General features: G+C 69.8%; 37 protein-coding genes and 2 tRNA genes. 32 read left to right on the top strand and 7 right to left on the bottom strand.

The window, feature by feature from the left end; genetic code table 11:
* The first annotated feature begins 167 nt into the window (after positions 1 to 167).
* From CCN72_RS17185 to CCN72_RS17110, 15 genes are all read left to right on the top strand, one after another.
* A complete protein-coding gene (locus CCN72_RS17185) occupies positions 168 to 977 on the top strand; it encodes an Fpg/Nei family DNA glycosylase (protein ID WP_086808279.1) in 810 nt (269 codons plus the stop codon).
* A gap of 125 nt (positions 978 to 1102) precedes the next feature.
* The gene (locus CCN72_RS17180) at positions 1103 to 2275 is read left to right on the top strand and encodes a PP2C family protein-serine/threonine phosphatase (RefSeq protein WP_086808278.1); all 1173 of its coding nucleotides are present in this window, start codon (positions 1103 to 1105) and stop codon (positions 2273 to 2275) included.
* Positions 2276 to 2440: 165 nt separating this feature from the next.
* Entirely contained in the window at positions 2441 to 2773 is a 333-nt protein-coding gene (locus tag CCN72_RS17175; RefSeq protein WP_086808277.1) for a hypothetical protein, read from the top strand.
* A gap of 67 nt (positions 2774 to 2840) precedes the next feature.
* Complete coding sequence (locus tag CCN72_RS17170; protein WP_086808276.1) at positions 2841 to 3155, top strand: pore-forming ESAT-6 family protein; 315 nt, start codon at positions 2841 to 2843, stop codon at positions 3153 to 3155.
* 46 nt (positions 3156 to 3201) lie between these two features.
* A complete protein-coding gene (locus tag CCN72_RS17165; protein WP_086808275.1) occupies positions 3202 to 3618 on the top strand; it encodes a DUF6507 family protein in 417 nt (138 codons plus the stop codon).
* A complete protein-coding gene (locus tag CCN72_RS39985) occupies positions 3615 to 6482 on the top strand; it encodes a hypothetical protein (protein ID WP_208638028.1) in 2868 nt (955 codons plus the stop codon). The genes CCN72_RS17165 and CCN72_RS39985 overlap by 4 nt, the downstream gene beginning before the upstream one ends.
* A gap of 69 nt (positions 6483 to 6551) precedes the next feature.
* Positions 6552 to 7367: an immunity 49 family protein gene (locus CCN72_RS17155; protein ID WP_086808282.1), complete on the top strand. Its 816-nt coding sequence runs from the start codon at positions 6552 to 6554 to the stop codon at positions 7365 to 7367.
* Between the two features lie 486 nt (positions 7368 to 7853).
* On the top strand, positions 7854 to 9080 hold the full coding sequence (locus CCN72_RS40585; RefSeq protein ID WP_244174270.1) for an Imm49 family immunity protein: 1227 nt from the start codon (positions 7854 to 7856) through the stop codon (positions 9078 to 9080).
* 55 nt (positions 9081 to 9135) lie between these two features.
* Positions 9136 to 10002: an immunity 49 family protein gene (locus CCN72_RS17140; RefSeq protein WP_208638027.1), complete on the top strand. Its 867-nt coding sequence runs from the start codon at positions 9136 to 9138 to the stop codon at positions 10000 to 10002.
* 168 nt (positions 10003 to 10170) lie between these two features.
* Positions 10171 to 10680, top strand: a complete 510-nt coding sequence (locus CCN72_RS17135; protein WP_086808273.1) for an HD domain-containing protein — start codon at positions 10171 to 10173, stop codon at positions 10678 to 10680.
* 56 nt (positions 10681 to 10736) lie between these two features.
* Complete coding sequence (locus tag CCN72_RS17130; RefSeq protein WP_086808272.1) at positions 10737 to 11030, top strand: hypothetical protein; 294 nt, start codon at positions 10737 to 10739, stop codon at positions 11028 to 11030.
* Positions 11031 to 11043: 13 nt separating this feature from the next.
* Entirely contained in the window at positions 11044 to 12399 is a 1356-nt protein-coding gene (eccD, locus tag CCN72_RS17125; RefSeq protein WP_086808271.1) for a type VII secretion integral membrane protein EccD, read from the top strand.
* A 25-nt stretch (positions 12400 to 12424) separates the two neighbouring features.
* Complete coding sequence (locus tag CCN72_RS17120; protein WP_086808270.1) at positions 12425 to 13588, top strand: MinD/ParA family ATP-binding protein; 1164 nt, start codon at positions 12425 to 12427, stop codon at positions 13586 to 13588.
* A 48-nt stretch (positions 13589 to 13636) separates the two neighbouring features.
* Positions 13637 to 17614: a type VII secretion protein EccCa gene (eccCa, locus tag CCN72_RS17115; RefSeq protein WP_086808269.1), complete on the top strand. Its 3978-nt coding sequence runs from the start codon at positions 13637 to 13639 to the stop codon at positions 17612 to 17614.
* 23 nt (positions 17615 to 17637) lie between these two features.
* On the top strand, positions 17638 to 19068 hold the full coding sequence (locus tag CCN72_RS17110) for a DUF6177 family protein (protein ID WP_086808268.1): 1431 nt from the start codon (positions 17638 to 17640) through the stop codon (positions 19066 to 19068).
* A 59-nt stretch (positions 19069 to 19127) separates the two neighbouring features.
* On the opposite strand, the gene CCN72_RS17105 is transcribed toward CCN72_RS17110, so the two are convergent.
* Positions 19128 to 20243, bottom strand: coding sequence for an acyltransferase family protein (locus CCN72_RS17105; protein ID WP_402145234.1), 1116 nt, complete (start codon positions 20241 to 20243; stop codon positions 19128 to 19130).
* Between the two features lie 533 nt (positions 20244 to 20776).
* Here CCN72_RS17105 and CCN72_RS17100 point away from each other — a divergent pair.
* Positions 20777 to 20971, top strand: coding sequence for a hypothetical protein (locus CCN72_RS17100; protein ID WP_037651818.1), 195 nt, complete (start codon positions 20777 to 20779; stop codon positions 20969 to 20971).
* A 99-nt stretch (positions 20972 to 21070) separates the two neighbouring features.
* Here the strand turns inward: CCN72_RS17100 and CCN72_RS17095 are convergent, their stop codons facing one another.
* The 3 genes from CCN72_RS17095 to CCN72_RS17085 all read right to left on the bottom strand — a co-directional run bounded on the left by CCN72_RS17095 (position 21071) and on the right by CCN72_RS17085 (position 22291).
* A complete protein-coding gene (locus CCN72_RS17095; RefSeq protein ID WP_086808266.1) occupies positions 21071 to 21709 on the bottom strand; it encodes a TetR/AcrR family transcriptional regulator in 639 nt (212 codons plus the stop codon).
* A complete protein-coding gene (locus CCN72_RS17090; RefSeq protein ID WP_085564729.1) occupies positions 21706 to 22092 on the bottom strand; it encodes a VOC family protein in 387 nt (128 codons plus the stop codon). The genes CCN72_RS17095 and CCN72_RS17090 overlap by 4 nt, the downstream gene beginning before the upstream one ends.
* Before the next feature lie 128 nt (positions 22093 to 22220).
* A tRNA-Gly gene (locus CCN72_RS17085) sits at positions 22221 to 22291 on the bottom strand.
* A 160-nt stretch (positions 22292 to 22451) separates the two neighbouring features.
* On the opposite strand from CCN72_RS17085, the gene CCN72_RS17080 reads away from it, so the two are divergent.
* The 5 genes from CCN72_RS17080 to clpX all read left to right on the top strand — a co-directional run bounded on the left by CCN72_RS17080 (position 22452) and on the right by clpX (position 27282).
* Positions 22452 to 22528, top strand: a tRNA-Pro gene (locus tag CCN72_RS17080).
* Between the two features lie 243 nt (positions 22529 to 22771).
* Entirely contained in the window at positions 22772 to 24139 is a 1368-nt protein-coding gene (gene tig / locus CCN72_RS17075; protein WP_086808265.1) for a trigger factor, read from the top strand.
* A gap of 346 nt (positions 24140 to 24485) precedes the next feature.
* Positions 24486 to 25091 (top strand): ATP-dependent Clp protease proteolytic subunit, encoded by a 606-nt coding sequence (locus tag CCN72_RS17070; protein ID WP_085568519.1) that lies wholly within the window; start codon positions 24486 to 24488, stop codon positions 25089 to 25091.
* A 69-nt stretch (positions 25092 to 25160) separates the two neighbouring features.
* Positions 25161 to 25826 carry an ATP-dependent Clp protease proteolytic subunit gene (locus tag CCN72_RS17065; RefSeq protein ID WP_037651827.1) on the top strand — a complete coding sequence of 222 codons (666 nt, stop codon included), beginning with the start codon at positions 25161 to 25163 and terminating at the stop codon, positions 25824 to 25826.
* Positions 25827 to 25995: 169 nt separating this feature from the next.
* Complete coding sequence (clpX, locus tag CCN72_RS17060) at positions 25996 to 27282, top strand: ATP-dependent Clp protease ATP-binding subunit ClpX (RefSeq protein ID WP_037651828.1); 1287 nt, start codon at positions 25996 to 25998, stop codon at positions 27280 to 27282.
* Between the two features lie 108 nt (positions 27283 to 27390).
* Here the strand turns inward: clpX and CCN72_RS17055 are convergent, their stop codons facing one another.
* Positions 27391 to 28395 carry a hypothetical protein gene (locus CCN72_RS17055; protein WP_086808264.1) on the bottom strand — a complete coding sequence of 335 codons (1005 nt, stop codon included), beginning with the start codon at positions 28393 to 28395 and terminating at the stop codon, positions 27391 to 27393.
* Positions 28396 to 28532: 137 nt separating this feature from the next.
* Here CCN72_RS17055 and CCN72_RS17050 point away from each other — a divergent pair, with 137 nt between their 5' ends.
* The 11 genes from CCN72_RS17050 to CCN72_RS17000 all read left to right on the top strand — a co-directional run bounded on the left by CCN72_RS17050 (position 28533) and on the right by CCN72_RS17000 (position 44282).
* The gene (locus CCN72_RS17050; RefSeq protein WP_086808263.1) at positions 28533 to 31157 is read left to right on the top strand and encodes a valine--tRNA ligase; all 2625 of its coding nucleotides are present in this window, start codon (positions 28533 to 28535) and stop codon (positions 31155 to 31157) included.
* A gap of 435 nt (positions 31158 to 31592) precedes the next feature.
* Entirely contained in the window at positions 31593 to 33107 is a 1515-nt protein-coding gene (gene folC, locus CCN72_RS17045) for a bifunctional tetrahydrofolate synthase/dihydrofolate synthase (protein ID WP_086808262.1), read from the top strand.
* A 10-nt stretch (positions 33108 to 33117) separates the two neighbouring features.
* On the top strand, positions 33118 to 33471 hold the full coding sequence (locus tag CCN72_RS17040; RefSeq protein ID WP_086808261.1) for a DUF4233 domain-containing protein: 354 nt from the start codon (positions 33118 to 33120) through the stop codon (positions 33469 to 33471).
* Positions 33472 to 33537: 66 nt separating this feature from the next.
* Entirely contained in the window at positions 33538 to 33951 is a 414-nt protein-coding gene (ndk, locus tag CCN72_RS17035) for a nucleoside-diphosphate kinase (protein WP_085564722.1), read from the top strand.
* Positions 33952 to 34158: 207 nt separating this feature from the next.
* Positions 34159 to 35178, top strand: coding sequence for a rod shape-determining protein (locus CCN72_RS17030; protein ID WP_086808260.1), 1020 nt, complete (start codon positions 34159 to 34161; stop codon positions 35176 to 35178).
* 168 nt (positions 35179 to 35346) lie between these two features.
* Entirely contained in the window at positions 35347 to 36357 is a 1011-nt protein-coding gene (gene mreC, locus CCN72_RS17025) for a rod shape-determining protein MreC (RefSeq protein ID WP_086808259.1), read from the top strand.
* A 13-nt stretch (positions 36358 to 36370) separates the two neighbouring features.
* On the top strand, positions 36371 to 37051 hold the full coding sequence (mreD, locus tag CCN72_RS17020; RefSeq protein WP_037651842.1) for a rod shape-determining protein MreD: 681 nt from the start codon (positions 36371 to 36373) through the stop codon (positions 37049 to 37051).
* Positions 37052 to 37224: 173 nt separating this feature from the next.
* On the top strand, positions 37225 to 39483 hold the full coding sequence (mrdA, locus tag CCN72_RS17015) for a penicillin-binding protein 2 (protein ID WP_085564719.1): 2259 nt from the start codon (positions 37225 to 37227) through the stop codon (positions 39481 to 39483).
* A complete protein-coding gene (gene rodA / locus CCN72_RS17010) occupies positions 39480 to 40676 on the top strand; it encodes a rod shape-determining protein RodA (RefSeq protein WP_085564718.1) in 1197 nt (398 codons plus the stop codon). The genes mrdA and rodA overlap by 4 nt, the downstream gene beginning before the upstream one ends.
* A gap of 74 nt (positions 40677 to 40750) precedes the next feature.
* On the top strand, positions 40751 to 42250 hold the full coding sequence (locus CCN72_RS17005; RefSeq protein ID WP_086808258.1) for a CYTH and CHAD domain-containing protein: 1500 nt from the start codon (positions 40751 to 40753) through the stop codon (positions 42248 to 42250).
* 70 nt (positions 42251 to 42320) lie between these two features.
* On the top strand, positions 42321 to 44282 hold the full coding sequence (locus CCN72_RS17000; RefSeq protein ID WP_086808257.1) for a TIGR03960 family B12-binding radical SAM protein: 1962 nt from the start codon (positions 42321 to 42323) through the stop codon (positions 44280 to 44282).
* Positions 44283 to 44364: 82 nt separating this feature from the next.
* On the opposite strand, the gene efeB is transcribed toward CCN72_RS17000, so the two are convergent.
* Together efeB and efeO are read right to left on the bottom strand one after the other, a co-directional pair.
* Complete coding sequence (efeB, locus tag CCN72_RS16995; protein WP_086808256.1) at positions 44365 to 45621, bottom strand: iron uptake transporter deferrochelatase/peroxidase subunit; 1257 nt, start codon at positions 45619 to 45621, stop codon at positions 44365 to 44367.
* Positions 45621 to 46766 carry an iron uptake system protein EfeO gene (gene efeO, locus CCN72_RS16990; RefSeq protein ID WP_086808255.1) on the bottom strand — a complete coding sequence of 382 codons (1146 nt, stop codon included), beginning with the start codon at positions 46764 to 46766 and terminating at the stop codon, positions 45621 to 45623. Before efeO ends, efeB begins: the two co-directional genes overlap by 1 nt.
* Positions 46767 to 46832 lie beyond the last annotated feature (66 nt).

Raw genomic sequence — 46832 nt, 5'->3', positions numbered from 1 at the left:
GGGTGGGCGCTGTGCGTGGCGGGGATCGCGCTGTGCGTGGCGGGGATCCGCCGGACGCGTCAGGGGCGACCGGGGAACGCGCCTAGGCTGAGGGGCGAGGGCCGCCCGCCAGTCGAGTGAGTCGAGTGGGCGGGCGGGAAGAGAAGAAGAGGAAAGGACGGCCCGCCTTGCCGGAAGGGCACACCATTCACCGGTTGGCGCAGGACTACGCCGCCCGCTTCCAGGGCACCGCCCCCCGCGTCACCAGCCCCCAGGGCAAGTTCTCCGACGCCGCCGCCCTCCTGGACCACGCCGAGCTGACCGCCACCGAGGCGCACGGCAAGCACCTGTTCCTGCGGTTCCGCGACAGCGACTGGGTCCACATCCACCTCGGCCTCTTCGGCAAGGTCGGCTTCGGCGACGCCCCCGCGCCCCCGCCCACCGACACCGTCCGGCTCCGGCTCGCGAACGACCTGTCGTACGTCGATCTGCGCGGCCCCACCACCTGCGCCCTGATCACCGACGACGAGAAACGCGCCGTCCACTCCCGCCTCGGCCCCGACCCGCTCAGACAGGACGCCGACCCGGCGGCGGCGTACCGGAGGATCAGCCGCAGCCGTACGACGATCGCCGCGCTGCTCATGGACCAGAAGATCGTGGCCGGCGTCGGCAACGTCTACCGCGCCGAGGTCCTCTTCCGGCATGGCATCGACCCCTACCGCGCGGGCCGCGACCTCACCCCCGCCGAATGGGACGCGATCTGGACCGACCTCGCCGCCCTGATGCGCGAGGGCGTGCGCGACAACCGGATCGACACCGTACGGCCGGAGCACACCCCCGAGGCCATGGGCCGCCCGCCCCGCGTGGACGACCACGGCGGCGAGGTCTATGTCTACCGCCGCGCCACCCAGCCCTGCCACATCTGCGGCGACCACATCCGCACCGCGGGGCTCGCCGCCCGCAACCTCTTCTGGTGCCCCACCTGCCAGAAGCACTGACACTCCTTCGGGTGGGTTTACGGAATTCCGGTGCCTGAGCGAACCTGTGAACCCGAGCCCCGCACGGGGGACAAGTAGGACCTCCCGTGCCAAGGGGCCGGTGCGATGGATAGGGTCCCGAACTAATGGCAGCAGGACGAGAGACGCGCGCGAAGGCCGACACGCTCACGGCCCGGTGGAAGATGCAGTGGCACCGGGCCCGCGTCGGGCTGCGCCGAAGCGCCGTCGACTACTTCCGCGGCGACGGCTCCGACTGGATCGCCTTCGCCGGACTCCTCCTGACCATCCCGGTCTTCGCCGCCCTGACCCTGTTCGACTCCGTGTGGTGCTCCCCGGCCATGCTCGTCCTGCCGATCGTCGCCGGCGGGCTGGTGCTGCGCCCGGCCAGCCTGCTCGGCCTGTACGCGACGGCGGCCACCGCGCTGATCGTGGAGTCGGTACGCCTCGGCCCGTACACCGAGGGCCCCTCGCGGGTCACCCCGGGCGTCGTCCTGGTGGTGGCCGCCTGCGGCTTCTTCGGCCTGCTCACCGCCCAGTTCCGCAGCCGCGTCGGCGTGCCCTGGCGGCGCGGCGGCACCATGCTGTTCGACCTGCGCGAGCGGATCCGGGTGCAGTCCACCCTGCCCAAGCTGCCTCAGGGCTGGCATCACGAGATGGCGCTGCGGCCCGCCGGCGGCCAGTCCTTCTCCGGCGACTTCGTGGTGGCCGCCCGCACCAACGGCGGCCGCACCCTGGAGGTCGTCCTCACCGACGTCTCCGGCAAGGGCATGGACGCCGGCTCCCGCGCCCTCCTGCTGTCCGGCGCCTTCGGCGGCCTGCTCGGCTCCCTGCCCCCGCACGCCTTCCTGCCCGCCGCCAACGGCTATCTGCTCCGCCAGGACTGGGACGAGGGCTTCGCCACCTCCATCCACCTCGTCCTGGACCTCGACTCCGGGGACTACGAGCTGTACTCCGCGGGCCATCCACCGGGCCTCCAGCTCAGCGCCGGCACCGGCCGCTGGGAGGAGAAGTCCGCCGAGGGCCCGCTCCTCGGCGTCTACGACGGCGCCCAGTTCGACTCCGTCAAGGGCTCGCTGCGCCCCGGTGACGTCCTGATGCTGTTCACCGACGGCTTGGTGGAGACCTCCGACCGCGACATCGTGGAAGGCATCGACCGCCTCACCGGCGAGGCCGACCGCTACGTCGCCGGCGGCTTCCACGGTGCCGCCTGGCACCTCATCGAGGCCGTCGCCAAGGACGTCAACGACGACCGGGCACTCCTCCTGATCTGCCGCGAGTCCGCCGCGCACGCCCGCTGACATCGGCCGCCGAAGCCGCTTCCCGCCAGGCCTTTGTCACGGAAATTCGCTGATCCTGTGACAGACCGGACCCTGGCTCGCCCGCTCACGCCCGGGAGTTCATAATCGTAGGCGGTATGTGACATGAGCGGCAGACGCCGTGGGAGCCCATACGGGGGAGGCGACATGAAGTTCGACATGGGTGCGCAGACACTCTCGACGCTGATGCGTGACTCGCGCGGTTCCAGCGAGGATCTGGGCACGCTGATCCGGCAGTTGGTGCAGGCGGCCGAGCCGTTGGAGGGGAAGTTCAACGGCGCGGGGCGTACGGCGTTCGACCAGTTCAAGGCGCACGCGGACGGCATCACGAAGGAGCTGAACGGCTCGCTGGCGGCGATCCTGGGCGGTCAGTCCGGGATGGAGGGCGCGTTCAGCTCGGGTGACCAGGAGCAGGGCGAGAACGCCAAGTCGCAGATGGGCGCCGCCAACTTCGACGCGGCGCGGTTCTCGGGCCGCTGAGCCGCACGCGTCCGGGTTGTTCTGAATTCTTCGAGACGTTCGGTCTCTTCACGGGGAGTGGTGTGTGATGGCGGGTTCTGGTGCGGATCGCCGGTCGTACGACACGGGGGCGTCGGCGGATGTGCAGGGGAATCTCGCGGGGGTGATCGCCCAGCTGGAGTCGGTGATCGCGGCGCGGGACAAGCAGGTGAAGAAGGCGATGGCGGACTTCACGGCCGATGGCGTGGCGGACGAGTACCACGGCAAGGAGCAGCGCTGGAACAACGCGTCGCAGGAGGTGCGCAACATCATCCACCTGCTGAAGACGACGATGGAGAAGAACGACTCGACGGCGCATTCGACCCTGGCGAAGGCCAAGTCGGCGGTCGACAACATCGGTTGACCGGTAGTCGGTTCACGGCGGTCACGGGGGCCACGGGGGGTTGGGTATGACGGGCTGGGATCTGCATCCGCAGGGCATCAGTCAGGTGCTGACGACGACGGGGAAGACGGCGTCGCATCTGGAGACGCAGGCCAAGGACTTCGGCACGCATCTCCAGTCGGCGGCGTCGAGCGCGGGCACGATCTGTGCGGGCGACGGCTCGGGCGGCTCCGGCGGTCAGGGCGGTCAGGGCGGCAAGGACGGCGGCAAGACGCAGGGCGGCCTCGTGGCGCTGGCGTTGTCGGAGTACGCCGAGCACGCGACCAAGGACCTTCAGTTCATCGCGGCGCGGGCCGGTAAGTCGTTGCAGGGCGCGGTGGACGCGACGACGGCCTACATGAACGGTGACGAGGCGATGGCGGCCCAGGCGCAGCGCAAGGCGTCCACGCCCGGGGTGAAGATGCCGGGGGTCGGCAAGCAGTGATCAAGCCGGAGGAAATACCCGAGTTCACCGGTGACCTGGAGCAGCTGGAGAAGGACTACGGCTCCCTGAAGAAGGACGCCGGGCAGATCCGTTCCACGGGCGCGGACGTCCATACGCAGTTCCAGGGCCTGTCGGCGTACTACAAGGCCCCCGAGGCGGATCAGCTGTTCGCCTCGACGAAGCCGGTGTCGGACCGGGCGGACACGTTCGGGACGGATCTGGAGACGGTGTCCTCGGCACTGTCGGGGTACGCGACGGAGATCCGGCCGCTGGTGGCGAAGCTGAAGCAGCTCAAGCACGACGCGCAGACGTTCGTCGACTCGGTCGAGGACGACGACGACTGGCAGTACGACGAGGACAAGGTCAAGAAGAACAACCAGCTGCGCGACGATGTCACGGCGACGGTCGCGGCGTTCTGGGCGGCGGAGCGCACCTGCCACAACAAGATCACGGCGCTGTGGCACGGCACGCAGATGATCGCCGGTGACGGCACCGACAAGAAGAACATGTACGGCTACAGCGCGTCCGACCTGAAGGGCGCGAAGGGGCTGCCGTGGGGCGATCCGGTGGAGCAGAAGCACCACTGGTACGACGTCGGGCACTGGGCGAAGTCGTTCGTCTGGGACGGCATCGTGGTGGACGGCATCTGGGGCACGGTCAAGGGTCTGGGCACCCTGGTCGGTGTCGACGGCTGGGACGCGATGAAGACGGCCTGGAAGGGCCTGGCACAGCTGGCCACGGGTCTGGCGTTCATGAGCAACCCTGTGCTGGCGGTGGCGTTCTGGGCCACGCCGGACAAGTACATGCCGTCGTGGCTGCGTGAGTCGCGCAACACGATGAAGCAGACCGGCAAGGCGTTGCTGGCGTGGGACGAGTGGGGCAAGAACCCCGCCCGCGCGGCCGGCGGGGTCACCTTCAACGTTCTCACCGCGGTCTTCACCGACGGCGCGGGCGCCGCGGCCGAGGGCGCGGGCAAGGCGGGCGCGGTGGCCAAGGCGATCTCGTTCGCGGGCAAGGCCGGCCGGGTCATCGACCCGATGACGTACGTCATGAAGGGCGCGGGCGCCGGCCTGTCGAAGATCGGCGACATCAGCAAGGCCCTCAAGGGCGCCGGGAAGATCGACATCCCCGAGCTCCCCGACAACGCCATCACCCTGCCCGAGGGCACCGTGCACCTGCCGGACGGCACGGTCCACCTTCCCGAGGGAGCCTCGATCCCCAAGGGCGCTGTCGAACTCCCCAACGGCAGCGTCCGGTTGCCGCACGACGCACCCCTGCATCCGGCGGGCACGGACCCCCTGCACACCCCCGAGGGCGAGCCCCCGCTGTTCGCCGACGAGCACGGCAACATCGTGGACCACAAGGGCGACGTCCTGATGCACCACGACGGCGGCCCCCCGGACATCACCAACCGGCCTCAGTCCGGCTCGGACGTCCCCCACACCCCGTCCCCGACCAAGGAACCGGCTTTGGTCGGCGCGGCCACCCACGGCGCGGACCGGGCCGGCGAGCACCTCCACCTGGGCAGCAGTCTCGACGACACGGGCCGTGCCGGCGAGAGCGTCCCGACGTCACCCGGCGTCCACGCGGGCGGCGACACCCCCGCCGTCCACGCGGGCGGCGACCGAATACCCGGCGGCAACGGCCTGGGCGACCACCTGCCGGGCGGCACAGCCGACCACCTCCCGGGCGGCCGGGCCGACGGCCATACGCCGACAAACAGCGTCGACACCCATGTCCCCGACGGTGGTGCGGGCGACGTGGCACATGTCACCACGCCGGGTGACCACCTTCCGGGCGGCCACACCGGCGAACCCCACACCCCCGGCCATGACCTGCCGGGCCATGGGGGCGACAACCACGTGCCGGGCCACGGCGGCGACCAGCACACCGGTTCGGGCGATGCCGGCGGGACCGGCCATGACGGCTTCGACCACGGGGACGGATCCGGCGATGACGTGCCCTCGACCGATCACCGAGCGGACGAGGGCACCGGGCATGGCCCTCACGAGCAGCACGAGCTGTCCGTTGAGGAGCGGAAGCGGATCCAGGACGAACATGTCTGGAAGGCGAACAACGACGAAGAGTGGCGTCAGGAGAACTACGACAAGCGAGGCCACCGGCTGGTCAAGAACAAGATCGTCGATGGCGTCGAGCTGCCGATCCTGAAGCAGAGGCCCGATGGCAGCTTCATCGCCAAGTACGCCATGCCCCATGGCCCGTCCGAAACGAGATTCGGCAGGACGCCACTCGGACGCGACACCGTTGACCATGCCCACCTGCCGGACCTCGACAAGGCAGCGAAGGATCGTTTTGCCGGGATCGAGCTCTCAAGGGCGGAGAAGGCCCATGAGGAGAACCCCTCCATCGCGACGGAGACGGCGCTCTCTGACGCACGGGATTCCTTCCACGCTCAGGTCGGCGACGTGTCGAACAACAGCAAATTGGGCGAGCGGCTCGGAGAAGCGGCGGCCCGGCACCACGTCATGCCGAACTTGTTCCCGGATGCCGAGTGGGTTGACGATCTGCCCAGGACATCCAACGGCGCCAATATGCTCGACGATCTGTACAAGCTCGGTGACGACGGGGGCTACGTCGCTGTCGAAGAAAAGGCGCCATCCGCCAGTCTGGAGTGGCGCGAGGGTGTCGGTGAGATGGCCCAGGGTATGAGAGTCAAGCAGGGCACCAAACCGTACCTGCATACTATTTTCACCCTGATGTGGAGGCGAGGCGGGAGAGACAGAGAGCTCGCCGAGGCCCTCTTCGACGCAATGGACGAGGGGAAGCTGCACTACGTGCTGGTGCAGGCGAAGGAAAACACCGGATCCTATGCTGGTTCCGTACTGGAGCATTTGAAGATATAGGGTAGGAGATTTTCAGTGGTAACGCGTGTTTCTCGTCATGACTTTCCGGTGGACGAGATTCGGAGGGACATGGAGTCGCTGGTCGCGAGCACGAAGCGGGTGATCGACCGGCTGGAGCGATCCGAGATGTCGCGCGCCCGGGCTCTGGAGGTCACGCTGACCGTGGCCAAGTGCCGCTGTGCGGAAGACCCGACTGCCGAGAAGTTCGGGACATGGGAAGCGTGGGTCACAGCCATGCAGGTCGGCTCCGCGCTGTTCACATCCGCGATCGGGTCCGAGGGGCCTGTCCCCTGCCGTATCGGAGTCGACGGCGAGGTCCGCCACCTTCCCGCCACCGGCCCGCAGTTCTACCTGAACGCGGGCTCGTGGATCACGTCGTGGTACCTGGCGACCATCTGCCGCGACAACGCTCGTCTTGCGCAACTGGCCGGTATTCCGTTGTCGTTCCTACGCCAGTCCGGTTCGGAGTTCGACGGGTACGTCTACGACTGGGTCGAGGCTCTCCAGAGCTTCTGGCACGGCCGGGCGGACGTCATGTGGGACAAGGTGGTCGCCGCTGTCAACGGGACCGACCCCGCCGTGGCACGGATCGCTGACAAAGATCTCCTCCTCAAGATTCTTTATCCGCCACTCGAACTCTTCCACCTGTACCAGCGCCAGGAGGCTCAACGGTTCAACGAGAGTCTGGTCAATGCCCTCAACTGGCACAAGGAGTACTGGACCGCCACTGAGGAGCGTGCCCAGAGCAGCGACGGCCTCGTGGCACTGGCCCCGCTCGCCCTTGCCTGCATGGCCCGGGACGCCGGCTTCCCCATCGATGTCGAATCCGAGTATCTCCCGAAAGAACTGCTGGAGTTCGGCTGGGTGGGCGAAGTAGATGCCTGAAAGATCAAGCATTTCAAGGCTGTGAGCCTGCGCGAGAAGGCATGGGAACCGAGACGGCGCATGCCTCGCTGACAGGAGCAAGCGCGTGCCATGATCTGATTCAGGGCCGGTTCTGCCATGGTTAGGACATGGAAAGGTTGGACCTGTGAGGGCCGAACTGCCATGGGTCGTATTGGATCGGTTGCGAAGCGTTTCATGGTATGGCGACTGGGACGTTCGACAGCTCACACCCGCCCTCTGACGCTGGTGATGCGCGAGTACATGCCCGCGCTGCCCCCCCCGTAGCGAAGAGGGATGACTTGGCCGACCTTCCGGATCCGTACGAGCCTTTGCTGCTCATGTATGAGCGCGGCGGCTATTCGATCGAGGAGTTCATCGACCTCTACGGAGTCATGATCCCGTACGGAAACTTCGAATCCAACCTCCATGCCGAGCCATTCCGCACCCTGGAGCCCAGCACGCTCGCGGACGGACAGCCCCTCCGGCATGGCCGCCCATGCAGCGTTGGCCATTCACTGCCTCGCCTACGGCGGTGGTATCCCGATTGAGGTGGAAACGGACTACTTGCCCGAGCGCCTGCTTGAACGCGGCTGGTTGGGCGAGTTCGGTGCGCACGGTTGTGAGTATCCGCAGCGCGAGACGGCCAACGGCTCGAGAAGGTTCGATCAGCTCCGGCGGGACAAGGACGGGCACCTCGTCATCGTCGAGGCAAAGAGTCCTGACGCGAGACTCGACTGGCGCCACGGCAACGGTTTACAAGACAGCGGAACCATAGCTAAAACAGGGGACCATGGAGTGCGCACTGTCTTCAGTACGCTGGGGCCGAGCTCAAGTATTTCAAGATTTTCTAAGGAGAACGCGTTGGCCGCGTTCATCGACCGCCCCCCTTTTCCAACGGGGAACGCGGAAAAAGGCATCGCCGTGCTCCAGCAGAACACCCAAAAGTTGATCGACGGTCTGGAGGCCGACTCCATCGACCTGGGTGACGCCGGGCGCATCACACTCACCCTGGCGCAGTCGCGCTGCCTCCTGGACCCGGAGGCAGCGATATACCCCACCTGGGACGCCTGGGTGACCGCGATGCAGATCGGTTCCGCGGTCTTTGCCGCCGCGGCTACCACCGAGGAGCACGTGCGGTGCCGCATCGCGCACAAGGATCGCGTCCTTCGGGCCACCGGTCCGCAGTGGTACGTGACTCCCGGCTCCTGGACAACCGCCTTCTACCTGGCCGCGATCTGCCGGGAAAGGGACAGGATCACCGCCCTGTGCCAGGTGCCGATGTCGCTGCTGCGGGAGAACAGCTCGCGCTGGGAGGAGTACCACTACGCGTGGATCGAGACCTTGCGGGCCTACTGGCTCGGAAGCCAGGGCCTCGGTGAGAAACTGGTCGCCGCGGTCGACGGCACCGACCCGAAAGCCGTCGCCGATCCGGAGACGGTGAGCAAGTTGCTGTACCCGCCGATGGAGATGTTCCACCGACTCATCCGCAAGGACCACGCAGGCTTCAACCAAGCCCTCGCCAACGCCCTCCAATGGCACAAGGAGTACTGGAGCGAGGAAAGCCGGACCTGCCAGGCCTCGGGCCTCGTCGCGCTCGCCCCACTCGCGATCGCCTGCTTCGCCTACGACGCCGGCATCGCCATCGAAGTCGAGTCCGACTACCTGCCCATCGCCCTCCTCGAACGCAACTGGTGCGGTGAGTTCCCCACGTAGAAAACGACACTGACCTTCCGTCTCGCGAAGCGGAGGCCGGATCCGAGGAGATCGAATGGTCACCCGCATCCCCCGCCATGAGTTCCGCACGGACAACGCGGGGGAACTCATGGCGCCGGTCGACAAGAACGCCAAGGACGTACTCGACCACGTCGAAACCTCGGAGGACGACCGCTATGACGCCCTGTCCGCCACGCTCGCCGTCGCCAAGTGGCGCTGTCTGACGAACCCGACGGCCGGTGAGTTTCCGACCTGGGAGGCGTGGGTCACGGCCATGCAGATCGGCTGCGGGCTCTTCGCCGCCGGTACGGCCGCCGAAGGGCCCGTGGCCTGCCGGGTCGGCAGCGAGGGCGGGGTGAAGAACCTCCCCGCCACCGGGCCCCAGGACTACCTCCACGCGGGTAACTGGCTCACCTCCTTCTACCTCGCGGTGATCTGCCGTGAGAACGGCCGGGTCGAGCAGCTGGCCCAGGTGCCGGTCTCCTTCCTGCGCGCGTCCGGTGCGGAGTTCGACGAGTACGTCTACGCCTGGGTGGAAACCCTCCAGAACCTCTGGTTCGGGCGGCGCGAGGTCTGGGACACCCTGGCCACCGCCATCGACGGCACGGCCCCCGAGGCCGCCCCGATCGCCGGGCAGGAACTCATGCTGAAGATCCTTTATCCGCCGCTCGAACTCTTCCACCACTATCTGCGGCGGGAGGCCGGGGAGTTCAACGCGACCCTGGCCGACGCCCTCACCTGGCACAAGGAGTACTGGGCGGCGAACGAGGCCCGGTCCCGCAGCGGTGAGGGCCTGGTCGCGCTCGCTCCGCTCGCCGTCGCGTGCATGGCCTACGACGCGGGCATGCCGGTCGACGTCGAGTCCGAGTACATTCCGCGGGCCCTGCTGCGGCGGTCCTGGGTCGGCGAGTACCAGACCTGAGCCGCGTGCCCCGCGCGCTCCCCGAGGGCGCGCCGCATACGCCTCAGCCTCCTGGGTATGCCGGATCCGCGGAGGATTCCCGGTTGCGTCCGTGAATCCGGGTGACCCGGCTGCGCCGCCCCCGCGTTCATGTTCTATCTTGCACGGGCAAAGTGAGGGGGACTCTGTATGCCGTACGACGGGCTGCCCGAGGCGCCGGGCATGACGCTCGCCGAGGTCGAGGCCGTCGCGTGTGCCGCGTACGCCGCGCAGCGGGACAAGGCCGGGCGCCCCTACGTCGAGCACCTACGAGCCGTCGCCGAGGGCGTACGGGCTCGCGGTGGTGACGATGAACTCATCGCCGCCGCCTGGCTGCACGACGCGGTCGAGGACGGCGTGCTCGGCGAGGAATGGCTGGCGGCCGCCCCGCTCACCCGGCGCACCAAGGACGTCGTACGGGCCGTGACCAAGCGGCCGGGCGAGGAGCCGCGGGCGTACGCGGAGCGGATCCTGGCCACCCCGGGCGCACTGCTGGTCAAGGCGGCCGACCTTGCGCACAACGCCGACCCGCGCCGACTGGCCGCCCTCGACGAGCCCACCGCACGGCGGCTGACCCGGAAGTACGCCGCCATGCGCCAGCATCTCGGCCTCACCTCCGACGGCGCCAGGGCCTCCGCCCCCACCACCTCCGACGACTGACCGACGATCGACGACCGACGATCGACCCAGAGAACACAGGCACGGGGACCAACTCAATGGCACGGGACTACGACAGCCAACTGCTGGAGTCGGTGGCGGTACGCCGGCGCCGGATGCGCGACGCCCTGCTGTTCGGCGCGCAGCGCGCCCGGCGCTCGACGGACGAACGGCTCGGCAAGGTGTTCGCGGGCATCGCCATCGCGGCCGTACTGTGCGCCGGCTGCGTCGGATGGTCCTTCCTCCAGGCCACTCTCGCCCAGCAGAAGCAGCAGCAACAACAGCAACAGCAGCAGTACGGCACCCCCTCCGCACAGCCGTCCTCGGCATCCTCGGCCTCGACTTCGCGATGATAGGTTCCGGTGAGTGGTGAGCACAGCAACGACGTCCCGAACGCAACTGAGCCGGGTCACGCTGGTCGGTGAGCGTCGACGTGCCGACATCGTTCTGCCGTCGGACACTCCGATCGGCCAACTGCTGCCCGACATACTCCAGGTGCTCGACGACCGGGCCGCCGCACGGCCCATGACCCGGCAACTGGTCACCTCCGACGGCTCGGTGCTGCCGCACGACGCCACGCTGTCGTCGGCCGAGGTGCCCGACGGTGCCGTGCTCCAACTGGTGCGCGCCCATGCCGCGCCGCCCGCGCCCGTCGTGCACGACGTCACCGACCAGGTCGCCGACGACCTCGATCTGCGCGCCTGGCGCTGGCGGCCCGCCGCCCGCCGGGCCAGTGCCGGGGTGGCCACCGTCCTGTTCACCGTGGCCGCGGCCCTGCTGGCCCGGCGCGAGTTCGCGCTCGAGTCCGTCGCCGTCGTACTCGCCGTCGTCACCGTCGTGTTCCTGGCGGCCGGCGCGCTCGTCGCGAGGATCGGCGACGGCAACCGGGGGCTCGCCACGGCGCTGCTGTTCGCCGCCGGGGGACTCGGAGTGCTCGCCGCCTGGACCGCCGCCGACGCCCACGGCTGGTCCGGACCGGCCCGGCTGGCCGGTGTCGCCGCGGCGCTGGTGCTCACCCTCGCGCTGCTCGCGTACTCCTCCCCGTTCGGCCGCGGCGCGCTCATCGGGGCGGGTGCCGGGGCCGGTATCACGCTGGTGTGGGAGGCGGTCGCCGCCGTGCAGGACCGGCCGGACCGGCTCGGCGCGGTGATGGCCGTGTTCTCCGTCGTACTGCTCGGACTGCTGCCCCGGCTCGCGCTGATGGCCTCCGGACTGACCGGACTCGACGACCGGCGCTCCGCGGGCGCGTCGGTCAGCCGTCACCAGGTCTCCAACGCGCTCGCCGCGACCCACCGCGGGCTCGCGCTGGCCACCATCGCCACCGTCGCCTCGGCCGCCGCCGGAGGCTGGCTGCTGACGTCGGCCGGGCGGCCGACGGTGTGGACGATCACCCTCACCTCGCTCACCGCCGTCGTACTGCTGTCCCGGGCCCGGGCCTTCCCGCTGGTCGCCGAGGTCGTGGCGCTGTTCGGCGCGGCCGCGCTGCTCGTCCTACGGCTCGCCGTGGAATGGACGGACCACGCGGGCGGCGCCGGCCCACTGGTCCTGCTGTGCGCTGCCGGCGCGCTCCCGCTGCTGGCTCTCGTGGCCCAGCCGGCCGAGCATGTGCGGGTGCGACTGCGGCGGGTCGGCGACCTGATCGAGTCCGTCGGCCTGATCGGGCTCTTCCCGCTCGCCGTCGGGGTGTTCGGCATATACGGGCAACTGCTCGACAAATTCTGAGGCCAGGGCAGGAGTGAAGGGCGACATGCCGAACGGGGACAACTGGCAGGGCGATGTGCTGCGGGAGCTGAGGGGCGGCGCGCCGCAGCAGCCCGTGCCGGAGCAGCCGCTACCGGGGGCCGCTGTCCCGGAGCAGCCGGGCAGACCCGTGCAGGGACCGGCGTACAGCCACCCACCGCAGCAGCCGCCCACCGATGCGCCGGCTCACCACCGGCAGCAGGAACACACCGCCCGGCAACAGCGGCCGGTCGATGCCGCGCGGCGCGCCACCCCCGACTCCCGGCCGGTGCTCGACAAACGGCTCGCGTCCGCCGCGCTCAAGCCACGCCATGGCGAGGCGTTCGCCGCGCGTGCCCTGCGTGCCGTACGCCGCACCGTCTCCTCCTCCGCGGCCCGCGAGGTCGCCGGTGCCGCCGCGACCGCCGAAGCGCTCCAGCAGGCCGTCACCACCGGCCGCCAGATCGCGGTGACATCCATCCGCGGTGGCTCGGGCAAGACGACCGTCACCGCGCTGCTGGGCGCCACCTACGCCCACTACCGCCAGGATCCGGTGCTCGTCGTCGAGGCCGACCCGGCGCTCGGCTCGCTGCCGCTGCGGGTCGGGGCCCAGGCGCTGCGCTGGACCACCGGCGACCTCGCCGGGCTGGTGGAACCGCAGATGTCGCTGCTCGACGTCACCGGATACCTGGTGCAACTCCCCGGCAACGCCTGGCTGTTGCCCGGCAGCCAGGGGCAGGTCGGCGCCATGCTCGACACCAAGGCCTACGAGCGGGTCATGGTGTCGCTGCGCCGCTACTTCGGGGTGACCGTCGTCGACTGCGAGACCCTGCCCGCCGAGGTCGCCCGTACCGCGCTGTCCGCGGCGCAGGCCCGGGTGCTCACCGTGCCCGCGACGTTGGAGGGCGTCGCCAGCACCCGTGCCGTCCTGGAATGGATGCGCAACCTGCCCCGGCACGTGCTGGCCTCCACCGTCGTCGTCCTCACCGAGGTCGCGCCGCACTCCGGCCTCGACCTCCGCAAGGCCACCGAGGAACTGACCGCGGCCGGGGCCACCGTGGCGGTCCTGCCCTACGACCGCCACCTCGCGGCCGGCGGCACCATCCGCACCGAACTCCTCGCCCGGGCCACCCGGGACGCCGTCGCCCGGCTGGCCGCGGAGGTCTTCCAGCTCTCCCAGAAGCAGCGCTGACCGTCCGACAGGAAGGGCCACGAGGAACTCGAGGACGAGGCAACGAAGATGAGCACCCGACTGATCCACCGCCCGGCACGCACCACCCGGCCGCCGGCCGCGCCCGAGCCGCGCACCATAGAGGCGCCGCCCAACCTGCCCGAGGGCAAGGCCGGTTCCGTGCTGCACTCGCTGCTGCCCATCGCCGGTGTCATGTCGTCCGTCGTGATGATGACCGTCGTGCGCAACAGCCAGTTCGCCGGGCTGGGCGCGATCATCCTCGTCGTCACCCTCACCGGCTCCCTCGCCATGGCCTTCTCCCAGCGCGGCAAGGCCCAGCGCACCCGCCGCACCCAGCGCGAGGCCTACCTCGCCTACTTGGAGGAACTGCGCGAACAACTGGCCGAGGAGGAACGCGAACGGCGCGCGAGCGCCCAGGTGCTCAATCCGCCGCCGGACGCGCTCTACGACATCGTGCGCGACCCCGCCCGCCTGTGGGAGCGGCGCCGCACGGACGGGGATTTTCTGCGGGTACGGGTCGGTACCGGCCGGATGCCGGTGCGCGATCTGAAGATCGCCCAGCAGGGCTCCTCCGTGCTCACCCCGCCCGACCGGTTCATGCTCAACGAGGCCTCCGCGCTGACCTCCCGCTTCGGCACCGGCTCCGAGCTGCCGCTCACCGTCCCGCTCGACCGCGTCGGCGACATCAGCGTCATCGGCCCGCGCGAGGACACCCTGCGCGTCGTGCGCGCGCTGTTCCTCCAGATCGCCGCCGCCCACGCGCCGGACGACGTGGCGCTGGCCGTCGCGGCACCCGGCGACCGGCTGGCCGACTGGGAGTGGGCCAAGTGGCTGCCGCACATGCTGGACCCCGAGCAGTTCGACGGCCCGGTCGCCGCCCGCCGTATCGCCCCCTCGCTGCCCCAGCTCGCCCGGCAGATCGGCGCCGAGCTGCGCCGCCGCGCCTCCTACGCGGCCGAGGTGCGCCGCGGCCTGTCCGACAAGGACGCCCTCGCCATGACCTCCCGGCTCCTCGTCGTCGCCGACGCGCACGGTGCGGACGCCGTCGACCTGCCGCGACCCGATGACGCGGTCGGTCTGCGGGACATGGGTGTCACCGTGCTGCACCTGCTCGACGAACGGGTGCAGGAGCCCGGCAGCGTCGGTGTGCGGATCACCGTCGACGGCGTCCGGATCCTCATCGAGGACCTGCGGGAGGACGAGCCGATCAGCGCCAACGGCACGGTCGACGAGGCCGGTACCGCGCTCGCCGAGGGGCTGGCCCGGATGCTCGCTCCGCTGCGGCTGTCCGCGGAGTCCCTGGTCGACGCCCCGCTGACCGGCCCGGTCGACTTCGCGGAACTGCTCGGCATCGACGACGTCGCCCGGCTCGACCTGGACCGGTTGTGGGCGCCGCGCGGTGAACGCGCCTTCCTGCGCGTCCCGATCGGCGTCGGCGACCGCCACGAACCCGTGCTCCTCGACCTCAAGGAGTCCTCCGAGCTGGGCATGGGCCCGCACGGCCTGTGCGTCGGCGCCACCGGCTCCGGCAAGTCCGAGCTGCTGCGCACCCTCGTCCTCGCGCTGGTCGCCACCCACCCGCCGGAGGATCTCGCGCTGGTCCTCGTCGACTACAAGGGCGGCGCCACCTTCGCCCCCTTCGCGGGCCTGCCGCATGTGGCCGGCGTGATCACCAACCTGGAGAACCAGGCCGGTCTGGTCGAACGCGTCCATGCCTCGCTCGCCGGCGAGGTCAAGCGGCGCCAGCAGGTGCTCAAGGAGGCGGGCAACGTCGCCGACATCGGCCACTACGCCGCCCTCCGCGCCGAGCGGCGACCCGATCTCGATCCGCTGCCGCACCTGTTCGTGGTGATCGACGAGTTCGGCGAACTGCTCACCGCCAAACCGGACTTCATCGACCTGTTCCTGTCCATCGGCCGCATCGGCCGCTCCATCGGCGTCCATCTGCTGCTGTCCAGCCAGCGCATCGAGGGCGGCAAGCTCAAGGGCCTGGACACCTATCTCTCGTACCGGCTCGGCCTGCGCACCTTCTCGGCCGACGAGTCCCGTACGGTCCTCGACACCACGGACGCCTTCCATCTGCCGCCGCTGCCCGGCTTCGGCTACCTCAAGGTCGACACCAGCCACTACGAGCGGTTCAAGGCGGGCTACGTCTCCGGCGGCTACCGCGGCCCCGTCCAGCGGGAGACCGAGGACACCGGGCCGCTCGCCCTGGAGTACCCGGCGTACAACTCGCTGGGCCAGGAGGAGAGCACCGGGGCCGAGGAGCCGCAGATGCGGCGCCGGGAGACCGGGCCGACCGAGATGGGCGTCATGGTCCGGCAGATCGAGGACTCCGGCACCGCTCCCGTGCGCCAGATCTGGCTGCCCCCGCTGCCCGACGCCGTCGCCCTCGACCAGGTCGCAGGACCCGTCGAGGTGGGCGCCCGCGGCATGCAGCTCGCTCGGCGCCGGGGTCCCCTCCAGGTCCCCCTGGGCATCCTGGACGACCCCACCCGGCAGTGGCAGGGCCAGTGGTACCTGGACCTCACGATGGCGGGCGGTCACGCGGCGGTCATCGGCGGCCCCCAGTCCGGCAAGACCACCCTGCTGCGCACCCTGGCCCTGTCCCTGGCACTCACCCACACCCCGCAGGAGGTCGGCGTCTACGGCCTCGACCTGGTCGGCGGCGGCCTCCAGGCGCTGTCCGTCCTGCCGCACGTGGGCGGGGTGGCCGGCCGGGCGGACCGGGAGCGGTGCGCCCGCACCATCGACTCCGTGCGCGGCATGCTGGACCAGCGCGAGGAACTGTTCCGTCTGCACAACGTGGACTCCCTGGAGCAGCTGCGGACCCTGCGCGCCGCGGGACGCGTCCCCGAGCTGGCCTCCACGGAGATCGTGCTGCTCATCGACGGCTTCGGCGCCCTGCGCGACGACTTCGAGGAACTCGACGACGCGGTCGGCGACATCCTCAGACGCGGCAGCGGCTACGGCATCCACGTGGTCGCCGGCATGCTCCGCTGGAACGATGTGCGCATAGCCGCCCAGTCCCAGTTCGGCACCCGGGTGGAACTGAGGCTGAACGACGCCGGCGAGTCCAGCATCGAGCGCAGGCTCGCCCAGACCCTCTCGCCCGAGGAGAAGGGCCGCGTCCTCACCGACGGCAAACTCTTCGCCCAGGTCGCCCTGCCCCGCGCCGACGGCGTCGCCGACACGGCCGACCTCGGCGCGGTCCTGGAGCGCACCGCCCGTACGATCCGCGCCACCTGGACCGGTGAGACGGCCCAGCCGGTCAGGGTGCTGCCGCACCTCCTGGAGCCGCACTTGCTGCCCGGACCGGCGGCCGAACCGCGCCGGGTCCCGATCGGCCTGGACCAGACCCAGCTGGCGCCGGTGCTGGTCGACCTGTTCCAGCACGACCAGCACCTGCTGATCATGGGCGACAGCGAGTGCGGCAAGACCAACCTGCTCAAGGTCGTCGCGGACGCCCTGATCGACCGCTACAGCGAGGACGAACTGGTCTTCGGCATCATGGACCCGCGGCGCGGGCTGCGCGGCGCCGTCCCGGAGGAGTACCGGGGCGGCTACGCCTACAACGCCAAGCTGTGCTCGGCCCTGTCCGCGGGCATCGCCACCGAACTGGAGAAGCGGATGCCCGACGAGAGCGAGGGCGGCGAGGACCTGGAACCGGGCAACTGGGGGTCGGGCCCGCGGATCGTGATCCTGGTCGACGACTACGACGTGCTCACCACCGCCGGACAGCAGCCGCTCGCGCCCTTCCTGCCGTACATTCCCTCGGCCCAGGACATCGGCCTGCACTTCGTCCTCACCCGCCGGGTCGCCGGCGCCTCCCGCGGCCTGTACGAGCCGCTGCTCCAGAGCCTGCGCGAGTCCGGTGCCTCGGCGCTGGTGATGGCGGGCGACCGCAGCGAAGGCCAGCTCTTCCCCGGTGTGTACGCGGGCCGGCAGCCGCCCGGTCGCGGTGTCCTGATCCGCAGGGGCGAGCCGAACCGGCTGATCCAGACCGTGTACGCGGGCAACAGGTAGACCAGGCAGAGGACGGAAAACCCATGACGAAGGACGTCGTCGCTCTCACCCGGAACATGCCCGACCCGCTCAGCGTGCTCGCGGCGCTGCTCGCCGGCGGCCCGGACGTGCTGGCGGGCGCTGAAGGGGACGGCGCGGTGGTGCAGCTCTGCGACGAGCAGGGCCGCCCCCTGGTCTCCGTCGAGGCACCCCTGCTGGTGCAGGTCAGGGGAGAGGCGCGGCGGCTGCTCGGGGCGAGCGAGCCGGAGGTGCCGTACTGGTGGACCGAGGCCCGCGCCACTACCGGCGTCAAGCAGGCCGAGGAACTCGCCGGGTCCTTCGCGGCCCGTATCGCCACCCTGGTCGGCGGCACCGCCTGGCCGCGGGAGGCAGCACGCTCGCTGGCGGTGGTCAAGACCGACGGGATACGCGCGGTGCCGACTCCGGCCGCGGCGCAGCCCGCCGTGGACGTGCTCACGGACCGGGTCGCCGTGGTGATCCAGGACCGTCCGGTGGTCGCGATGACCGCCTGGCTCTCGGATGCCTTCCGGGCCGTCGCCGAAGCCGAACTCGGCCTCCAGATCGTCACCCCCGCCGGCACGCGGCTGTCCCCGGCGGTCCGCAACAACCTGCCGGGCTGGCCCTCGCGCTGGGTGGTGCAGGACGAGAAGGACGGCTACTACGACGGCCTGTCCGGAGCGGTGCTGCACTGGGACAACGGCATGTTCGCGCCGGTCGCGTCCCCCGACCCGGAGGCCACACGGGAGGACCCCCGCACCCCGATGGCGGACTCGTTCGCCCCGACGACCGCGGATGACGGCGAACGCCAGCTGGCCGTGTCCTTCCGGGCGATCCACCCGGCGGACGAACGGCTCGTGCTCGGCGGCGCGCTGGAGGCCGTATGGCGTGAACTCACCGGTGAGCCGCCGGCCGGCTGGGGCACCGAGGAGCCCGCCAACCTGCCGTGGTCAACGCGCCAGTTGACGGATGTGGCGTACGAGCGTGCCCCCCGGCCGACCTGGCTGGTGGCCGTCGGCAGCCCGGAGCGCCCGGGGCTCGCGACGGTCCGGATCAGCCGTACCGAGGGCGGTGTCGAGGAGGACGTCACACTGGCGTTCGGCTACGGCCCGGGCGAGGAGATACCGACGGACACCGAGGTGATCCGGGCGGCCGAGGTCCTCGCCACCCGGCACGACCTCCAGTCGATGCTGGTCCAGGTCCGCCGGGCCCGCCGTGACCTGTCCGTACCCCCGCGCTTCGAGGGGCCCGGCGTCCCGTACGCCTTCGTCCTGGGTGCCGACGAGGTGCGGGAGATGCCCGGCGACCGGGCCCGGCGCACGCCGTTGCCCCAGCCGCCGCGCGAGCTGGGCCCGAAGCGCCGTCCGGCGTTGTACTACCCGTTCCCGGGCAACCCTTCGGACCTCTCGGGATGGGCGGACTTCGAGCGCCTGATGAGCCACCTCAAGGGGCTCTGAGGCGCCTCTTCCGGGTGCTTTCGGGACTGGGCCGGGTGCCCAGTCCCGTCTCCCGGCCCTCAGACGCCCGCCTTGACCGGCTCCCGTTCCTTGCGCTGCCGTTCGCGGGCCAGTTCGGTGGCGTCCTGGACGAAGGCCCAGGCCATCTTGGGCTCCATGGCGAAGCGGAACACCCGTTGCACCGGCTTGGTGCACAGGACGGTGACGGTGGCCACCGCGAGGACGGTGACGACGGCCGAGCCGTAGTCGCCGTAGCGCTGGGCGATGTCGAAGCCGCCGAGGAAGAGCACGCTCTTGATCACGAAGCCGTGCAGCAGATAGCCGTACAGGGTGCCCGCGCCGAGCGCCGTGAACCAGGTGCGGCGGCCCGGCACCCAGGCCAGGAAGCAGGCGGTCAGCAGCACCGCGCAGCCGAACATGGCCAGCGTCATCAGCGGCCCGATCCACCACGGGGCGCCGAGTTCCTGGGCGGCGTTCTGGCGGTAGAACCAGTTGTCGTTCATGTGCGGCGCGGTCCACCAGCCGATGGCCAGGGCCGCCGCGAACACCGGCAGCGACAGGATCCGCATCCGGCGGGTACGCATCAGCGTGAAGTGCTCCGGCCTCAGCAGCAGTCCGAGGACGAAACACGGCAGGAACTGGAGGATGCGGCCGAAGTCCAGGCTGCCGTCCACCCCCGGGGTGACCGATCCGATCATGGCGAGGCCGAGCGCGATCGGCAGCGGCCAGCGCACCAGCTTCCACAGCGGGCTGGTCATCCGCCACACGAACAGCGCGAGCAGGAACCACGTCAGGTAGTACGGCGAGAAGAGGTTGATCGGGCCGTCCATGTGACCCGCGTACCGCTTGAACAGCGAGTAGGCGAGCTGGAACAGCACATAGGGCACCGCGACGCCGGTGACCAGGCGCTTCACCCGGTCCGGGCGCATGTCGAAACTGCGGGAGAAATAGCCGGAGATGACGATGAACGCCGGCATGTGGAACGTGTAGACGACGTTGTACAGGTCTTCCAGCGCCCGGTGGTCCGTCTTCAGCGGGGACCAGGAGTGCCCGATCGCCACCAGGGCGATCGCCAGGTACTTGGCGTTGTCGAAGAACGGATCGCGCTCTTTGCCGGGTCTGACTGCCTTCGCCTGCTCCTCCTGCGCACGCTGCGGGGCACGCGGTCCGGGCACTCCCTCCGCCGGCGACTGTGCCGGGGGGAGCGGCCGTGGGTTCTGGCCGGGGGACGAGGCGGCGTCAAACATCTCAGGCACCCTAGCGTCGTCGGCGGGATTTCGTAAAACCCCCCTAGTCATTCCTGGTTATCCCCTTCGTATGCCCCGGGATTTCCCGAACTTGCCTCCACCGCACACGTGATGATGCACACACAGAGGTCCACCGTTGGCCCCTGATGTACCGATTCATCCCCAATAATTGGGGCATACCGCACCTCGGCGCCCTCCCGGCGTCGTCAAGGTGTCATCAATTCGAATTACCTGCACACGAGATGTGTGGACACCGAAACGAACGCGCACAATTACGGCCGGAGTCCCGCGCGCCCGTCCATCGAATTGCAGTGCGGTGCGTCCCCCGAGCCGGGACGGCCTGTCCGACATCCTGTCAGCGGCCGCATGGAGCAGGCCTGTTGGTGGCACGATGGTTCTGGCGGGGGTGCGGGCCGTACTCCCGGGCCGGCAGAGGGACCGACCGAGGGTTGTGATCAGTTGTGGCCATTTCGCTGTCCGTAGTGGTGCTGTTGGCGGTCATCCTGGTGGTGCTCATAAGAGGGAAGAGCCTCAAGGCGGGACCGGCCCTCGTGGCTGTGCTCTTCGGCTTCTTCCTGGCCTCCAGCGGCATGGCGCCGTCCATCCAGCGGTTCCTGAACTCGATAGCGGACTCGATCTCCTCGATCAAGTTCTGACCGTCGAACGATCACGTTCCGACCGTCGGACCCCGACGAGCCGGCACCCCCGGTGCCGGCCGCCGCCCGCGGCGCGGGTACCGCCGGGCGCGGGTACCGCTAGTGGTACAGGTGCCGCTGCTCGGCCGGCTGCCGGCTGATGAACACCAGGCGGTCGAAGTCCACGGCCACCCCGCGCAGCAGCAGGTCCACCAGCGCGCGCGCCGAGGACGCGTCGACGGGTGCCTCGCCGAACAGCGCCCGCCGGTACACCACCGACGCGAGCAGGTCCACGAACAGCTCGGGATCCACGTCCGGCTGGAGGTCCCCGCGCTCGACGGCCCGCCGCACCGCGACCGCGGCGGCCGCCCGGCCCGGCTGTACGAGGCTGCGCAGCAGGTACTCATGAAGGCCGGGGTCGGCGGAGCAGTCGGCGATCAGCGGCGCGAGCACCCCGGCCGGCAGCCGCTCGTGCAGCACCTCGGCGAGCAGCCGCACACTCTGGTGCAGATCGCAGCGCGTGCAGCCGTTGTCCGGCGCGGGCGGCACGACGAGGACCGAGGCCAGCGCGTCGATCACCAGGCGCTGCCGCTGGGGCCAGCGGCGCCGGATCGCGGCCTTGCTGGTGCCCGCGAGGGCCGCCACCTTCTCCAGCGCGAGCGAGCCGTAGCCGTCCTCGTGCAGCAGCCGTACGGTCGCCGTCAGCACCGCCGCGTCGATCGCCGGGTCCCTGGGCCGGCCGCCGGCCGCCGGGCTCACGCGGCGGCGTCCTGGGGGTACCAGCGCAGCTCCACGGTGTTTCCCTCGGGATCGCGCACATAGACCGACTGGGCGGACCCCCGGGCGCCCCACCGCGGCACGGGCCCCTCGATCACGTCGAAGACGCCGGAGCCGATGACCTCCTGCCAGTCCAGCGGGTCCACCACCAGGCAGATGTGGTCGACATTGGACTCGCCGCGCGGCCGCTCGAACAGGTCGATGACGGTGGTGGCGCTGACCCGTACCGACGGGAACGACACCTTTCCGGCCCGCCACTCCGCCACCCGCTCACCGGCGAGTCCCAGCGGCCCGGTGTAGAACGCCAGTGCCCGCTCGACGTCCGAGACGTTGAGCACCAGGTGGTCGAAGTCCTTGATCCGCATGATGATTCCCCCTGCTGTGGCCGTTCCCAGTTATGTTCCGTACCGGTGCGGAACATAACTCATGCATGGCGGAACGACAAAGGCCCAGGGAGAGGAAACAACCTCTCACCTGGGCCTTCGGCATCCAGAGCGGGCGACGGGAATCGAACCCGCGTAGCTAGTTTGGAAGACTAGGGCTCTACCATTGAGCTACGCCCGCAGTGCTGCGCCGCAGGTCGAGGACCGCGGCACTCAGGCATCGTAGCGGGTCGTCCGCCGCTTGGGCCAACACGTCCGATCACCGAACACCACGCGCCCCGCCTCGAAGAATGCGGCCGACGCGGGCCGCCGGGCCATGTACCCTACGTCTCGCACACAGACGGGGTGTGGCGCAGCTTGGTAGCGCGTCCGCTTTGGGAGCGGAAGGCCGTGGGTTCAAATCCCGCCACCCCGACCATCGATCGGCCCTTTCGCCGAGTCCTTCGCCGCGTCCTGGTCGAGTCCTGGCCGAGTTCCGGCCGCGTCCGCCGGCGGCGCCACGAAGATCGCCTTTTGGGGCGCCGAACGCGTGCGGTTACTATGCAAGCTGCACGCCCGTGTGCCCGGCCCTCACGGCCTACGTACTCCTCCGGGCGGCGAATCCGCCGGACCTGTCTGGCTCCGGCAGAACCCAAGCAGTCAGCCACAAGGAGACCGAACCGTGAAGAGCGCCGTGGAGACCCTGAACCCGACCCGGGTTCGGCTCACTGTCGAGGTGCCCTTCGAGGAGCTCAAGGACAGCCTCGACGCGGCGTACAGCAAGATCAACCAGCAGGTCACGGTGAAGGGCTTCCGCAAGGGCAAGATCCCTGCCCGCGTCATCGACCAGCGGTTCGGCCGCGGTGCGGTCCTGGAGGAGGCGGTCAACGACGCGCTTCCGAAGTTCTACACCGAGGCGGTCAACGAGGCCGAGCTGAGCCCGCTGGGCCAGCCCGACGTCGACATCACCGAGCTGAAGGACGGCGAGACGCTGAACTTCACCGCCGAGGTCGACGTCCGCCCGGCCCTCGAGATCCCGGACTACTCCGGCATCGAGGTCGAGGTCGACGCCATCGAGGTCACCGACGAGGACATCGAGAAGTCGGTGGAGCAGCTCCGCGAGCGCTTCGCCTCCACCGCCCCGGTGGAGCGCGCCGCCGAGGACGGCGACGTCGTCACCATCGACCTGGAGGCCAAGGTCGACGGCGAGGTGCTGGAGGACGGCATCGCCAACGGCGTCTCCTACACCATCGGCTCCGGCGAGCTGCTCGACGGCATCGACGAGGCCGTCAAGGGCCTGTCCGCCGGCGAGGAGGCCACCTTCACCTCCGAGCTGAAGGGCGGCTCCGCCGCGGGCAAGGAGGCCGAGGTCTCCGTCAAGGTCACCCAGGTCGCCAAGCGCGAACTGCCGGAGCTGGACGACGAGTTCGCGCAGCTCGCCTCCGAGTTCGACACGCTGGACGAGCTCAAGGCCGACAGCCGCAAGCGCCTCGCGAACATGAAGGAGTTCGACCAGGCCACGCAGGCCCAGGAGCGCGTCCTGGAGAAGCTCCTGGAGCTGCTCGAGGTCCCGGTCCCCGAGAAGCTGCTCGAGGACGAGGTCAACACCCGTAAGCACAACCTTGAGCACCACCAGCTCGGCCAGATGGGTCTGACCCTCGACAAGTACCTGGAGATCCAGGGCAAGACCGCCGAGGAGTTCGACGCCGAGACCCGCGAGGCCGCGGTCAAGGGCATCAAGACCCAGTTCGTCCTGGACGAGCTGGTCAAGAAGGAGCAGCTGAACGTCAACCAGGAGGAGCTCACCGAGCACCTCATGCGGCGTGCGGCCTCCTCCGGCATGTCCCCCGACCAGTTCGCCCAGGCCGTCGTCGAGGGTGGCCAGGTGCCGCTCCTCGTCGGCGAGGTCGCCCGCGGCAAGGCCCTGGCCGTCGTGGTCGAGGCCGCCACGGTGAAGGACACCAACGGCGAGATCGTGGACCTCGGCGACGAGGACGAGGAGACCGAGGCCGCCGAGGCCGAGGCCGCCGAGGAGACCACCGAGGCCTGAGCTGCCCCACGGCACCTCTGACGCTCGTACGACGGGCCCCCGGGACTTTCCCGGGGGCCCGTCGGCGTACCGCGGCGCGGCCGGCCGGCCCGGAAGCCCGCCGTCGTACCGGCGAGGACAAGCCATTCCCGCGTACGACCCGCACCCGGCACCCCGCTCCGCACCCGGCGGAGCGCTACGCCCCCGGCGAACAGTCGCTACTCCGGGATTCCCCGAACGTGCCCGAGCGTTAGGGTCCATGAGTACGGGGGCAGGGGAGTCTCCTGAAACCCCCGAACCTCCGGCAGGACGACTGAGACGGCTCGGCGCCGTCGTGAGACGACCAGGTGGATACGTGACGAATCTGATGCCCTCCGCCGCCGGCGAGCCCTCCATCGGTGGCGGCCTCGGCGACCAGGTCTACAACCGGCTGCTCGGCGAGCGGATCATCTTCCTCGGCCAGCAGGTCGACGATGACATCGCCAACAAGATCACCGCTCAGCTGCTGCTCCTTGCCGCCGATCCGGACAAGGACATCTACCTCTACATCAACAGCCCCGGCGGCTCGGTGACGGCCGGCATGGCGATCTACGACACCATGCAGTACATCCCGAACGACGTGGTCACCATCGCGATGGGCATGGCGGCCTCCATGGGCCAGTTCCTGCTCACCGGCGGCGCCGCGGGCAAGCGCTTCGCCCTGCCGCACGCCGACATCATGATGCACCAGGGCTCCGCGGGCCTCGGCGGTTCGGTCACGGACATCAAGATCCAGGCCGAGTACCTGCTGCGCACCAAGCACCGCATGGCGGAGCTGACCGCGCTGCACTCCGGCCAGACCTTCGAGACGATCACCCGGGACGCGGACCGTGACCGCTGGTTCACCCCGGAAGAGGCCAAGGAGTACGGTCTCATTGACGAGATCATCACGAACGCCTCGGGTGTTCCGGGAGGCGGCGGCACCGGTGCCTGACCGGCCCGGCCATGCCACGCACCGCCACCACCCACGCCCCCAGAACGCCACCAGGACGGTGAACATCCCATGAGCAACTTCCCCGGCGCGGCCAGCGGCCTGTACGAAGGGCCCCGGCCCGACGCGCGCTATGTGATCCCGCGCTTCGTCGAGCGCACCTCCCAGGGCGTCCGCGAGTACGACCCGTACGCGAAGCTCTTCGAAGAGCGCGTGATCTTCCTGGGCGTGCAGATCGACGACGCCTCCGCCAACGACGTCATGGCGCAGCTGCTGTGCCTGGAGTCGATGGACCCGGACCGGGACATCTCGATCTACATCAACAGCCCGGGCGGCGACATGACCGCCCTGACGGCGATCTACGACACGATGCAGTTCGTGAAGCCCGACATCCAGACGGTGTGCATGGGCCAGGCGGCCTCCGCCGCGGCCGTGCTGCTCGCCGCCGGCACCCCGGGCAAGCGCATGGCGCTGCCGAACTCCCGGATCCTGATCCACCAGCCGGCCGGTTCCAGCGGCCGCGGGCAGCTCTCCGACCTGGAGATCATCGCCAAGGAGTTCACCCGGATGCGCGAGCAGCTGGAGAACATGCTGGCCAAGCACTCGAACCAGCCGCTGGAGAAGGTCCGCGAGGACATCGAGCGCGACAAGATCCTCACGGCCGAGGAGGCGCTGGAGTACGGCCTCGTCGACCAGATCATCTCCACCCGCAAGCTGAACAACGCCGACGTCCGCTGACGCGGAGCGGCGCGCTCTCAAGCCCCCCACGGCAGGGCTCACGGCAAGTGAACCCTGCCAAGGGGGGCCCGAACATCGGGCCCGGCAAGGTACCGTCGGACATAAGGCAGCACCAGGAGCCGCTGGAACGCAGTGTCCAGGCGGCTCCCAGGCGAAGGGGAAGCACACCGTGGCACGCATCGGTGACGGCGGCGATCTGCTCAAGTGCTCGTTCTGCGGCAAGAGCCAGAAGCAGGTCAAGAAGCTCATCGCAGGGCCCGGTGTGTACATCTGCGACGAGTGCATCGATCTCTGCAACGAGATCATCGAGGAAGAGCTGGCCGAGACCAGCGAGGTGCGCTGGGAAGAGCTGCCCAAGCCCCGCGAGATCTACGAGTTCCTCGAGGGCTACGTGGTCGGCCAGGAGGCCGCCAAGAAGGCGCTGTCCGTCGCGGTGTACAACCACTACAAGCGGGTCCAGGCGGGCGAGAACGGCGGCGCGAGCGGCCGTGACGACGCCATCGAGCTGGCGAAGTCCAACATCCTCCTGCTGGGCCCCACGGGCTCCGGCAAGACCCTCCTCGCCCAGACCCTGGCACGCATGCTGAACGTGCCGTTCGCCATCGCCGACGCGACCGCGCTGACGGAGGCGGGCTATGTCGGCGAGGACGTGGAGAACATCCTCCTCAAGCTCATCCAGGCCGCCGACTACGACGTCAAGAAGGCCGAGACGGGCATCATCTACATCGACGAGATCGACAAGGTGGCCCGCAAGAGCGAGAACCCGTCGATCACCCGGGACGTCAGCGGCGAGGGCGTGCAGCAGGCCCTGCTGAAGATCCTGGAGGGCACCACCGCCTCGGTGCCGCCGCAGGGCGGCCGCAAGCACCCGCACCAGGAGTTCATCCAGATCGACACGACGAACGTGCTGTTCATCGTGGGCGGTGCCTTCGCCGGTCTGGAGAAGATCATCGAGTCGCGGGCGGGCGCCAAGGGCATCGGCTTCGGCGCGACGATCCTGTCCAAGCGCGAGCTGGAGGCCAAGGACGTCTTCGAGGACGTCATGCCGGAGGACCTGGTCAAGTTCGGCATGATCCCCGAGTTCATCGGCCGGCTGCCGGTGATCACCTCGGTCCACAACCTGGACCGCGAGGCCCTGCTGCAGATCCTGGTCGAGCCGCGCAACGCGCTCGTCAAGCAGTACCAGCGCCTCTTCGAACTCGACGGCGTGGAGCTGGACTTCGAGCGCGAGGCCCTGGAGGCCATCGCCGACCAGGCCATCCTCCGCCAGACCGGCGCCCGCGGCCTGCGCGCCATCATGGAGGAAGTCCTCCAGGGCGTGATGTACGAGGTCCCGTCCCGCAAGGACGTCGCCCGCGTCGTCATCACCGCCGACGTGGTCCTCTCCAACGTCAACCCGACCCTGATCCCCCGCGACGCCCGGGGGCGGGGTTCGGGGGAGCAGAAGACGGCGTAACCAGCCGCCCGAACGACGCCGAAGGGGCCCCGGTCATCAGACCGGGGCCCCTTTCGCGTGCCTGGGGGCGGACGCCAACGGGCCTACGCCCCCGGGTGGTTACGTCGGTTACGCCTTGACCCGCACGTCGTTGCGCAGCTTCGCCGCCAGTTCGGCGGTCTCGTCCAGGGAGCCGGACTGGCCGGAGGCGAGGGAGGCCACGCTGTAGTCGGACACGAAGGCGACGGTGCTGTGGTCGCCCCAGATGCACATCGGCATCTTGAAGCTCTTCGGCATGCCGGAGGACGAGGACGAGGAATCGGTGTTGTCGATCTGCGCCACCTGGCACTTCATGACGCCGTTGGAGAACCCGGCCGGGTGCACGGTCTCCGGGCTGCCGAGCATCTTGCCCTTGGTGGTGGAGTCGCTCTGGTCCTTCGACGACTCGGTCTTGATCTTGGCGAACATCGCGTCCACCACGGCCTCGGGGTTGTCGATGGTGCCGTACACCCCGCTGAAGGACAGACCCTTCTTGGTCAGCCCGGTGCCGGTCTCGTAGCTGGAGCTGACCTCCGTGGGGTTCTGCACGCCCCACTTCTGGAAGTCCGACTTGTCGGAGTCGCTGAGCCCGTCCGAGGACCCGTCCGAGCCGTCCTGCTTGGTGTAGGTCCCGTTGATCACCGTCGCCGGCGTTATCAGCTTGTGCGCGCCGTCGTTCGCGACGGTGCTGCTGCCGTCGCCGCCGCCGAGCAGGAAGACCGCGCCCACCACGATCGCCGCCACGACCACGACCGAGCCGATGATCAGGCCGGTCTTCTTCTTGCCGCCACCCGGCTGGGGCGGCTGCGGCATGCCGCCGTACGGCTGCTGCTGGCCGTACGGACCGGGCTGCTGCGGCATCCCCGGCTGCTGGGGGTAGCCGTACCCCGGCTGCTGCGGCGGGGCCTGCTGGGGGTAGCCGTAGCCGGGCTGCGGCGGGGCCTGCGGCGGCTGTCCGTAGGGGCCGCCCTGCGGCTGCTGACCGTACGGACCCGGCTGCTGCGGCTGCCCGTACGGACCGGGCTGACCCGGCTGTCCGTAGGGACCCGGCTGCTGGGGTGGCTGGCCGTACGGGCCCGGCTGGTTGTTGCTCATCTCTGGGATCCCCCTAGGACGCTTATATGTCCCTGACATCCTGAACCAGGCCGAAGAACCGCAGGGCACCGGGGGCGGCACCGTTACAGAACAAACGCGTTTCGGGACCGGCCCGTGACCCCTCTAAACTGACCCCTGTGACCGAGAACGCTCAGCAGCAGCCATCCGCGCCCGACACCGAACTGCCGACCCAGTACGCGCCGGCCGATGTAGAGGGGCCGCTGTACGAGCGCTGGGTAGAACGGGGGTACTTCGAGGCGGACGCGAAGAGCGAGAAGCCGCCGTACACCGTCGTCATCCCGCCGCCCAACGTCACCGGCTCCCTCCACCTGGGCCACGCCTTCGAGCACACGCTCATCGACGCCCTGACCCGCCGCAAGCGCATGCAGGGCTACGAGACCCTGTGGCAGCCCGGCATGGACCACGCCGGCATCGCCACCCAGAACGTGGTCGAGCGCGAGCTCGGCAAGGAGGGCAAGTCCCGCCACGACCTGGGCCGCGAGGCCTTCGTCGAGCGCGTCTGGAAGTGGAAGGGCGAGTCCGGCGGCCAGATCTCCGGCCAGATGCGCCGCCTCGGTGAAGGCGTCGACTGGTCCCGTGAGCGCTTCACCATGGACGAGGGCCTCTCCCAGGCCGTCCAGACCATCTTCAAGCGCCTGTACGACGACGAGCTGATCTACCGCGCCGAGCGCATCATCAACTGGTGCCCCCGCTGTCTGACGGCCATCTCGGACATCGAGGTGGAGTACCAGGACGACGACGGCGAACTTGTCTCCATGAAGTACGGCGAGGGGGACGACGCCATCGTCGTCGCCACCACCCGTGCCGAGACGATGCTCGGTGACACGGCCGTCGCCGTCCACCCCGAGGACGAGCGCTACCAGCACCTGGTCGGCAAGCTCATCAAGCTCCCGCTGACCGACCGCTCCATCCCGGTCGTCGCCGACGCCCATGTCGACCCCGAGTTCGGCACCGGCGCCGTCAAGGTGACCCCGGCGCACGACCCGAACGACTTCGAGATCGGCCAGCGCCACGACCTGCCGTCCATCACCGTGATGGACGAGCACGCCGTGATCACCGTGCACGGCCCCTTCCAGGGCATGGACCGCCTGGAGGCCCGCTCCGCCATCGTGGCCGCGCTGCGCGCCGAGGGCCGGATCGTCGCCGAGAAGCGGCCGTACGTCCACTCCGTCGGCCACTGCTCGCGCTGCAAGACCACCATCGAGCCGCGGCTGTCCATGCAGTGGTGGGTCAAGGTCGGCCCGCTCGCCAAGGCCGCGGGTGACGCGGTCCGCGAGGGCAAGGTCAAGATCCATCCGCAGGAGATGGAGAAGCGGTACTTCGACTGGGTCGACAACCTCCACGACTGGTGCATCTCGCGGCAGTTGTGGTGGGGCCACCGGATCCCGGTGTGGTACGGCCCCGAGGGCGAAGTCGTCTGCGTCGGTCCCGGCGAGCAGCCGCCCGCCGGCGAGGGCTGGCACCAGGACGCCGACGTCCTCGACACCTGGTTCTCCTCCGGCCTGTGGCCCTTCTCCACGCTCGGCTGGCCCGAACAGACCGAGTCGCTCGCGAAGTTCTACCCGAACTCCGTCCTGGTCACCGGCTACGACATCCTCTTCTTCTGGGTCGCCCGGATGATGATGTTCGGTCTGTACGCGATGGACGGCACCCCGCCGTTCCACACCGTCGTCCTGCACGGCATGGTCCGCGACCAGTTCGGCAAGAAGATGTCGAAGTCCTTCGGCAACGCGGTCAACCCGCTGGACTGGATGGACAAGTACGGCAGCGACGCCCTGCGCTTCACGCTGGCCCGCGGCGCCAACCCGGGCGTCGACGTGCCGATCGGCGAGGACTGGGTCCAGGGCTCGCGCAACTTCGCCAACAAGATCTGGAACGCCACCCGCTTCGCGCTGATGAACGGCGCGACGGTCGAGGGCCCGCTGCCCGAGGCGTCGAAGCTCTCGGCGACGGACCGCTGGATCCTCTCCCGCCTCAACTCGGTCGTGGCCGAAGTCGACGCGCTGTACGAGGACTTCCAGTTCGCCAAGCTGTCGGACGCCCTCTTCCACTTCGCGTGGGACGAGGTCTTCGACTGGTACGTCGAGCTGTCCAAGACCGTCTTCCAGGCGGGCGGCGAGCAGGCCGAGGTCTCCAAGCGGGTCCTGGGTGAGGTCCTGGACGTCACCCTGAAGCTGCTGCACCCGGTGGTCCCGTTCGTCACGGAGACGCTGTGGACGACGCTGACCGGCGGCGAGTCGATCGTCATCGCCGAGTGGCCGACCGACAGCGGCTTCCGTGACGCGGCCGCCGAGCAGGAGATCTCCGCGCTCCAGTCCGTGATCACCGAGGTCCGCCGCTTCCGCGCCGACCAGGGCCTCCAGCCCGGCCAGCGGGTCCCGGCCCGGCTGACCCTGGACGGCACGGCGCTGGCGCCGCACGAGGCGGCCATCCGCCAGCTGCTGCGCCTCCAGCCGGAGGGCGACTCCTTCACGGCGACGGCCACCCTGCCGATCGCCGGCGCCGAGGTCGCGCTCGACCTCTCCGGCACGATCGACGTGGCCGCCGAACGCAAGCGCCTCGCGAAGGACCTGGCCGCCGCCGAGAAGGAAAAGGCCCAGGCCACCGCCAAGCTGGGCAACGAGGCCTTCCTCGCCAAGGCCCCGGACAACGTGGTCGACAAGATCCGCACCCGCCTCACCAAGGCGGAGAACGACATCACCCGCATCCAGTCTCAGCTGGAGAAGCTGCCGGCAGCGTGAGCCGTTTTATGCAGGCCGAGGGCCCCGGTACCGGTGAGGTGCCGGGGCCCTCGGGCGTCTTCAGGGCCGGGAAGCCGCCGGAAGCGTAAGTCGTTTTGCGCTGCCGACCGCTCTCGTGCCGACGAGGCGCCGGTTTTCCGGCGTTTCTGGTGTCGGGATCCACCCGGAGCCTGCGTCGGCTCGGCGCCCCGGTGGGCGCTGACCCCGGTGAGGCGCCGGGATTTCCGCCCCCTCAGAGGCTGAGAAGCCGCCGGGAGCGCAAAACGTTTTGCGTTGCCGAAGGCCCCGGTACCGATGAGGTGCCGGGACCATCGGTGCCCTCAGGGGCGCGGGGAACTGCGCGACAAGCCATGGGGGGCCCGCGGCCGGGTGTGACGATCAGCCGCCTTCGAACCGGCGCCGCAAGCCTCTCAGCGCCTCCGTAGACTGATACCCGTGAGCGACCTCCCGCACGAGAACGACCAGCCCGATCCCCTCGACCCGTTCGAGGAGATCATCGAGGCCGAGACCGACCGCGACCCCGACCTCGCCGTCATCGAGGCAGGCAGCCGTACCCTGCGTACCCAGGGCGGCGCGCCGGGGGCCGATGTGCCCGCGCGGCCCGAGGACCCGGAAGTCGACAAGGCGCTGCGCGAGGTCGAGGCGGAGCTGGCGACCCGCTGGGGCGAGACCAAGCTGGAGCCCTCGGTCAGCAGGATCTCCGCGCTGATGGACGTGCTGGGCGACCCCCAGCGCTCGTATCCCTCGATCCACATCACGGGTACGAACGGCAAGACCTCCACCGCCCGCATGATCGAGTGCCTGCTCGGCGCCTTCGAGCTGCGCACCGGCCGCTACACCAGCCCCCATGTGCAGTCGATCACCGAGCGGATCAGCCTGGACGGCGCCCCGGTCGCCGCCGAGCGCTTCATCGAGACGTACCAGGACATCAAGCCGTACATCGAGATGGTGGACGCCGCCCAGGAGTACCGGCTGTCCTTCTTCGAGGTCCTCACCGGCATGGCGTACGCCGCCTTCGCGGACGCGCCGGTCGACGTGGCCGTCGTGGAGGTCGGCATGGGCGGCTCCTGGGACGCCACCAATGTGATCGACGGCGATGTCGCCGTCGTCACCCCGATCGGCCTGGACCACACCGACCGCCTCGGCGAGACCACCGGCGAGATCGCCGGTGAGAAGGCCGGCGTCATCAAGCAGGGCGCCACCGTCATCCTGGCCCAGCAGCCCGTGGACGCCGCCCAGGTGCTGCTGAAGAAGGCCGTGGAGGTCGACGCCACCGTGGCCCGCGAGGGCCTGGAGTTCGGCGTCGTGGCCCGTCAGGTCGCCGTCGGCGGACAGATGCTCACCCTGCGCGGCCTCGGCGGCGAGTACCCCGAGGTCTACCTCCCGCTGCACGGCGCCCACCAGGCGCACAACGCGGCCGTGGCGCTCGCCGCCGTGGAGGCCTTCTTCGGCGTCGGCGCCCAGCGCGCCGAGCCGCTGGACATCGACACCGTCCGCAAGGCGTTCGCCGCCGTCTCCTCGCCGGGCCGCCTGGAGGTCGTACGACGCTCTCCCACCGTCGTCCTGGACGCCGCGCACAACCCGGCCGGCGCCGAGGCCGCCGCCGAGGCGGTGCGCGAGGCGTTCGACTTCACGCGGCTGATCGGCGTGGTCGGCGCGAGCGGCGACAAGAACGTGCGCGGGCTGCTGGAGGCCTTCGAGCCGATCTTCGCCGAGGTCGTCGTCACCCAGAACTCCAGCCACCGCGCCATGGACGCGGACGAACTGGCCGCCATCGCCGTCGAGGTCTTCGGTGACGAGCGGGTCCAGGTCGAGCCGCGACTGCCCGACGCCCTGGAGGCCGCGATCACGCTGGCCGAGGAGGAGGGCGAGTTCGCGGGCGGCGGTGTGCTGGTCACCGGTTCCGTCATCACGGTCGGCGAGGCCCGGCTGCTGCTGGGCAAGGGCTGAGGAGTCCGACGTGCGTACGCTCTGTTCATCCACGCTGATCGGCGAGTTCTTCGTCATCGGTTTCGCCGGTCTGGTCGCCATGAAGGACCCGAGCCTGTCGGTCTCCACCGTCTGGCTGGTCAGCGGCATCGCCATGGCCCTGTGTGTGCTGCTGTGCGGCATGGTGACCCGGCCCGGGGGCGTCGCCCTCGGCTGGGCCCTCCAGATCGCCCTGATCGCCTCCGGTGTCTTCGTGCCGACCATGTACTTCATGGGCGTGGTGTTCGCCGCCCTGTGGTGGGCTTCGGTGCACTTCGGGCGAAAGGTGGACGAGGCCAAGGCCCGGTTCGCGGCCCAGGCCGAGTCCTCGGCTGACGCTGCGTAACGGGCGCCCGGATACGCCCTGTAGCCTCGTCCCACCGCACACGTCCCACGCGTAAGGAGTCCCCTCGTGAGCCAGCGCACCCTCGTCCTGCTCAAGCCCGACGCCGTCCGTCGCGGCCTGACCGGCGAGATCATCAGCCGTATCGAGCGCAAGGCCGGCTGGCAGATCACCGCGCTGGAACTGCGCTCCCTGGACCAGGACACGCTGGAGCAGCACTACGGCGAGCACAAGGGCAAGCCCTTCTACGAGCCGCTGGTCGCGTTCATGTCCTCCGGTCCGGTCGTCGCCCTGATCGTCGAGGGCGAGCGGGTCATCGAGGGCGTGCGCGCGCTCGCCGGTCCGACCGACCCGATCGCCGCCCAGCCCGGCTCCATCCGCGGCGACTTCGGCGTCATCGTCCGGGAGAACCTGATCCACGCCTCCGACTCCGAGGAGTCCGCCGAGCGCGAGGTGAAGATCTTCTTCCCGGGCCGCGCGTAATACCGGCGATAGAGGGAACGGGCGCCCCCGAACGCCCGTCTCCACAAGCGGGGCGGCCCGCCATCTGGTGACAATGGCGGAGACCCTCGCGCAGTGTTCGTGCAGGCGCGTTTACGATGGAAGCCTTCACGTCACAGCACCCGCCTCGCCTGCCTGACATGCCCTCAAAAGCTCAGGAAGGCCAGATGAATCCGGATGGGGAACTCAATGTCGTTCATCGGCCGTGACATGGCTGTCGACCTCGGGACCGCCAACACGCTGGTGTACGTCAGGGGTCGCGGAATCGTACTCAACGAGCCGTCCGTCGTCGCGATCAACACCAACACCGGTGGCATCCTGGCGGTCGGCGCCGAAGCGAAGAAGATGATCGGCCGGACGCCGGGGAACATCGTGGCGGTCCGGCCGCTGAAGGACGGCGTCATCGCCGACTTCGAGATCACCGAGCGGATGCTGCGCTACTTCATCCTGAAGATCCACAAGCGCCGGTATCTGGCCCGCCCGCGCGTCGTGGTCTGTGTGCCCTCGGGCATCACGGGCGTCGAGCGCCGCGCGGTCATCGAGGCCTCCACCCAGGCGGGCGCCCGCCAGGTGCACATCATCGAGGAGCCCATGGCCGCGGCCATCGGCTCCGGCCTGCCGGTCCATGAGGCCACGGGCAACATGGTGGTGGACATCGGCGGCGGCACCACGGAGGTCGCGGTCATCTCCCTCGGCGGCATCGTCACCGCCCAGTCGATCCGGGTGGCGGGCGACGAGCTGGACAACGCGATCATCCAGTACATCAAGAAGGAGTACAGCCTTCTCCTGGGTGAGCGCACCGCCGAGCAGATCAAGATCACCATCGGTTCCGCGTACGCACTCGACTCCGACGAGCACACCGAAGTCCGCGGCCGGGACCTGGTGTCCGGGCTGCCCAAGACCGTCGTCATCTCGGCCGCCGAGGTCCGCAAGGCGATCGAGGAACCGGTCAACGCGATCGTGGACGCGGTCAAGACGACCCTCGACAAGTGCCCGCCGGAGCTGTCCGGCGACATCATGGACCGGGGCATCGTGCTGACCGGCGGCGGCGCCCTGCTGCGCGGCCTGGACGAGCGGCTGCGCCGCGAGACCGGTATGCCGATCCATATCGCCGAGGACCCGCTGGACAGCGTGGCGCTCGGATCCGGAAAGTGCGTCGAGGAGTTCGAGGCGCTCCAGCAGGTTCTGGACGCGCAGCCGCGTCGATGACACGGCGCATCGATTCCGCCGTACGAGACGTTCTCCTCTCGTACGGCGGATCGTTGATATAGAGGCATAAGCTCCCCCAAATGGGCCGCTTGGATTTGCGCCGCACCTTTCGCGCTTTTTCCGGGGGTCCGACGAATTCCTACTTGAGGAAGGGCACGGCCGCCGCACGTGAGGGACACCAAAGAGAGCCGGCTGCTCCTGGTCCTGCTGATCGCCGTCGCGTTCGCGTTGATCACCGTGGATATCCGAGGGGGCCGGAACTCCCCGGTCGACGGTGCCCGGCAGGCCGCGGCCACCGTGTTCGGCCCGGTGGAGGACGGACTGTCCTCGGCGGTCGACCCGGTCGGCAACGCCGTCTCCGCGATCCGCGACTCGGGCGAACGGCACAGCAGGCTCGCCACGCTGGAGAAGGAGAACGCGGCCCTCAAGGCGAAGCTCGGCAGCGACGACCGCAGCCGCAGCCGTCTCAACCAGCTCGACAGCATGCTGAAGCTCGCCGGTGAGGGCCAGTACGGCATCAAGGGCGCCCAGGTCGTTGCCATAGGGTCGGCGCAGGGCTTCTCCTGGACCGTCACCATCGACGTCGGCGCGAGCGACGGCATCAAGCGGGACATGACCGTCCTGAACGCCGACGGCCTGGTCGGCCGGGTCACCACGGTCGGGCCCGACACCTCCACCGTGCTGCTCGCCAACGACCCGGACTTCACCGTCGGCACCCGGATGGAGGGCAGCGACGAACTCGGCTTCGCCTCCGGGCAGGGCGACCGCCCGCTGCGCGTCCAACTCCTCAACGGCAAGGCCGAGGTGAAGAAGGGCGACCGCCTGGTCACCTTCGGCTCGGAGTCCGACAAGCCGTTCGTGCCGGGGGTTCCGGTCGGTGTGGTCTCGCGTGTCGACCCCTCCGGCGGCGGTTTGACCCGCACCCTGTACGTCACCCCGTACGTCAGCTTCACCAAGCTCGACATCGTCGGCGTGGTCGTCCAGGCGCCGAAGAAGGACCCGCGCGACGAGGTCCTGCCGAGCAAGCCCAGGCCGGTCCCGACGCCCACGGTGACCGTCACGGTCACCCCGTCCGCGGGCGCGAACCAGGACGGCGGGCAGAGCGATCAGTCGCAGAGCGACCAGTCGCCGTCCGACCCGTCCCAGACCGACGAACCGCAGACCGACGAGCAGCCGTAGGAGCTCAATCCCCATGCGTGTCAACCGGATCCTGCTCTCCGTGCCGCTGGTCGTGGTCGCCCTGGTGATCCAGGTGAGCGTCCTCGCCCGCCTCCATCTGCCGGGCGCCGTCCCCGATCTGCTGCTCCTGACCGTCCTCGGCCTCGCTATGGTGTACGGCCATGTCGGCGGCGCCCTCGTGGGGTTCGCGGCCGGTCTGCTGGCCGACCTGGCCCCGCCCGCGGACCATGCGGCGGGCCGCTACGCCCTGGTGCTCTGTGTGACCGGCTACTTCGCCGGGCTGGTCAAGCCGGAGAACGGCCGGCTGAGGTCGGCGACCGGCCCGATGGCCGTGGTCGTCGCCGCCGCGATCGGCTCCACGCTGCTGTACGCCGGGGTGGGCGCCCTGGTCGGCGACACCGCCGCCCGCCATGTCGGGCTGCCCGGACTGCTGTTCTCGGCCGCCTTGTACGACCTGCTGCTGGCCCCGTTCGTGGTGCCGGCGGTGATGTGGCTGGCCCGCCGCTGCGACAACGATCCGCTGGCCGAGACCACCGCCACCAGCGCCAAGGCGGCCGACATCTCCTCGGGCTGGCTGTCCTCCGGCACCGGGCTGCGCATCGGCAGCCAGCGCGGCGGCCTCGGCGCGCTCAAGGCCAAGGCCCGCACCCGCTCCGCCCGGGTCGGCCGGATCAAGGGGGTCAAGCGGCTGTGAACGGTTGCCGGACCCCCGGAGAGCCCGGGCCATGCACATTCACTCGTACGGGTCGGCTTTCGCGGAACGCGGGCTCACAGACTGATCGTTCATCATTCGTACGCGCGCGGTCCGGTCGCACACACGCGCCGCGCGTCCGGACGTCCGTGCGCTGAGAGGGGGAGCAGCCCGCAGTGACCAACATCCCCGAGACCGGCCGGACCCCACGGGTCCAGATCCGGCTCGTCGTGATCCAGATCCTCGTCCTCTCCCTGCTCGGCACGCTCGGCGGCCGGCTGTGGTACCTCCAGATCCGGGAGGGCGCGCAGTACCAGAAGGAGGCGTCGGGCAACCACGTCCAGCAGGTCGTCCAGCCCGCCGTGCGCGGCGAGATCCTGGACGCCCGCGGCGTGCCCCTCGCGGACAACGAGACCCGGCTGGTGGTCTCCGCCTCCCGTACCGATCTGCTCAAGCAGAAGGACGACGGCAAGGCGGTCCTGGCCAAGCTGGCCGGGGTCCTCGGCATGTCGACCGAGGACGTCATGCAGAAGGTCCGCCTCTGCGACGCCAAGACCCCCCAGCCCTGCTGGAACGGATCGCCGTACCAGCCGATCCCGATCACCGACAAGGCCACGCCCCGCCAGGCCCTGCAGATCCGCGAGCGCTCCGAGGACTTCCCCGGCATCACCGCCGAGCCCGAGGCCGTGCGCCGCTATCCGAGCCCCGGCAAGTCCAACACCGCGCAGGTCCTCGGCTATCTCTCGCCGGTCACCGACGACGAGATCCAGAAGGCCAAGGACACCAGCTCGCCCTATCTGCGCTCGGACATGGTCGGCCGCTCGGGCCTGGAGCGGGAGTACGACAAGGAGCTGCGCGGCAAGGCCGGCGTGACCCGCTACGAGGTGGACAATCTCGGCCGGGTCATCGGCAAGGCCAAGTCGGACGCGGCCGAGCCCGGTTCGAACGTGGTCACCAGCATCGACTCCCGCGTCCAGCGCGTCGCGGAGTACGAACTGGACAAGGCGATGAAGGCCGCCCGCACCCAGTTCGACTCCATCACCGGTGAGAACTACAAGGCCGACTCCGGCGCCGTCGTGGTGATGGAGGCCAAGACCGGCCGCATCGTCGCCATGGCCTCGGCGCCCACGTACGACCCGAACGCCTGGGTGGGCGGCATCTCCGCCAAGGACTACAAGGCCCTCACCGGCAAGAACTCCGACTACCCGCTGCTCAACCGGGCCATACAGGGTCAGGCGGCGCCCGGCTCGACCTTCAAGGTGGTCTCCACGGCCGCCGCCGTCCAGGCGGGCTACGCGTGGGACGGCGGCTACCCCTGCACCAGCGACTACCGGGTGGGCAACCAGATCTTCAAGAACTTCGAGGGCGAGAACTTCGGCGACATCTCGCTGGGCCGCGCCCTGGAGGTCTCCTGCGACACCGTGTTCTACGGCATCGCGGACAAGGAGTGGAAGCGGGACGGCGGCATCAACCCGAAGAAGGGCCAGCCGAAGGACTACTTCTTCAAGACCGCCCACCAGTTCGGACTCGGCAAGCCGACCGGCGTCGACCTGCCCAACGAGGTGGGCGGCCGGGTCCCGGACCGCCAGTGGAAGCTGGACTACTGGAAGGCCAACAAGGATTCCTGGTGCAAGACCGGCAAGAAGGACGGCACCTACGTCGAGAAGATCGCCTACGAGAACTGCCTCGAAGGCGACAAGATGCGCGAGGGTGACGAGATCAACTACTCCATCGGCCAGGGCGACACCCTCGTCACCCCGATCCAGGAGGCGATGATCTACGGCGCCGTCGCCAACGGCGGCACCGAGTACGTCCCGACCATCGGCAAGGCGATCATCAGCCCCGACGGCAAGACCGTCCAGGAGATCAAGCCCCAGGTACAGCGCAAGCTGCCGATCACCCAGGCCACCCTCAAGGGCATGGACGACGCCTTCGCGGGCGTCATCACCCGGGGTACGGCCGCGTGGAAGTTCAGCGGCTGGCCGCAGGACAAGATCCCGCTGCACGGCAAGACCGGTACGGCGGAGGTCTACGGCAAGCAGACCACCTCCTGGATGGCCACCTACTCCAAGGACTACACGGTGATCATGACGATCGCCCAGGCCGGTACGGGTTCCGGTGCCTCCGGTGAGGCCGTGCGCAATATCTACAGCGCGCTCTACGGCGTCCAGGGCGACGGCTCCATCGACCAGAAGAAGGCGTTCCTGCCCGAGCCGCAGGCGTCCCTGCCGAAGGTCCGCACGGACGGCACCATCGTCGCCCCTGCGGTCCCCAAGGACGCGGCGAAGGACACCGAGGCCGCCCAGAAGAACAACCCGAGCAACGGCAGCGACCAGCAGCAGCCCGCCGGTACCGCCCCACCCACGGACAACGGCAACAGCAACACCCGAAGGCGCCCGCGCCGTAAGCGGGGGAGCCGGAGGATGCCCTCATGACCGGCGCGAACAGCTTCTCCGTCTCCGGGTACGGACCCGCGCGGGCCGGCTGGACCAGGCTCTTCGCCCGCGACTCGCTGGCGCGGCGCCTGGACTGGCCGATACTGCTGTCCGCGATCGCCCTGTCGCTGATGGGCTCGATGCTGGTCTTCTCGGCGACCCGCAACCGCACCGAGATCAACCAGGGAGACCCGTACTTCTTCCTGGAGCGGCATCTGATGAACCTGGGCATCGGGTTCGCCCTGATGCTCGCCACCCTCTGGCTGGGCCACCGCGCCCTGCGCAACGCGGTGCCGGTCCTCTACGGCGCCTCGGTCCTGCTCGCCCTGGTGGTGCTCACCCCGCTCGGCGCGACCATCAACGGCCAGCGCAACTGGATCGTGATCGGCGGCTTCTCCGTCCAGCCCGCCGAGTTCCTCAAGATCGCGATCATCCTCGGCATGGCGATGCTGCTGTCCGCGCGGGTGGACGCGGGCGACAAGCCGTTCCCGGACCACCGCACCGTGGCGCAGTCCCTGGGACTTGCCGCCGTGCCCTGCATGATCCTGCTGCTGATGCCGGACCTCGGCTCGGTGCTGGCGATGGTGGCCATCATCCTGGGCGTGCTGCTCGCCTCCGGCTCCTCCAACCGCTGGGTGTTCGGGCTGCTCGCCACCGGTGTGGTCGGCTGTATCGCCATCTGGCAGCTGCACATCCTGGACCAGTACCAGATCAACCGCTTCGCGGCCTTCGCCAACCCGGACCTCGACCCGGCCGGCGTCGGCTACAACACCAACCAGGCCCGCATCGCCATCGGCTCCGGCGGACTGACCGGCGCCGGGCTGTTCCACGGCTCGCAGACCACCGGCCAGTTCGTGCCCGAGCAGCAGACCGACTTCGTGTTCACGGTCGCGGGCGAGGAACTGGGCTTCCTGGGCGCCGGTTTCATCATCTTCCTGATCGGCGTCATCCTGTGGCGGGCCTGCCGGATCGCCCGGGACTCGACCGAGCTGTACGGCACCATCGTGGCCGCGGGCATCGTGGCCTGGTTCGCCTTCCAGTCGTTCGAGAACATCGGCATGACCCTCGGCATCATGCCGGTCACCGGTCTGCCGCTGCCGTTCGTGTCGTACGGCGGATCATCGATGTTCGCGGTGTGGGTGGCCGTAGGACTACTGCAATCGATCAAGGTGCAGCGGCCGATGTCGGCATAAGGGCTCACCACGGCAGAGGGCGTCCTTTGGGGCGCCCTCTGCCGTATCCACCCACCGCGCACTAGATTCAATTCATGGCGGAGACGAAACGCGAGATCGAGCGCAAGTACGAATCCGATGAGGGCGGGTTGCCCGATCTGACCGGCATCGGCGGGGTGGCCGCCGTACTCGACAAGGGCCTCGTCGAGCTGGACGCCACCTACTACGACACCGCCGACCAGCGCCTCGCCGCCGCCTCCCTCACCCTGCGCCGCCGCACCGGCGGCTCCGACGCCGGCTGGCACCTCAAGCTCCCGGTCGCCCCCGGAGTCCGCGACGAGATCCGGGCCCCGCTCTCCGACACCCTCCCCGAGGAACTCGCCGCCCTGGTCCGCTCCCGGGTCCGGGAGGCGCGGCCGGTCCCGCTGGTCCGGCTGCGTTCCGCCCGGGACGTGCGCCATCTGGTGGACGCGGACGGCGCCCGGCTGGCCGAGGCGAGCGTGGACGCGGTGACCGCCGAGCGGCTCACCGGCGCGGGCGGGACCGTCCAGTGGACCGAGATCGAGGTGGAGCTGGCCGACGGAGGAGACCCGGCCTTCCTCGACCAGGTGGAGAAACGCCTGGCCAGGGCGGGTGTACGACCGTCCGCCTCGCCCTCCAAACTGGCCCGCGCCCTCGAACTCACCGGGGGCCTGCGCCGCCCGCCGGCCGCCCGCCCCGAGCCGGTCACCGCGGGCGACCATGTTCTTGCCTATTTCTGGGCCCAGCGGGACGCCCTGGTCGCCCTCGACCCCGCCGTACGGCTCGACACCCCCGACGCGGTGCACCGGATGCGGGTCGCCACCCGCCGCGCCCGCAGCACCCTGCGCACCTTCCGTACCGTCCTCGACCGCGCCGTCACCGAGCCCGTCGCCGCCGAGCTGAAGTGGCTCGCGGGCGAGCTGGGCGTCGACCGCGACCAGGAGGTGCTGGCCGAGCGGCTGACCAGCGCCCTCGACGCCCTTCCGCCCGCCCTGGCCACCGGCCGGATCCAGGAGCGCCTCACCTCCTGGGCCCGGGCCGAGGGCGCCGCCGCCCCCGCCCACCTCACCGGCGTCCTGGACTCCCCCCGCCACCTCGCCCTGCTGAACACCCTGGACGCCCTGCTCGCGGACCCGCCGCTGCGCGCGGCGGCCGCGCGGAAACCGAAGAAGGTGCTCCGCGCGGCCGTACGGAAGGACCTCGCGCGGCTCACCACCCTGGTCGAGCGGGCGCTGGCGCTGCCGCCCGGCTCCGAGCGCGACCTCGCCCTGCACGAGGCCCGCAAGAAGGCCAAGCGCACCCGGTACGCCGCCGAGGCCGCCACCGACGCCCTCGGCGCCCCCGCCCGCGAGCTCACCGCCGCCATGAAGGCCCTCACCACCCTCCTCGGCGACCACCAGGACAGCGTCATGGCCCGCCACACCCTGCGCGAGCTGGCCGCGGTGGCCCATGCGGCGGGGGAGAGCGCGTTCCCCTACGGGGTGCTGTACGGCAGGGAGGAGGCGCGGGCGGCGGCTGCGGAGGCCGAGCTGCCGAAGCGGTGGCGCAAGGCCGCGGACCGCTTCCTCGGCTGACCGTTCGGAGGAGGCTCCCGGGCGGGTTACGCTGGATGGTCACCCCTGTCAGCTCATGAAGGTTCGCGAGATGCCTGTCGAGTCGGTTTTCCCGCAGCTCGAAGCTCTGCTCCCGCACGTGCAGAAGCCGATCCAGTACGTAGGCGGAGAACTCAACTCCACCGTCAAGGACTGGGACGAGTGCGACGTCCGCTGGGCGCTCATGTACCCGGACGCCTACGAGGTCGGTCTGCCCAACCAGGGCGTCATGATCCTCTACGAGGTGCTCAACGAACAGAACGGCGTCCTCGCCGAGCGCACGTACAGCGTGTGGCCGGACCTGGAGGCGCTGATGCGTGAGCACCGCGTCCCGCAGTTCACGGTGGACGGCCACCGCCCGGTGAAGGCGTTCGACGTGTTCGGCCTCAGCTTCTCCACGGAGCTGGGCTACACGAACATGCTCACAGCCCTCGACCTGGCCGGCATCCCGCTGGAGTCCAGGGACCGCACCGAGGACGATCCGATCGTGCTGGCCGGCGGCCACGCGGCGTTCAACCCGGAGCCGATCGCCGACTTCATCGACGCGGCGATCATCGGCGACGGCGAGCAGGCCGTGCTGGACATGACCCGGATCATCCGGGAGTGGAAGGCCGAGGGCCGCCCCGGCGGCCGCGAGGAGGTCCTCTTCCGGCTGGCGAAGACGGGATCGGTGTACATCCCGGCGTTCTACGACGTCGAGTACCTCCCCGACGGCCGGATCGGCCGCGTCGTACCGAACAGGTCGGGCGTGCCGTGGCGGGTCTCCAAGCACACCGTCATGGACCTGGACGAATGGCCGTACCCCAAGCAGCCCCTCGTGCCGCTGGCCGAGACCGTCCATGAGCGCATGTCGGTGGAGATCTTCCGCGGCTGCACCCGCGGCTGCCGCTTCTGCCAGGCGGGCATGATCACCCGCCCGGTGCGCGAGCGCTCGATCACGGGCATCGGCGACATGGTGGAGCGCGGTCTGAACGCCACGGGCTTCGAGGAGGTGGGCCTGCTCTCCCTGTCCTCCGCGGACCACTCGGAGATCGGCGAGATCGCCAAGGGCCTGGCGGACCGCTACACGGACGACAAGATCGGCCTGTCGCTGCCCTCCACCCGCGTGGACGCCTTCAACGTCGACCTGGCCAACGAGCTGACCCGCAACGGCCGCCGCTCCGGTCTGACCTTCGCCCCCGAGGGCGGCTCCGAGCGCATGCGCAAGGTCATCAACAAGATGGTCTCGGAGGAGGACCTGATCCGTACGGTCGCCACGGCCTACGGCAACGGCTGGCGCCAGGTGAAGCTGTACTTCATGTGCGGCCTGCCCACCGAGACCGACGAGGACGTGCTCCAGATCGCCGACATGGCGACGCATGTCATCCAGAAGGGCCGCGAGGTGTCGGGGGCCAACGACATCCGCTGCACCGTCTCGATCGGCGGCTTCGTGCCCAAGCCGCACACCCCCTTCCAGTGGGCGCCGCAGCTGTCGGCGGAGGAGACGGACGCACGGCTCCAGAAGCTGCGCGACAAGATCCGCGGCGACAAGAAGTACGGCCGTTCCATCGGCTTCCGCTACCACGACGGCAAGCCCGGCATCGTGGAGGGCCTGCTGTCCCGCGGCGACCGCCGTATCGGCGATGTCATCCGCGCCGTCTACGAGGACGGCGGCCGCTTCGACGGCTGGCGCGAGCACTTCTCCTACGACCGCTGGATGGCCTGCGCCGACAAGGCCCTCGCCGCCCACGGCGTGGACGTCGACTGGTACACCACCCGCGAGCGCACCTACGAGGAGGTCCTTCCCTGGGACCACCTCGACTCCGGTCTCGACAAGGACTGGCTCTGGGAGGACTGGCAGGACGCCCTCGACGAGACCGAGGTCGAGGACTGCCGCTGGACCCCGTGCTTCGACTGCGGTGTCTGCCCGCAGATGGACACGCACATCCAGATCGGCCCGACGGGCAAGAAGCTGCTGCCGTTGACGGTGAAGAACGCCGGTCCGGCGCCAGCGGCGAGCGGGCACGCGCACTGAGGTGGCCGAGTGACGAGTGAGCCCCTTCCCGGTCCGGGAAGGGGCTCACTGGCGTAACCGCCCGGTGCGCGGGCCGTGTCCGTCAGGCGAGCAGTTCCTCGGCCCAGGTGCGGCCGGGGGCGGTGACGCCGGGCGGGCAGGCGAACAGGCCCGAACCGACGTGCTGGATGTACTCGTTGAGGGCGTCGTTCATGCCGAGCTTGCGCTGGAGCGCGACGAACTGCTCGCGCGGATCCTTCTGGAAGGCGATGAAGAACAGCCCGGCGTCCAGTTCGCCGCTGGCCGCGACGATGCCGTCGGTGAAGGAGTAGCCGCGCCGCAGGATGCGGATGCCCCCGTTGTTCTCGTGGGCGGCCAGCCGTATGTGCGCCTTGGCCGGGATGACCGGTTGGCCGTCGGCGCCCTTGGCCTTGAAGTCGGGGGTGTCGAATTCCTTCGAGCCGGTCAGCGGGGCCCCGGAGTACTTGTAGCGGCCGAACACGTTCTGCTGGTCGGCGAGGTAGTCGCGGTCCCAGCCCTCGATCCGCATCTGGATCCGGCGGGCCACCAGGTAGCTGCCGCCGCGCATCCACGTCTGGTCGGTCTCCTTGCCGACCCATACGTGCTGGTCCATCAGGGCGGTGTCGTCGCCGTGGATGTTGCGCGTGCCGTCCTTGAAGCCCATCAGGTTGCGCGGGGTCTGCTGGTCGGCGCCGTTGGAGGCGGCCTTTCCGAAGCCGAGCTGGGACCAGCGCATGACCACGGTGTCCCGGCCGATCCGGGCCAGATTGCGGATGGCGTGGAAGGCGACGAGCGGATCGTCGGCGCACGCCTGGATCGCGAGGTCGCCGCCGCTGCGGTCCGGGTCCAGGTCGGCCGGGGGCAGATGCGGGAGGTCCGCGAGCGCGGCCGGGCGCCGGTCGGCGAGCCCGAACCGGTCGTCGAACAGCGAGGTGCCGAGGCCGAAGGTGATCGTGAGGTTGGCCGGGGGCAGCCCGTACGCCTCGCCGGTGTCGGCCGGCGGGGCGTTGAGATCGGTGTTGTCGCCCGGCACGGTGCGGCCCTGGGTCATCGCTGCGGCGGCCGCGGTCCAGGTCTGCAGCAGGGTGCGCAGGGCGGTCCGCTTCTCCTGGACGCTGCCGGTCGCCGTGATGTCGTAGGTGGCGAAGGCCAGCCGGTCCTGGGCGGGGGTGGCGATGCCGGCCTGGTGGGTGCCGTAGAACGGGACCCGGTCGGCCGGGGCCGCGGTGGTGTGGGAGTCGGACCGGCAGCCGGTCAGGGTCCCGGCGGCGGCTCCGCCCGCGAGGGCCGCCCCGCCGAGGGCGAGCAGCCCCCGGCGGGAGTGATGGCGCTCGCCCATCAGCTGTTCACCTTGGCGGCGACCTGGGAGAGCGGTTCGGCCAGTCCGTCGACCTTCTGGGTGAGCACGCGGCGCTTGTCGTCGCCGACCGTGGAGTAGTCCACGTAGCCGGAGCCCTTCTTGTAGGGCTGGAGCGCGGTGAGCACGCTCGCGTACTGCTGGGTGACGGTCTTCGCCAGCGCCGGGTCGATCCGGGTGAGGGCGGGCTTCAGCAGGTCGAACGCCTTCTCGCCGCCGACGACATTGGCCTCGAAGTCGGACAGGTCGGTGTGGCTGTAGCGGTCCTCCTCACCGGTGATCTTGCTGGAGGCGACCTCGTTGAGCAGGTCGGTGGCGCCGTTGGCGAGCTGGGCCGGCTGGTACGACGTCTTCGCCACCAGCGACTTGAGCTTCGCCACGTCGGCGTCGAGCTTGTCGGCGATCGGGGCCGTGCCGGTCAGGGACTTGTCCTGCCACAGCGCCTTCTCCAGGCGGTGGAAGCCGGTCCACTTGGACTGGTCCGTGACGTCGTTGACCCGGGCGTCGATGTCGGGGTCGAGGTCGCCGAAGCTCTCGGCGACCGGCTCGACCTCTTCGTAGTAGTAGCGGGCGGGTGCGAACGCCTGCTTCGCGCGGGGGATGTCGCCGGCCCGGACCGCGTCGGTGAACTTCTTCGTCGCCGGGACCAGCTTGTCGACCTCGGTGACGACGTAGCTCTGGTAGCCGCTGACGGCCTGGTCCAGATCGGCCTTGACCTTGGGGTCCTGCGAGGCCTTGGCCGCCGCGCCGGTGACGGTGAACGCGGTCTTCTCGGTCTTCGCGTTGGGGCAGTAGACCTGGTACTTGCCGCCGTTCAGATGCAGCGAGAAGGTGCCGGACAGACCGGGGGAGAGGTTCTCCTTCTCGCCCATAATGATGTCGTTGCGCAGCAGTTCGGCCTCGGAGACCTTGTCGGCCTTGGTGTTCTTCACCGTGAAGGTGACCGGGCCCGCGGCCACGGAGTCCGGCGAGACGTGGCAGCCGTTGTCGTCGAGTTCGACGGAGACCTTGGCGGCGCCGGCGGGGGCACTGTCCGTCTTGTTCTTGGCGCATCCGGTGGCGACGAGCCCGGCGATGGCCAGGAGGCCGGTGACCTGGAGGACTCGCGGCGTGGTGGATCTGGGCATGGGACAGTGCTCCCTCGGGCTCAGGGGTGGTTCAGGGGAATCGGGTGGGAAGGGGCGGGCGCGGTC

The organism is Streptomyces murinus, from assembly GCF_002154555.1.
Classification (GTDB): Bacteria; Actinomycetota; Actinomycetes; order Streptomycetales; family Streptomycetaceae; genus Streptomyces; species Streptomyces murinus.
Note: the sequence above shows the minus strand (reverse complement) of the source record. Positions and strands in the feature narration are given on the sequence as shown.

Bases quoted from the DNA above. Each gene is read 5' to 3' on its own strand.
- CCN72_RS17180 (WP_086808278.1), top strand. From the start codon at position 1,103: ATGGCAGCAGGACGAGAGACGCGCGCGAAGGCCGACACGCTCACGGCC.
- CCN72_RS17175 (WP_086808277.1), top strand. From the start codon at position 2,441: ATGAAGTTCGACATGGGTGCGCAGACACTCTCGACGCTGATGCGTGAC.
- CCN72_RS17170 (WP_086808276.1), top strand. From the start codon at position 2,841: ATGGCGGGTTCTGGTGCGGATCGCCGGTCGTACGACACGGGGGCGTCG.
- CCN72_RS17165 (WP_086808275.1), top strand. From the start codon at position 3,202: ATGACGGGCTGGGATCTGCATCCGCAGGGCATCAGTCAGGTGCTGACG.
- CCN72_RS17155 (WP_086808282.1), top strand. From the start codon at position 6,552: ATGGAGTCGCTGGTCGCGAGCACGAAGCGGGTGATCGACCGGCTGGAG.
- CCN72_RS40585 (WP_244174270.1), top strand. From the start codon at position 7,854: ATGGCCGCCCATGCAGCGTTGGCCATTCACTGCCTCGCCTACGGCGGT.
- CCN72_RS17140 (WP_208638027.1), top strand. From the start codon at position 9,136: ATGGTCACCCGCATCCCCCGCCATGAGTTCCGCACGGACAACGCGGGG.
- CCN72_RS17135 (WP_086808273.1), top strand. From the start codon at position 10,171: ATGCCGTACGACGGGCTGCCCGAGGCGCCGGGCATGACGCTCGCCGAG.
- CCN72_RS17130 (WP_086808272.1), top strand. From the start codon at position 10,737: ATGGCACGGGACTACGACAGCCAACTGCTGGAGTCGGTGGCGGTACGC.
- CCN72_RS17120 (WP_086808270.1), top strand. From the start codon at position 12,425: ATGCCGAACGGGGACAACTGGCAGGGCGATGTGCTGCGGGAGCTGAGG.
- eccCa (WP_086808269.1), top strand. From the start codon at position 13,637: ATGAGCACCCGACTGATCCACCGCCCGGCACGCACCACCCGGCCGCCG.
- CCN72_RS17110 (WP_086808268.1), top strand. From the start codon at position 17,638: ATGACGAAGGACGTCGTCGCTCTCACCCGGAACATGCCCGACCCGCTC.
- CCN72_RS17090 (WP_085564729.1), bottom strand. From the start codon at position 22,092: ATGCGGATCAAGGACTTCGACCACCTGGTGCTCAACGTCTCGGACGTC.
- CCN72_RS17070 (WP_085568519.1), top strand. From the start codon at position 24,486: ATGCCCTCCGCCGCCGGCGAGCCCTCCATCGGTGGCGGCCTCGGCGAC.
- CCN72_RS17065 (WP_037651827.1), top strand. From the start codon at position 25,161: ATGAGCAACTTCCCCGGCGCGGCCAGCGGCCTGTACGAAGGGCCCCGG.
- CCN72_RS17055 (WP_086808264.1), bottom strand. From the start codon at position 28,395: ATGAGCAACAACCAGCCGGGCCCGTACGGCCAGCCACCCCAGCAGCCG.
- CCN72_RS17030 (WP_086808260.1), top strand. From the start codon at position 34,159: ATGTCGTTCATCGGCCGTGACATGGCTGTCGACCTCGGGACCGCCAAC.
- mreD (WP_037651842.1), top strand. From the start codon at position 36,371: ATGCGTGTCAACCGGATCCTGCTCTCCGTGCCGCTGGTCGTGGTCGCC.
- rodA (WP_085564718.1), top strand. From the start codon at position 39,480: ATGACCGGCGCGAACAGCTTCTCCGTCTCCGGGTACGGACCCGCGCGG.
- CCN72_RS17005 (WP_086808258.1), top strand. From the start codon at position 40,751: ATGGCGGAGACGAAACGCGAGATCGAGCGCAAGTACGAATCCGATGAG.
- CCN72_RS17000 (WP_086808257.1), top strand. From the start codon at position 42,321: ATGCCTGTCGAGTCGGTTTTCCCGCAGCTCGAAGCTCTGCTCCCGCAC.
- efeB (WP_086808256.1), bottom strand. From the start codon at position 45,621: ATGGGCGAGCGCCATCACTCCCGCCGGGGGCTGCTCGCCCTCGGCGGG.
- efeO (WP_086808255.1), bottom strand. From the start codon at position 46,766: ATGCCCAGATCCACCACGCCGCGAGTCCTCCAGGTCACCGGCCTCCTG.